The sequence below is a fragment of the Streptomyces sp. KR80 genome (assembly GCF_052245555.1).
Classification (GTDB): Bacteria; Actinomycetota; Actinomycetes; order Streptomycetales; family Streptomycetaceae; genus Streptomyces.
The window spans coordinates 57,118-114,028 of the sequence record NZ_JBQQCD010000005.1 but is presented as its reverse complement, the minus strand read 5'-3'; the positions used below and the strand labels follow the sequence as shown (position 1 = coordinate 114,028).

Sequence of the window (56,911 nt, the reverse complement as noted above, 5' to 3'; positions counted from 1 at the left end):
GAAGGTCGGCGAGCACGCCGACGCTGCGTCCCACCTCGTCGGAGGCCGTGCGCACGTGGTGGTAGCGCTCCTCGTGGTCGGCGTATGTGCCGTGGCTGAGGTTGAGGCGGGCTACGTCCATTCCGGCCGCGACCAGTGCTTTGATCTGGTCGTACGTGTCGGTGGCGGGGCCCAGAGTACAGACGATCTTTGCTCGGCGCATGGTTCGAGCCTATGACCTACCGGCGGGTAGGGATTTGGTTGCACATGACTACTCAACGGCCTTTCCATGAAGGCTCATTGACAAGTGTTGAAAAGTGCATGGGGCCGCTCCGATGAGCGGTTCGGAGCGCCCCCGGGCCAGGCGCATAGCGGATCCTCCGGCAACGCCTGGCGTCCGCGCCTTCACTCAGAGTCGCGGCGGCGACATCGTGAAGCGGGCGTTGACGTGGGCGTAGACGGTCTGGCGCTGCGGCTCGAGGTCCAGCGGCGGTGCCTCGGCGCCCTGCATCGCGGCACGGGTGACCCCCGGCGGCGCCGCCATGGCGACGGGCACGACGCTCTCCGCTCCTTCGTCGGCCAGCTCGACGAGCGCCACGAGCTCCGCGCCGAGCGCCCCCGCGTACTCGCGGGCGCGCTGCACCGCCTCCCGCACCGCCTGTTGCCGCGCGTCGCGGTGAGCGGGCGAATCCGGGCGCAGCGCCCACCACGGTCCGCTGACGCTGGTGAGTTCCAGGTCGGCGAGCCGGGTCACGAGTTCGCCGAGCGCGGTGAAGTCCACGAGTGTCGCGGTCACGTGGACGCGCCCGTGATAGGCCCGGACCCGCTCCCCGCGTCCCTTGTGCGTCAGCTGCGGGGTGATGGCGAATGCGCCGGTCTCCACCTTCTCGACCGCCTCGCCGTAGGACTTGACGAGGTCCAGTACGGCGGTGTTGCGCCGGGTCAGGTCATCGAGCGCGCCGCGCCGGTCGCTGCCGCGGGCGTTGACCGTGATGCCGATCCGGGCGATCTCCGGGTCGACTTCGAGCTGTGCCTCACCGCGGACCGCGACCCGCGGGGTCTCGGGGGTGCCGTACGGGGTGGGCGTGGATGTGGTCGTCATGCGGCCACTCTTGCAGGTCGGCACCGGCCGCTGCTCACACGTGACGGAGTTGCACGGTGGGGACGGGGCCGTCGCCCCGCCGCCGCCGAGTCGTGTCCGCGCCGTCCAGACCGAAGGTGGTGAAGGCGGTGCGGGCGGGCAGCGGGTAGGGCACGTCGCCCGGCTTTCCGGCGGCCGCCAGGGAGTTGAGGATGGTGGCGCTGCGCCAGGCGGCGAGGCCCAGGTCGGGGGCGCCCACGCCGTGGGTGTGCGTCTCCGCGTTCTGTACGTACACCGAGCCCCTGACGGCGCGGTCCATGATCAGCCGGTGGTGCTCGTCGATCCGGGGCCGTTCGGAGGCGTCCCGGCGCAGATACGGGTCCAGCGGCCCGATGAGATGGTCGAGGCGGCGTTCGCGGTAGCCGGTGGCGAGCACCACGCCGTCGGTGGTGATACGGGAGCGGGTGCCCTGCTGCCCATGCTCCAGGTGGAGTTCGACGCGGCTGGTGCCGACCCGTCCGGCCGTGCGCACGGTGACGCCGGGGGTGAGGACGACATCCGGCCAGCCGCCGTGCAGGGTGCGCCGGTAGAGCTCGTCGTGGATGGCGGCGAGCGTGTCGTGGTCGATTCCCTTGTACAGCTGCCACTGCCGGGGCAGGAGCTCATCGCGTACCCGCTCGTGCAGGCCGTGAAAGAAGCGGGTGTAGTCGGGGGTGAACTGCTCCAGGCCCAGTTTGCTGTATTCCATGGGCGCGAAGGCCGGGGTGCGGGCCAGCCAGGTCAGCTGCTCGCGTCCGGCGGGCCGGTCCCGCAGCAGGTCGAGGAAGACCTCGGCGCCCGACTGGCCCGAGCCGATGACGGTGACGTGCTCGGCCCCGACCAGCCGGTCCCGGTGGGCGAGGTAGTCCGAGGAGTGGATGACGGGGACGGCGGGAGCGTCGGCGAGCAGGCGCAGCGGCTCCGGGACGTAGGGGGCCGTGCCCACGCCGAGGACGATGTTGCGGGCGTGGGTACGGCCGAGGGCTTCGGCTTCGCCGTCGGCGTCGACTTGGGTGAAGTCCACTTCGAACAGCTGCCGTTCGGGGTTCCAGCGGACGATGTCGACGTGGTGTCCGAAGTGCAGTCCGGGCAGCTGTTCGCTGACCCAGCGGCAGTAGGCGTCGTACTCGGCGCGTTCGATGTGGAAGCGCTGGGCGAAGTAGAACGGGAACAGCCGGTCGCGGGTGCGCAGGTAGTTGAGGAAGGACCAGGGGCTGGCGGGGTCGACGAGGGTCACCAGGTCGGCGAGGAAGGGGACCTGGATGGTGGTGCCGTCGATGAGCAGCCCGGGGTGCCAGTGGAACGCGGGCCGCTGGTCGTAGAAGGCGGTGGACAGGTCCGGGACGCCGTGGGCGAGGGCGGCGAGGGACAGGTTGAAGGGGCCGATGCCGATGCCCACCAGGTCCAGGGGCTGTTCGGTCGTGGTGGTCATCGGTGGCGGCTTCCTTCCACGATCTTGAGCAAGGCTTCGAGGTCGGGTGGCCGGGTGTGCGGGTTGAGCACGGTGGCCTTGAGCCAGAGCTTGTCGGTGCCGTCGCGATGGTCGGTGGCTCGAGCCCGGCCGAGGACGGCGAGCCCGCCGGCGAGCAGGGTGCGGCGGAGGTCGGCGACCTGCTCGTCGGAGGCGCTGGCGGGGCGGAAGAGGATGGTACTGAGGGTGGGCCGCTCGTAGAGGTCGAAGTCGGGGTGGGCGTCGACGAGATCGGCGAAGCGCTGGGCGGCGGCGCAGGTGTGCTCGATGAGCCCGGCGAAGCCGGTGCGGCCGAGTGCCCGGAGACTGACGGCGATCTTGAGCACGTCGGGGCGGCGGGTGGTACGGAGCGAGCGGCTGAGGAGGTCGGGGATCCCGGCGTCGGTGTCGTCCTGGGGGTTGAGGTAGTCGGCGCGGTGGGCGAGGGGGGCGAGGGCCGCTGTGTCGGGGACGGCCAGGAGGCCCGCGGGGATCGGCTGCCAGCCCAGTTTGTGCAGGTCGAGGGTGACGGAGTCGGCGCGGGTGAGTCCGTCGAGCCGGTTGGCGAGGGTGTGGCTGAACAGCAGGGGTGCGCCGTAGGCGGCGTCGACGTGGAGCCGCACGGTATGGGCGGCGCAGACGTCCGCGAGCTGTGGGAGGGGGTCGATCTCGCCGGTGTCGGTGGTGCCGGCGGTGGCGACGGCGAGCAGCGGACCGCTGAGTCCGCCGAGGGCGGTGTCGAGGGCGGTGGGGCTGAGGACGCCGGCGGGGGTGGGGAGGACGACGGGTTCGGGGAGGCCGAGGAGCCAGGCGGCGCGTCGGACGCTGTGGTGGGCGTTGGCGCCGCAGACGACCTGGAGGGGGCCGGTGTCCCGGTGGATTTCGCGCGCGATCAGCAGGGCGATCTGGTTGGACTCGGTGCCTCCGGTGGTGATGAGCGCATCGGGCGCGTCGCCTTTGGGGTAGACCTCGGTGGCCAGGCCCCGGCAGACCAGGTTTTCGAGGGTGGACGCGGCGGGGGCCTGGTCCCAGGAGTCCATGGAGGGGTTGAGGGCGCTGGCCGCGAGGTCGGCGGCGACGGCGACGGCGAGCGGCGGGCTGTGGAGATGGGCTGCGCAGCGCGGGTCGGCGGGGTCGGCGGCGCCTTCGGTGACGGCTTCCACGAGGGCGCGGAGCGCGGCGTCGGGGCCGATGCCGACTTCGGGGATGAGCGGTTCGGCCGCGGTCTGCATCCGGTGGGCCACTGCCTCGGGGCCGCCGGCCGCGATGGGTCCGCTGCGGGCGGCGGCCCCGGCGGTGAGGGCGTCGAGGACGGTGTCGAGCAGGGGCCGTAGCTGCCGGGGGCCGTCCGCCCCTCCCGCGAGCGGAATGGCAGGGGTGCCGTGGGCGCCGTCGGGCGGCTTGGGCATGGGGATGTCCTTCGGTGGGGTGCGTCGGCCGAGGGGACGTACCGGCAGCGCCGGGGCCCTCCCTGTTAGCTGGGGGAGGGTCCCAGTCTGGGCGTGGCTGCCTTGGTGCGTCCGGAGAGCACAACGATCGGACCCGAAAGTGGTACCGCCACGCGGACGGGCTCCCGCCTCCCTGTGCTCGGCCCGGGCGCGCGGGGCGCCGAGGAAGCGGGGAGGTGGGCGGCGGGGCTCAGCGGGAGTTCACGCCGTCCCGGACGCGCAGGCCGCGGCGCAGATCGTCCAGTTGGTCGGCGAGTCTGCGGCGCAGCGCCGGGATGGGGTCGCTGTCGCGGAGGCACTTCTCCCCCAGGCGCAGGGTCTCGGCCTCTACCGCGTGGGCCGGGAAGGCGTAGCGGGCCAGGACCTCGGCGATGGCCGGGCCGCGGCGGGCGGCGGCGGCCACGGCCGCGGGGTAGTAGCGCGGCACGTAGTCCCGTGTGAGGTCGTGCTGTTCGGGCTGCCAGAAGCCCTCGGCGGTGGCGGTGACGAGGTACGCGGACAGTTCGTCGTGCTCGAACATCGCGGCCCAGGCGGCTTTCTTGGCCCGGGGGTCCGGGAGGGCGGCCCGGCAGCGGGCGGCGCCTTCCTGGCCGGTGGCACTGGGGTCCCGGCTGAGCTCGGCGTCGATGTCGGCCGTGGTCGCGGCGCCGAGGACCGAGAGCCGCTGCAGGGTCCGCCAGCGCAGTTCGGGGTCGAGTTCGGGACCGCCGGGGACCGCGCCGGTGGTGAGCCACTCGTGCAGCGTGTCGGGGTCGAGGGAGCTGTCGATGAAGGTGCGTACGGCGGTGAGCCGCAGGCCCGGCCCGGAGCCGTCCTCGGTGATCCGGAGCAGGTCGCGGCAGGTGGCGCGGAGGGTGGACAGCGCGGCCGGGCGGGTCTCCGCCGGCAGGAAGCAGTCGGTGACATGGGCGGAGGCGAAGGCCAGTACGCCCTGCACGATGGCGTTGTCCGGCTCGTTCGGGAGGTGGGCGCGGGCGGCGTCGAGGTAGGCGGCGGGCGGGAGGTGGCCGTCGCGGACCATGTCGCGAGCGGCGTTCCAGATCACCGCGCGGGTGAGGGGGTCCGGGAGCCGGGAAAGGGAACGGACGACGGTGTTCCAGGAGTTGGGGTCGAGGCGGATCTTGGCGTAGGTGAGGTCGCCGTCGTTGAGCAGGAGCAGGTCGGGGCGGGGTCCGGGGACGATGAGCGGCTGCGGGTCGCCGTCCTGGGGGATGTCGATGTCGAACCGGTCGCGGAGCGCGAGGTCGCCGGACCCGCCGGGGACGTGGACGTACCCGCCGGCGTTGATGCGGTGCGGTCTGCTGCCGGTGTGCTGCACGGCGAGCCGCCATCCGGCGCCGTCCTCCTCCACGTCGGCGGTGAGGGTGTCGACGCCGGTGGTGCGCAGCCACCGTTCGGCCCACGCGTGCACGTCGCGCCCGGAGGCGCGGGCGAGGGAGTCGATGAAGTCGGCGAGGGTGGCGTTGCCGAAGCGGTGCCGGGCGAGGTGGTCGTTGATGCCGGCGAGGAAGTCCGGCTCGCCGAGCCAGGCGACGAGTTGACGGAGTGCGGAGGCGCCTTTGGCGTAGGAGATGCCGTCGAAGTTGAGGAGTGCGGAGGCGGTGTCGGGTACGGCGTCGGGGTCCGGGGCGACGGGGTGGGTGGAGGGGCGCTGGTCCGCGTCGTAGCCCCAGCCCTTGCGGGCGACGGCGAAGCTGGTCCACGTGCCGGTGAAGTCCGTGGCCCCGGTGAGGATCTGGAAGCCCATGTACTCGGCGAAGGACTCGTTCAGCCAGATGTCGTCCCACCACTTCAGGGTGACCAGATCGCCGAACCACATGTGCGCCATCTCGTGCGCGACGACCATGGCGCGGGTCTGCCGCTCGGTGTCGGTGACGGCGGAGCGGTAGACGAACTCGTCGCGGAAGGTGACCAGTCCCGGATTCTCCATGGCGCCGGCGTTGAACTCGGGCACGAACGCCTGGTCGTACGAGTCGAAGGGGTACGGCTCGGCGAACTTCTGGTGGTAGCGGTCGAAGCAGCGCCGGGTGATGTCGAAGAGCTCCTCGGCGTCGGCGTCGAGGTGCGGCGCGAGGGAGCGCCGGCAGTGGAGGCCGACGGGCAGCCCGGCGTGCTCGGTGCGCACGGAGTGCCACGGCCCTGCGGCGACGGCGACGAGGTAGGTGGAGATACGGGGCGTGGGGGCGATCGTCCAGCGTCCCGGCTCCGTCTGCCGGGCGATCCCGTTCCCCAGGACGCTCCAGCCGTCCGGCGCGGTGACGGCGACGTCGAAGGCGGCCTTCAGGTCGGGCTGGTCGAAGGCGGCGAAGACCCGCTGCACGTCGTCGAGGAAGAGCTGGGTGTAGAGGTACGTCTCGCCGTCGGCGGGGTCGGTGAAGCGGTGCATGCCCTCGCCGGTGTGCGAGTAGCGCATGTCCGCTTCTACCCGGAGCTCGTGCGGGCCTGCCACGAGGGCGAGGGGGAGCCGGTTGCCGTCGAGCGCCGCCGGGTCGAGCGCCTGCCCGTCGAGCACGGCCCGGTGCAGGGCCGCGGGCTTCAGCTCAACGAAGGTGTCCGCGGCGTGGCGCGCGGTGAAGCGGATGACAGTGGTGGAGCCGAAGACCTGCTCACCGCGGGTGAGGTCCAGGTCGACGGTGTAGGCGTGGACGTCGAGGAGCTGGGCTCGGGTCTGCGCTTCGTCGCGCGTCAGTGCGGGCATGGGGCCATGCTGCCTGATGCCCTGCGGACTGCGTATGGGATTATTCCGGCCGTACGCGCGGTCTTTCCAAGAAGGCCCAGATGGTGAAGCGCGGGCGGGAGTTGGGCACTTCGGGGGCGTTGGGCGGCGACGGGATGGTTCGCTGGCGGCCGGTCCGCCGTGGACCGGTGGCGTGGCGTGGATCAGCCGGTCACGGCTGCGGGATCCGCCCGGCCCGTTGCCGGCCGTTCCCGGAGTCGGCGGCGATCGTCTCGTGGTGCCGGATCACCTCGGCGATGATGAAGCCCAGGAACTTCTCGGCGAAGGCCGGGTCCAGCTTGGCGTTCTCGGCGAGCTGGCGCAGCCGGACGATCTGCCGGGCCTCGCGGTCCGGGTCCGCCGGGGGCAGATGGTGCTGGGCCTTGAGACGGCCGACCTGCTGGGTGCACTTGAAGCGCTCGGCCAGCATGTGGACGACCGCCGCGTCGATGTTGTCGATGCTGTCGCGCAGCCGCTCCAGCTCGGCCCGGACGGCCTCGTCGGCGATGTCGCCGGTGTTCGCGGACTGGCCAGGCTGGTCGTGCTGGTCGGGCTGGTCACTCATCAAGCGGGCTCCGATGGCGCGGTGGCGGATCACATGCGGCGGACGGCTCACCGTAACAGGGCCCGCACCTCGCGCCGTAGCGTGCACCGCAGGCCAGAGTCGGTACACGGGCCGGGACAGACAGGTCCGGCGCCCGCGCGCGGACGCACGGGCGCCGGATGGAGCTGTCGTCTGCGAACTGTGGTGTACGGGTCAGCCGCCGAGCTGGGCCGCCCCGGCCTCGATGTCCTTCGCGAAGTGGCTCACCTCGGTGTAGACGCCGGGCTTGCCGGGCCGGGCGCAGCCCTCGCCCCAGCTGACTATCCCGACCTGGATCCAGGCGCCCGCGTTGTCCTTGCGGAACATCGGACCGCCGGAGTCACCCTGGCAGGTGTCCACGCCGCCGGTGTCCATCTTGCCGGCGCAGATCTCCTCGGCCGTCACCAGGTCCTTGTACGAGCCGCCGGCGCTCTTGCAGGTGGCGTCGTCGACGAAGGGCACCTCGGCCTTGAGCAGATACCGCTGCTGGTTGCCGCCTTCCCGGTCGGCGCCCCAGCCCGCGACGGTGAAGGTGCCGTTGTCGTAGTCCGTGCTCTTGGCGATCTGCAGGGTCGGGAGGTCGATCGGCTGGGCGAGCTTGATCAGCGCCCAGTCCTTGCCCGTGCCGTTGTAGCCAGGGGCCTGGAGGACCCGGGTGGACTTGACCTTGACGGCGCTCGAGTCCTGGAGGTCCACGACCCCGGCGGTGGCTGTGATGCCGGTGTTCGAGCCCGAGCCCCTCACGCAGTGGGCCGCGGTGAGGACGATGGTCTTGCTGTAGAGAGCGCCGCCGCATCCCATGGACAGGCGCACCATGAAGGGGAACTCGCCCTTGGCGGCGGGCTTGCCGCCCACGACGGGCGGTGCCGCACCGGCGTCGGCGGGCTGTGCCTGGGCCATGTTCGGCTGCAGGCTCACGGCCGCCAGCACGACGGCACCGGCCGCTGCTGCTCTCTTCAGGGTCTTGACGAGGGTGTTCAACGGATGTCCTTTCGTGGGGGGTCTGCACGCCTTGACGAGCGCATGCCAACGAGGAGGACGGAGAAAACCGCCGCAAGGTTGTCTCGAGCCGCGGCGGCGCGTGGAACGTCCGGATCCCGGGGGCATGAGTCCGTAATGGGCGCCTTTGGATTATCCGGATGCGGTCGCGCGCATGACAAGAGTTCCCAACCGGCCAATTCCTGGCCGGTTTTCACGCCGATCCGCCCCGCCGGGCACCTGCTCGGCGTACCAGGGGCCCGCGGCCGCGCCGGCCGCACCCTGCACAGGCTCCCCCAGCTACCGCTGGGTGGTGCCCCCAGGCCCGCGCCCGGCCGGCGCACGACCGTACAGTTGACGCGTGGGAACCGGCAGCGACGTCGTGCACGGCTATCCGCACGTCGAGACCGTGCGGTCGGCCATCACCGCCCTCTACCGGCGGCTGTCGTACGACACCGTGCGCACCTTCTCCACCAGCGTCATCCCCGCCGAGGTGGCCTTCGCCGACAACGACGACCTCTACCTCGGGGTGCAGCGCGTGGCCAGGACAATGGTCCAGCACCTGCGCCTCCCGGACGCCCGCATGATCGTCAGCTTCCGGGACATGCACCACGCCGCGAATGTGGAACTCGCCGCGGGGCCGGAGTACTTCATCGAGCTGAACAGCCGCTTCAAGACCCATCGCCGGGACATCGGAGCCGCGCTCGCCCACGAGGTGACGCATATCTATCTGCACCGCCTCGATCTGTCCCTCGGCGGCACCCGCGACGACGAGATCCTGACCGACACGGTGGCGACGTACCTGGGAGCGGGCTGGCTGCTGCTCGACGCCTACCGCGAGGACTCGGTGTCCTCGCAGAAGCTGGGCTATCTCACCCCGGAGGAGTTCGGGTACGTCCTCGCCAAGCGGGCACTGGTCTTCGGCGAGGAGCCGTCGATCTGGTTCACCAGCCCGCAGGCGTACACCGCGTACACCGCCGGGATGGCGCTCGCCCGCCGCGACGGCCGGCAGCCGCCGCTGACCGCCTCCGGCTGGATGGGCCGCCACCGCTACGCCAAGGACCGGCGTTCGAGCCAGGAGCGGCACGGCACCGGGCCCGCCCCGGCGCCGCCACCCCCGGGGGCCGCCTACGCCTTCGAGGGGACGGGGCCGCTGCGGGTCACCTTCCCGTGTCCGACCTGCCACCAGCGCATCCGTGTGCCCGTGCGGGGACGGGTACGGGCGCGCTGCGGGCTGTGCCGTACGGTTCTGGACTGCGACACCTGAAGGGAGCGCCCGCCGCGATGACCACCTCCCGCGCCGAAGGCCCGGCCGACCCAGCACCGGGCGCCACTGCCCGGCCCCCGACGATCGCCGACGTCGCGCGGGCCGCGGGGGTCTCACGGACGACCGTTTCGCACGCCCTCAACAACCTCGGCAAGGTCGACCCGCGCACCCGAGAGCGGGTGAAGAAGGCCGCCGCCGAGCTGGGCTACCGTCCGAACCTCCGGGCGCAGCGGCTGCGCCGCGGCCAGGCCCGGGCGATCGCGCTCGCCTCCTCCATGCCCTTCGCGGTGGCGGGCGGGCCGTCCCGCCTCGGCTTCTACATGGAGGTCGCGGCCGCCGCGGCGGAACGCGCGCTGGTGCACGACTTCGCGCTCGTGCTCGTCCCGCCGGTGCAGTCCGCGACAGGTCTGAACTCCGTCGACATCGACGGCGCGATCGTCGTCGAGCCCGAGGACGACGACGTGGCGGTGGCACAGCTGCGCGAGCGCGGGCTGCCGTACGTCGCGCTGGGCCGCCAGGTCGCGGCGGAGGCCGACGCCCCGTACGTGGATCTGCGGGCGGGCGCGGTCACCGAGCTGCTGCTGGCCCATCTACGGGCGCAGGGCGCGCGCCGCCCCGCACTCATCACCGGTGCGAGCACCCGCCACTCCTCCGTGGACGCGCGCGCCGCGTACGCACGCGTGGCCGAGGCCGAGGGCTGGCCTCCGGTGTCCGCGACCGCCCCCGAGGCGGGCGGCGAGGAGGCGGGGTACGCGTGCTGTGCCGCGCTGCTGGACGAGCATCCGGAAACCGACGCGGTCTGCGCCATGGTCGACGCCTTCGCGGTGGGCGCGGTCCGCGCGATCAAGGACAGCGGCCGCGGGATCCCGGACGACGTCATGGTCGTCACCCGCTACGACGGGCTGCGCGCCAAGACGTGCGAGCCGCCGCTGACGGCGGTGGACCTGCACCTGGACCGGGCGGCCGCTGACGCGGTCGAACTCTTGCTGGCCCGCCTCCGCGGCGACACCACCCCCACGGTCCTCTCGGCGCCCACGCCGACAGTCGTCCCGCGGGCCTCCTCCCTGCGCACGGGCTGACGCCCCGGTGCGCGCTCAGACGCCCAACATGAGCACGATGCCCGACGCGAGGGCGAAGGTCAGGACCATGACGCGCATGCGGTCCGCGTCGACGCGGTGGTGGACGAGGCGGCTGAGCCAGGCGCCGAACGCCAGGGCGGGCAGGACCAGCAAGGTGGGCCAGAGCTGGTCGGCGTGCCCCCGCCCCGTCCCGAACAGCAGCCCCAGCGACGCCACTTCGCCGACCAGGAAGCACACCGCGACCGTCGAGCGCAGCTCCGCGGGCGGACGGTGCTGGTAGACCAGGGCGAGCGGCGGGCCGCCCACGCCGGTCGCGGTCTCGGTGAGGCCGGTGACCGCCCCGGCGCCCAGATACGCGCCACGCCCAGGGGTGAACGCCGGGGCGGCCAGGCTCGCCATCGCGGCGAGCACGGTCGAGGCACCGACGAGCAGGCCCAACCGGCGCTCCGGGACCGCCCAGAGCAGCACCAGCCCGAGCGGCGTCGCCGCCAGCCGCGCCGCCGTGATCCAGCCCGCGCCGCTCAGGTCGAGGCTGGCCCGCTCGCGCCACGCGACGTACAGATTCAACGGGACCATCGCCGCCAGCAGGAACACGGGCAGTACCCCCGGCGCCAACAGCCCTGCCACCGGCGCCACGATGAGCGCGAAGCCCACCCCGCTCGTGCCCTGGACGAAAGCCGCGACGGCGACGGTGGCGGCGAGGAGAGCCAGTACCTCCGCACTCACCGGGCCGCGCTCCGCGGCGCGGACTGCGCGGCGTCGTTCCGCTCCGCGCGGTGCTGCGACGACGTGAGGTGGACCCGGATGACCGGCGCCCGCAGCACCGTCTCGCGGCCGGCGGCGGCCGCCCGCTCGACCAGCTCGTGGCCGTCCCAGTCGACCGGCCAGCCCTGCCACATGCGCAGCCGCCCGGCGACGAACACCGCGCTGATCTGGTCCCGGTTGGCCAGCCGTACGAGCTCCCACGGCAGGTCCCAGGACGGGCGCAGCTCGGGCACGTTGATGTCGACGAGCAGGAAGTCGGCCGCGGCCCCGACGGCGATCCGCCCGGTCAGCGCCCCGAGACCGACGGCGTCGGCGCCTCCGGCCGTGGCGTGTTCCAGCCACGTCCAGCCCGCGCCGCAGGAGGAGTCGCCACTGCTGAGGCCGTACGCGATGCGCTGGGCGAACTCAGCCGCGTCCACGAGCCGGAAGGCGTCGCCCCGCGTGCCGTCGGTGCCGAGCCCGAAGCGGATGCCCAGTTCGGCCATGGCGGTGGCCGGGGCGACGGCGTTGCCCTTCCAGGCACTCGCGACCGGGTTGTAGCTGACGGCCGCCCCGCTGTCGCGCAGCAGAAGCAGCTCGGCGGGAGTGAGCAGGGTGGCGTGCGCGGCGAGGAGCTGCGGGCCGAGCGCGCCGACGTGGTGCAGATACTCCAGCGGCCGCAGCCCGTGCCGTACGAGGGACCGCTCGACGGCGGCGAGATGTTCGTTGACGTGGATCTGGACGACGGCGTCGGCCTCAGCGGCCAGCCGGGAGACCGTGCGGAGGGTGTTCGCGGAGCCGGCCTCGGGGACCGAGACGGCCAGCGACGGGTGCACCAGGTCCGTACTCTCGTAGCGCGCCAGGTGCTTGTCGGCGGCGGTCAGGATCTCCGCCGGGTCGGCGCCGGGGCTCGCGGCGTCGTTGTCGTTGCAGACGAGCCCGAGGACACAGCGGATTCCGGCGTCGGCGGTCGCCCGGGCGACCGCGTCCACGTCGACGGGTGCTCGGGTCCCGGCGTCGGCGACGGTGGTGAACCCTCCGCGCAGCGCTTCCAGCGCGGCCAACTTCGCGGCCAGATACGCCGATTCCTCGTCGAGCGCTCCCTCCAGCGGCACCCACACCCGGCGGAAGATCTCGGAGGGTTCACCGAAGGCGAGCGCGGAGCCGAAGCTCTGGGTGAGGTGGTGGTGGGTGTCGATGAAACCGGGCATGAGGGCCTGGCCCGGCATGCGCACCGGGGCGAGCCAGGCGTGCTCGCGCTGCAGCCGCGCCGTCGGCCCGACTGCCCGGAACACCCCGCCGTCCACGACAACCGCGTGGTCGTGCACCGGCCCTTCGGGGGCGAGCAGGACGTCCGGTACGAGCAGCAGGGACTCGGCGGACAGGGAGCCGGGGGGCGGCGTGCTCATCGATGGCTTTCTTTCTGTCGGGGCTGTCCGGACCGGAGTCGTACGGGCCGGAGTTGTACGGACCGGAGCCGTTCGGGCCGCAGTCGTACGTGGTGGAAGAGGACGTTGAGAACGCCGGCGGTGAACGCCCCGACCGCGACGCCGTTCTCCAGGAGGATGCGGACGTTCGGCGGGAACCCGCCGTAGACGCCGGGGATGAGGATCGGCAGCAGGCCGAGGGCGATGGCGGTCGCGCAGATGAAGGTGTTGGCGTGGTCGTCGAGACGCGCGCGGCCGAGCATCTGCACGCCCAGCACCGTGATCACCGCGAACACCACCATCGCGGTGCCGCCGACCACCGCCGACGGGATGGCGCTGATGGCCCGCGTGACAGGGGCGACGAAGCCGATGGCGACGAGGACGACCCCGGCCGCGGCCGTGACGAACCGGCTGCGGACTCCGGTGACGCGGACGATGCCGATGTTCTCGCCACTCGTGACCAGCAGCGGAAGGCCGAAGAAGCCGCCGAGGAAGGAGGTGACCGCGTCGCCGCGAATGGTCCCCGGTACCTCCCGCCGTGGGTCGATCTCCTTGCCGACGGCCTCGGCGTTGATCACGGTCTGCCCAGTGGCCTCTGCCATCGAGGCGATGCTGTAGAGCAGCAGTGGCAGCGAGGCGATCAGGCTGAATTGAGGCGTGCCGAACGGCAGCAGCTGCGGCGCGTGCAGCAGCCCGCCCTCGGCGACCAACCCGAAGTCGACGCTGCCGAGCAGGAACGCCAGCACAGTGCCGGCCACGAGCCCGAGCATGACGGCCAGTTGACGCAGCAGGCCGCTGCACAACCGGTAGAAGGCGATGGTGAAGCCGATCGTCGCCAGGCCGAGCGCGAGGTTGGTGGTGTCGCCGAAGCCGGGCGTGCCGGGTCGCCCGGTGACGAGCAGTGCGCCCACCTTCACCAGGTTCACACCGACGATGACGATCATCGTGCCGATGACCAGGGCGGGAAAGTACTTCAGCAGGCGCGAGAAGACCGGCAGCACGACGAAGTAGAAGAGCCCGGTGAGGATCACCGCGCCGGTCGCGGTGCGCACGCCGTGCTGCTCTGCGATCGCCAGGAAGAGCACGATCGGTGCGCCGCCCGGCAGCATGACGAACGGCAGCCGGGCCCCGATGCGCCAAGGTCCCAACGACTGGATCAGCGATCCGAGACCGGAGAGGACGAACGCGGCCGAGAGCAGGTCGACGGTCAGCTCGGCGGACAGTCCGAGCGTGGCGCTCACCAGGAAGACGCTGGAAATCGGCGTCGCGGCCATCACGAGGACGTGCTGGATGCCGAAGAGCAGCACCTTGGAGAGCGGGCGGCGTTCGTCGACGGGGTGGGTCGGTGTGCTGGTGGTGCAGGGTGCCGAGGGTGTTGCCATGTACGAGCTCCGTTCGGCTCGGTCCGGCGGATGCAGGGGCCAAATCGATTTGGCCAAATCGATTTGGCGCCCAGTATGGAGAGCGCCGGCGGGGAGCGTCAATGCCTCCGGCAGGACTCGGCCCCGGGCTCGGACCGGGCTCGCGCAGCACCGCGGGGCCGACCCCGGGACCGCACCTCGAGTCGCATTCTGCTTCCGCCCCGAGTCGCATCCTGGGCCCGGGCGGCGCAACCTGGATATCAGGTTGGAGGTCTTTCGATGAGCACGCTCGAAGAGCAGATCGACATCGACGTACCGGCGAAGGTGGCCTGGGACTGCCTCCACCGCGTGGAGGACTACCCGCACTTCGTAGGAGGGGTCCGCAAGGCCCGCACGGCCGGCGCACACCAGGCTCACTTCGACATCGACGCCGGTGACCGGGTTTATGAGCTTGACGCCGAGATACTCGACCGGGGCCAGGGGCGGCTGATGATGTGGCGGACCACGTCGGGAGCCCATCTTGCGGGCACCTTCTCCGTCCTGCCGCTCGACCCCGAGCACACCCGAGTCCAGGTGCGAGTGGAGTACGACCCGGACACGGTCAAGGAGGAATTCGGCGGCCCGAAGGGATTCGCGCAGGCGAGCGCGATCGAACGGCTTGTCCGCGACGACTTGCGGCAGTTCAAGGACCTGGCGGAGCGGAAGCAAGACGAAGGAAAGGACCGGCCATGGCCACGACAGAAAACCTGAGGGCCCGCGACGTCATGCACGAGGGCACCCAGTGCGTCGGAGAGAACGAGACCCTGCTGGATGCCGCGCGCATGATGCGTGACCTCGACGTCGGCTGCGTCCCGATCTGCGGCACGGACAACCGGCTCAAGGGCATGATCACCGACCGCGACATCGTGATCGGCTGTTGCGCGGAGGACCGGAACCCGCGGGAGGTGAAGGCCTCCGAATTCTCCGGTGTGCTGCACTGGATCGACGCCGACGCCCCCATCACCGAGGTCCTGGATCTGATGGAGACCCATCAGATCAAGCGCGTCCCGGTGATCGACGTACGCAACAGCCACCGGCTGATCGGCATGATCAGCGAGCAGAACCTCGCAAGGAACATCAGCGACGCGCAGCTTGCGGAGTTCGTCGAGCGCGTCTACGCCTGACGGCCCGGCACTGCCGGGACGGTCTCGGCATCACCGGGACCAGCGCCGGGGGCCGTGCTCCCCGGCGCCGCCGGCACAATCCACGGCCGCAGCGCGCGCCACCCGACGCGGAACAGGCCGCGGCGCCTGCCTCCGGTGCGGTCGGGGTGAGACAGGCGCCGCGGTTCCCGTCCGTACGCCGTTGTACGGAACAGCTGAGGCGGCCGGGCGGATCCGGCGCTCAGACCGTCAAGGCACGGTCCGTCGGCCGGATCGGGGCCGGCAGGGAGCTGGCCCCGGTGAGGTACCGGTCGACACCACGCGCCGCGGAGCGGCCCTCGGCGATCGCCCAGACGATCAGCGACTGGCCGCGGCCCGCGTCACCGGCGACGTAGACGCCGGGCACATTGGTCGCGAAGTCGGCGTCGCGCGCGATGTTGCCGCGGGCGTCCAGCTCCAGGCCGAACTGCTGGACCAGGCCGTTCTCCTGGTCGGTGCCGGTGAAGCCCATGGCCAGCGTGACCAGTTGGGCCGGGATCTTCCGCTCGGTGCCCGGCTTCTGCTCGAGCTTTCCGTCCTTGAACTCGACCTCGATCAGGTGCAGGAACTGCACGTTCCCGTCCTCATCACCCTCGAAGTGAGTGGTGGAGACGGAGTACACGCGCTCGCCGCCCTCCTCGTGCGCCGAGGTGACCTTGTAGAGCATCGGGAACGTCGGCCACGGCTGGGTGGCGTTCCGGTCCTCGCCCGGCTTGGGCATGATCTCCAGCTGGGTCACGGAGGCCGCGCCCTGCCGGTGGGCCGTACCGACGCAGTCCGCGCCGGTGTCGCCGCCGCCGATGACGACGACGTGCTTGCCCTCGGCGGTGATCGGCGGCGCGACGTAGTCGCCCTCCTGGACCTTGTTGGCGAGCGGCAGGTACTCCATCGCCTGGTGGATGCCGTTCAGCTCGCGCCCCGGCACCGGCAGGTCGCGCGGCATCGTGGCGCCGGCCGCGATGACGACCGCGTCATAGCGCTTGCGCAGCTTCGCCGCGTCGACGTCCCGGCCGATCTCCACACCCGTACGGAACTTGGTGCCCTCCGCGCGCATCTGCTCGATACGGCGGTTGATGTGGCGCTTCTCCATCTTGAACTCGGGGATGCCGTAGCGCAGCAGGCCGCCGATCCGGTCGGCGCGCTCGTAGACGGCGACCGTGTGACCCGCCCGGGTGAGCTGCTGGGCGGCCGCGAGGCCCGCGGGGCCTGAGCCGATGACGGCGACGGTCTTCCCCGACAGCCGCTCCGGCGGCTGCGGCGTGACATCGCCGTTGTCCCATGCCTTGTCGATGATGGTGACCTCGACGTTCTTGATGGTCACCGCGGGCTGGTTGATGCCCAGCACACAGGCCGACTCGCAGGGAGCCGGGCACAGCCGCCCGGTGAACTCCGGGAAGTTGTTGGTGGCGTGCAGCCGCTCGCTCGCCCCGGCCCAGTCCTCGCGGTAGGCGTAGTCGTTCCACTCGGGGATGAGGTTTCCCAGCGGACAGCCGTTGTGGCAGAACGGGATACCGCAGTCCATGCACCGGCCGGCCTGCTTGCTGATGATCGGCAGCAGCGAGCCGGGGACGTAGACCTCGTTCCAGTCCTTGACGCGCTCACCGACGGGGCGGGGCTGGGCGACCTCGCGCCCGGTGGTCAGGAAGCCCTTGGGGTCAGCCACGGGTCGCCGCCTCCATCATCTTCTCGTGGGTCTCGGACTCGGAGAGTCCGGCTCGCTCGGCGGCGTCCTTGGCGGCGAGCACTGCTTTGTACGTGGGCGGCGTGACCTTGCTGAAGCGGGTCACCGCCGCGTCCCAGTCGGCGAGGAGCTTCTCGGCGACGGTGGAGCCGGTCTCCTCGTGGTGGCGGCGCACGACGTCGTGCAGCCACCGCCGGTCGTCGGCGTCCAGCGGTCCGACGGCCGGCACCAGGTCCTTGTTCACACTTCCGGGGTCGAGGTCGACGACATACGCGAAGCCGCCCGACATGCCCGCCGCGAAGTTGCGGCCGGTGGCACCGAGGACGACCGCGTTGCCACCGGTCATGTACTCGCAGCCGTGGTCGCCCACGCCCTCGGACACCACCGTCGCGCCGGAGTTGCGCACGCAGAAGCGCTCGCCGACCCGCCCGCGGAGGAAGATCTCGCCGCCGGTCGCGCCGTACGCGATGGTGTTGCCCGCGATGGTCGAGTACTCGGCCAGGTGGTCGGCGCCGCGGTCCGGGCGGACCACGAGACGGCCGCCGGACAGGCCCTTGCCGACGTAGTCGTTGGCGTCGCCCTCCAGTCGGAGGGTGATGCCGCGTGGCACGAACGCGCCGAACGACTGGCCCGCGGAGCCGGTGAAGGTGATGTCGATGGTGTCGTCGGGCAGGCCGGCACCACCGAACTTCTTCGTCACCTCGTGGCCCAGCATGGTGCCGACCGTGCGGTTGATGTTGCGGATGGAAACCTGGGCGCGCACCGGCTGCGCCGCCTCGGCGGTGTCCGCGGTCAGGGCGTCGGCGGCGAGCTTGATCAGCTCGTTGTCCAGCGCCTTCTCCAGGCTGTGGTCCTGTTCGACGAGCCGGTGGCGGACGGCCCCGTCCGGCAGCTCCGGCACGTGCAGCAGCGGTTCCAGGTCCAGGCCCTGGGCCTTCCAGTGGCTCACGGCGCGCTGGGTGTCGAGGAGTTCGGCGTGGCCGACGGCCTCCTCGAGCGTCCGGAAGCCCAGCTCGGCCAGCAGCTCGCGGACCTCCTCGGCGATGAACTCGAAGTAGTTCACGACGAATTCGGCCTTGCCGCTGAAGCGCTCGCGCAGCACCGGGTTCTGGGTGGCGATGCCGACCGGGCAGGTGTCCAGGTGGCAGACGCGCATCATGATGCAGCCCGACACCACCAGCGGAGCGGTGGCGAAGCCGAACTCCTCGGCGCCGAGCAGCGCGGCGATGACCACGTCACGGCCGGTCTTCAGCTGACCGTCGGTCTGCACGACGATACGGTCGCGCAGGCCGTTGAGCAGCAGCGTCTGCTGGGTCTCGGCGAGGCCGAGCTCCCAGGGGCCGCCCGCGTGCTTGAGCGAGGTGAGCGGCGAGGCGCCCGTACCGCCGTCGTGACCCGAGATCAGCACGACGTCCGCGTGGGCCTTGGACACCCCGGCCGCGACCGTGCCGACGCCGACCTCCGAGACCAGCTTGACGTGAATGCGGGCCTGCGGGTTGGCGTTCTTCAGGTCGTGGATCAGCTGGGCCAGATCCTCGATGGAGTAGATGTCGTGGTGCGGCGGCGGGGAGATCAGCCCCACGCCCGGCGTGGAGTGCCGGGTCTTGGCCACCCACGGGTACACCTTGTGGCCCGGCAGCTGGCCGCCCTCGCCGGGCTTCGCGCCCTGCGCCATCTTGATCTGGATGTCGTCGGCGTTGACCAGGTACTCGCTGGTCACCCCGAAGCGCCCGGAGGCGACCTGCTTGATCGAGGAGCGCCGCGCCGGGTCGTACAGGCGCTCCGGGTCCTCGCCGCCCTCACCGGTGTTGGACTTGGCGCCCAGCTGGTTCATGGCGATGGCGAGGGTCTCGTGCGCCTCCTTGGAGATGGAGCCGTACGACATGGCGCCGGTGGAGAAGCGCTTGACGATCTCGCTGACCGGCTCGACCTCGTCGAGCGGGACCGGCTCGCGGTCGCTCTTGAGCTGGAACAGACCGCGCAGTGTCATCAGCCGCTCGGACTGCTCGTCGACGCGCTGCGTGTACTGCTTGAAGATGTCGTAGCGGCGGGCGCGCGTGGAGTGCTGCAGCCGGAAGACCGTCTCCGGGTCGAACAGGTGCGGCTCGCCCTCGCGACGCCACTGGTACTCGCCGCCGATCTCCAGGGCACGGTGGGCCGGGGCGATGCCCGAGGCGGGGTACGCCTTGGCGTGCCGCTCGGCGACCTCTTTGGCGATGACCTCCAGGCCCGCGCCGCCGATCTTGGTGGCGGTGCCGTGGAAGTAGCTGCCGACGAACTCCTCGTCGAGACCCACCGCCTCGAAGACCTGCGCACCGCGGTAGGAGGCGACCGTGGAGATGCCCATCTTGGACATCACCTTCAGCACGCCCTTGCCCAGCGCCTTGATGAGGTTCTTGATGGCGGCCTCGGCCTCGATGCCGGGCAGGAAGGTACCCGCGCGGACCAGGTCCTCGACCGACTCCATGGCGAGGTACGGGTTGACGGCCGCGGCTCCGTAGCCGATGAGCAGCGCGACGTGGTGCACCTCGCGGACGTCACCGGCCTCGACGAGCAGGCCCACCTGGGTGCGCTGCTTGGTCCGGATGAGGTGGTGGTGAACCGCGGAGGTGAGCAGCAGCGACGGGATCGGCGCGTGCTCGGCGTCCGAGTGCCGGTCGGAGAGCACGATCAGCCGCGCGCCGTCGGCGATCGCGGAGTCGGCCTCGGCACAGATCTCGGCGATCCGGGCGGCCAGCGCGTCGCCGCCGCCGTGCACCCGGTAGAGGCCGGAGAGGGTGGCGGCCTTGAAGCCGGGCAGATCGCCGTCGGCGTTGATGTGGATGAGCTTGGCCAGCTCGTCGTTGTCGATCACCGGGAACGGCAGGGTGACGCTGCGGCAGGACGCGGCGTTCGGGTCCAGCAGGTTGCCCTGCGGGCCGAGCGTGGAGATCAGCGAGGTGACCAGCTCCTCGCGGATGGCGTCCAGCGGCGGGTTGGTGACCTGCGCGAACAGCTGGGTGAAGTAGTCGAAGAGCAGCCGGGGGCGCTCGGACAGCGCGGCGATCGGCGAGTCCGTACCCATCGAACCGATCGGCTCGACACCGGTCTTGGCCATCGGCGCGAGAATGACGCGCAGCTCCTCCTCGGTGTAGCCGAAGGTCTGCTGGCGGCGGGTGACCGAGGCGTGGGTGTGCACGATGTGCTCGCGCTCGGGCAGGTCCTCGAGCTCGATGATCCCGGCCTCGAGCCACTCCTGGTACGGGTGCTCCGCGGCAAGCTGCGCCTTGATCTCGTCGTCCTCGATGATGCGGTGCTCGGCGGTGTCGACGAGGAACATCCGGCCCGGCTGCAGCCGGCCCTTGCGCACGACCTTCGACGGGTCGATGTCGAGCACGCCGACCTCCGACGACAGCACCACAAGCCCGTCGTCGGTGACCCAGTAGCGGCCGGGGCGCAGACCGTTCCGGTCGAGGACGGCGCCGACCTGGGTGCCGTCGGTGAAGGTGACGCAGGCGGGGCCGTCCCAGGGCTCCATCATCGTCGAGTGGTACTGGTAGAAGGCGCGGCGGGCCGGGTCCATGGAGGTGTGGTTCTCCCACGCCTCGGGGACCATCATCAGCACCGCGTGCGGCAGGGAGCGGCCACCGAGGTGGAGCAGCTCCAGGACCTCGTCGAAGGACGCGGAGTCGGAGGCGCCGGGCGTACAGACCGGGAAGGTCCGTCCGAGGTCGTCGCCGCCGAAGTGTCCGCTCGCCAGCTGCGACTCGCGGGCGCGCATCCAGTTGCGGTTGCCCTGGACAGTGTTGATCTCGCCGTTGTGCGCGACGAAGCGGTACGGGTGGGCCAGCGGCCAGCTCGGGAAGGTGTTCGTCGAGAAGCGCGAGTGGACCAGCGCGATGGCGGTGGCGAACCGCCGGTCGGACAGGTCCGGAAAGAACGGCTCCAGCTGCCCGGTGGTGAGCATGCCCTTGTAGACGATGGTCCGCGCGGACAGCGACGGGAAGTAGACCCCGGCCTCGTGCTCGGCGCGCTTGCGCAGCACGAAGGCCTTGCGGTCGAGGGCGATGCCGCGGCTCTCGCGGTCGGTGACGAAGAGCTGGCGGAAGGCGGGCATGGTGGCCCGGGCTCCGTTGCCCAGCAGCTCAGGGGCGACCGGGACGTCACGCCAGCCGATGACCGTCAGGCCTTCCTCGGCGGCGATGGTCTCGATGCGGGCGGCCGCGGCCGCGCTTTCGCGGTCGTCCGCGGGCAGAAAGGCGATGCCGACGGCGTACGAACCGGCCTCGGGGAGAGCGAAGTCGACAGTCTCGCGCAGGAACGCGTCCGGGATCTGCAGCAGGATGCCCGCGCCGTCGCCGGAGTCCGGCTCGGAGCCAGTGGCCCCACGGTGCTCGAGGTTCCGCAGCACGGTGAGAGCCTGCTCCACGAGCTCGTGGCCGGCCTCGCCAGTGAGGGTGGCCACGAAGCCGACGCCACAGGCGTCGTGCTCGTTGCGCGGGTCGTACATTCCCTGCGGCGCGGGGCGCCCGTCCATGGGCGACCAGGCGGCGGTGCCGGTCGCGGAATGTTCGGACAGCTGGCGCGGCCTACGCATCGGCTCTCCCGTCGTCGTCGTGGCAGTGTCAGTGCCGAGGGACGACGTTGGCCCTCTGCGCATAAATTTTCGTGCAGGTTACATGATGGTCCGCTTCCCGCGAAGCGGATATCCCGGTCCAGCATGCGGACACCGCCGGTGCGATGAACTGGCGGTGAACTGGGCGAATACGGATGGATCGACATCCGCGGCCCCGAAGCGCAGCAGGCGACATTGCGTGCAGCGCCTCCGGCTCATGCCCACTGGTAAAGGAGCTGAAACCGACGGGAAATGTTTGCGGTGCGCTAGCCGACGGCAGTGCCGAACAACGCACCCAGCCCGAACGTGACCGCGGCGGCCGCCCCGCCCAGTATCAGCTGCCGGAGCCCGCTGTACCACCATGTGCGGGCCGTGACACTGGCCACGGCCGCGCCGCAGCTGAACAGGCCGAGCAGGGCGAGCAGCACGGCGGGCCACAACGCGGTGGCACCGAGCAGATACGGAAGCACCGGCAGCAGGGCACCCAGTGCGAAGGACCCGAAGGACGAGACGGCGGCCACGGCAGGCGACGGCAGGTCCGAGGGGTCGATCCCGAGCTCCTCCCTGGCATGGATCTCCAGCGCCTGCTCGGGATCCCTGGACAGCTGCTCGGCGACCTGGCGGGCCAGGCTCGGCTCGACACCTCGCGACTCGTACAGCGCCGCGAGCTCCCGCTGCTCGTCCTTGGGGTGACGGCGCAACTCCCGCCGCTCCACCTCCAGCTCGGCGAGGACGAGCTCGCGCTGGGAGGCCACGGAGGTGTACTCACCGGCGGCCATCGAGAACGCCCCGGCTGCGAGGCCCGCGAGCCCCGTGATGACGATGGTCTGGGGCGACACGGCGCCGCCCGCGACACCGGTGATCAGGGCGAGGTTGGACACCAGCCCGTCCATGGCTCCGAAGACGGCGGGGCGGAGCCAGCCGCCGCTGACGTCGCGGTGGGTGTGATTGTCCCGATGGGCCTCGTGCAGCGCGGCGCCGGTGTCGATGACGGACATGTGTCTCGGATGCTCCCTTCCCCGGGGGGACGGGCTGGTCACCGCTCCCCCACGAGTCGAAGCTACGCACGATTCGTGGTGCTCCGCCAGCAAGGAAGGCCGAACTTACCGCTCTGACCAGGGGTTTCGCCCAACCGCTCGCCACGCGGGCCGCTGCCGCGGTGGGGAACCGCAGGCAGCCCCCTCCTCGAAGCGGCGGGCCGAGAGGGGCGTTCCCATGGGGCGTGGTGGACGGCAGTCGGCCGCCGGTCCGGGTGGTGGATCGGCGGCCGTGGTGGGGGAACGGCGGGTCAGGGCTTCTTCGAGGCGCCGGCCTCGGCGTCGTTCTCCTCCGGCGCGGCATCGGCGTCGGCGGCCTGCTCGGCTTCGGACGCGGTGGCTTCCCCGCCGTCTGGGGTGGGGGCGTCGGCGTCCGGCTCGTCGTCGGCGTCGGCCGCCGCGCGGGCCTTCTCCGCGGCCGGTTCGACCACGGTCTCGCGGCCGGGTCGGCGCTTCGCCGAGATGATCAGGTACGTGACGGCGGCCAGGAAGACGACCACCGAGGTCCAGACATTCAGCCGGATCCCCAGGATGTGGTGGGCCTCGTCGATCCTCATGTATTCGATCCAGCCGCGCCCGACCGTGTAGGCGGCCACGTACAGGGCGAACACGCGTCCGTGCCCCAGCTTGAAGCGGCGGTCCGCCCAGATGACCAGCAGCGCCACGCCGATGCACCACAGCGACTCGTACAGGAAGGTCGGGTGGTAGGTGCCCCCGACCCTCCCGATGGTCGGGTCGGCGTCGATCTTGAGCGCCCACGGCAGATCGGTCGGGCGGCCGTACAGCTCCTGGTTGAACCAGTTGCCCCAGCGTCCGATGGCCTGGGCGAAGGCGATGCCGGGCGCGACCGCGTCCGCGTAGGCCGGCAGTGGGATGCCCCGCCGGCGGCAGCCGATCCAGGCGCCGACCGCACCGAGGGCGATGGCACCCCAGATGCCGAGCCCGCCTTCCCAGATCTTGAACGCGTCGACCCAGTTGCCGCCCTTGCCGAAGTACGGTTCGTACGTCGTGATCACGTGGTACAGGCGACCACCGACCAGGCCGAACGGCACCGCCCACACGGCGATGTCGGCGACGGTCCCGGCCAGACCGCCCCGGGCGACCCATCGTCGCCCACCGAGCCAGACGGCGATGAAGACGCCGATGATGATGCAGAACGCGTAGCCGCGCAGCGGGACCGGTCCGAGATGGATCACGCCGGTCGACGGGCTGGGAATGTATGCGAGGTCCATGGCAGGTACGAACCTACCGTGCGTCCGTCCGAGTGTCCCGCCCATGCCAGGTCTCAGTTACCCAACGGCCGCCCCACCACGCCGACTACGCACCATCGGTGCACCCCCGGACACACAGGGTGACCGCGGGGCGTCAGGACGTCTTGACCTCCTCGTTGCCGCCGTCCTTCTTGAGGCCCTTCGCCGCGTTCTTCGCAGCGGACTCGACCAGCCCCTTGAGCTTCTGCGGTGTCAGCGGTTCCTGCTGATTGCCGAAGATGTCCTTGCCGTTGAGGAGGATGGTCGGGGTGGCCCCGTGCCCGGAGGCGGTGAAGGCACTGTGGACCTTCCGCACCCAGCCGTCGTGGCTGCCCTCGTTCACACACCGCTCGAAGGAACCGGTGGCCAGTCCGGGGACCTTGCCCGCCAGCTCGAGCAGATAGTTCTTGTTCGCGAAGGCGTCGTTCGCCTCCTGCGGCTGATTCTGGTAGAGGACGTCGTGGTAGGCCTGGAACTTCCCGGCGTCCTGCGCGCACGCCGCCGCGTTGGCCGCGTTGAGCGAACCCCTGCCGCCCAGATTGCCGTCGATGAGCGTGACCACGTAGTACTGCGTCCGCAGCTGTCCCTTGTCCTGCAGCTCGTGGATGGTGTCCCGGAAGCCGTTCTCGAACTGGGCGCACGCCGGGCAGCGGAAGTCCTCGTAGACGGTGAGAGTGGACGGCGCGCCAGGCTTCCCCACCGGGATGGCGAGACTGTCCTCACCGTTCGCCCCGGTCGGCGCGACCACCGGCCCTTCGGCGTCGTCACCGCCGGTCTGGGACACCACGACTCCGATCGCCGCGGCGATGCCCAGCACGGCGATGACCGAGGCTCCGACGATCAGCCCCCGCTTGCGCCTCTCGCGGATCTTCTGCCGCTCGCGCTCTTCCTGCAGCCGCTCGCGGGCGCTGCGCTTGCCCTCACTGTTCTTCTCGTTCACGCCCTGAAGAAACGAACCGGGGAGGCACCAGCGCGCCTCCCCGGTCCCAGATCCACCCTTACGGGCGATGTCAGGCCCGTCGCCGGACACCTTCCGCCAGCTCGCCCGCGAGCGTACGGACCCCGGCCAACCCCGTCTCCAAGTCCGGCGCATCCAGCAGCCGCTTCACAAAGGCCGAGCCCACGATCACCCCGTCGGCGAACCCGGCCACCTCGGCCGCCTGCTCGGCGTTGGACACGCCCAGTCCGACGCACACCGGCAGGCCGGTGGTCGCCCGGGTCCGCCGCACCAGGTCCTGGGCCTGCTCGCCCACCGACTCCCGGGTGCCCGTCACGCCCATCAGCGACGCCGCGTACACGAAGCCGGTGCCTGCTGCCGTGATCTTGGCCAGTCGCTCGTCACGGCTGCTGGGCGCGACGACGAAGGCCGTCGCCAGGCCGTGCTGCTCCGCGGCCTTGCGCCACACCTCGGACTCCTCGACCGGGAGGTCCGGCAGGATGCAGCCCGCTCCCCCGGCCGCGGCCAGCTCGGCCGCGAAGCGCTCGACGCCGTACCGGTCGATCGGGTTCCAGTACGTCATGACGAGCACCGGCTTCCCGGTCGCCGCGTGGGCCTCGCGGACCGTGCGCATCACGTCCGCGATCTTCACGCCGCCGCGCAGCGCGATGTCGTCGGCGGTCTGGATGACCGGCCCGTCGAGCACCGGGTCGCTGTGCGGCAGCCCGACCTCGACGACGTCGGCGCCGCCGTCGAACGCCGCCTTGACCGCCTCGATGCCGCCGTCGACGGTCGGGAATCCGGCCGGGAGGTAGGCGATGAGGGCAGACCTTCCCTCCGCCTTGGCGGCCGCGAGGGTGTCGCTCAACAGCTGCACGTTCCCGCTCACTTCGCGTCCCCCCTGATCTCGGCGATCCCGCCGTTCTCGTCGGCTTCGACCGCCGCGTCCGGGTCGTACAGCCCGAAGTAGCGGGCGGCGGTGTCCATGTCCTTGTCGCCCCGCCCGGAGAGATTGACCAGCACCAGCCCGTCCGGCCCCAGCTCCCTGCCCAGATCGAGCGCCCCGGCGAGCGCGTGCGCGCTCTCGATCGCCGGGATGATGCCCTCGGTCTGCGACATCAGTCGCAACGCCTGCATCGCCTCGTCGTCGGTGATCGGCCGGTACTCGGCGCGGCCGACGTCCTTCAGGTACGAGTGCTCGGGGCCGATGCCCGGGTAGTCCAGGCCCGCCGAGATCGAGTACGGCTCGGTGATCTGCCCCTCCTCGTCCTGGAGGACGTACGACCGCGAGCCGTGCAGAATCCCCGGCTCTCCGACGCTCAGCGTCGCCGCGTGCTCGCCGGACTCGACGCCGTGGCCCGCGGCCTCCAGACCGACGAGGCGGACCCCCTCGTCCGGGATGAACGCATGGAACAGCCCGATCGCATTGGACCCGCCCCCCACGCAGGCGGCGACGGCGTCCGGCAGTCGCCCGGCCCGCTCCAGGATCTGCCGCCGCGCCTCGACGCCGATCACCCGGTGGAAGTCCCGGACCATGGCCGGGAACGGGTGCGGGCCCGCGACCGTCCCGAACAGATAGTGCGTCCGGTCGACGTTCGCGACCCAGTCGCGGAACGCCTCGTTGATCGCGTCCTTCAGGGTCCGGCTGCCGGATTTCACCGCCACGACCTCGGCGCCCAGCATCCGCATCCGGGCGACGTTGAGCGCCTGCCGCTCCGTGTCGACCTCGCCCATGTAGACCACGCACTCGAGACCGAACAGCGCACACGCCGTCGCCGTCGCGACGCCGTGCTGCCCGGCGCCGGTCTCGGCGATGACCCGGGTCTTGCCCATCCGCTTGGTGAGCAGCGCCTGGCCGAGCACGTTGTTGATCTTGTGTGACCCGGTGTGGTTGAGATCCTCCCGCTTGAGGAAGATCCGTGCGCCGCCCGCGTGTTCGGCGAACCGCGGCACCTCGGTGAGCGCACTCGGGCGCCCTGTGTAGTTGACGAGCAGGTCGTCCAGCTCGGCGGCGAAGGCAGGATCGGCCTTCGCCTTCTCGTACTCGGCAGCGACCTCGTCCACCGCGGCGACGAGCGCCTCGGGGATGAACTTGCCGCCGAACGCGCCGAAGTAGCCCTGCGCGCTCGGGATCCGACCCTCCGGGTCGGGGATGAAGAAGTCAGAGGACATCCGACGTACTCCTCGAAGGGGCTCGTGCCCCAAAAGTCTCGATATGTGAACACGGTACGTGTCGACTGCGGCCCCCCTGCCGCCCCGCGGCAGGCCCGGTCCAACCCCGGGCGCCTGCCGGACCACCGACCCATGCGGGCCAGAACCGACCAACCAACAGGCCGATCACTGGGGACCACCGGGCCATCCGACCACCGGCGGGAGGGGACGGGGCCGGAGGGACAGGGGTTCCGGCCCCGCCCCAGGCAGTCCCCCGCGGGCCCAGCCGGACGGCTAAAACGGCTAAAGCGCAGCCGCCAGGCGCCATCGCATCCCGTTGACCTGTCCCGGCTCGCAGCCGATCACATACCGCACCCTGCGTCCCCGGACGCGCCGCGCAGGCGCCCGGCAGCCACGCGGCCTGCAGCCGCGCGCCAGCCGGGCGTACGCACGCATCGGACTCACTCCCGCCCGTGCCGCAGCGCCGGGTGCGCACCCGCGGCGACCAGATCGGCGACCGCGGCCTTCGGATCGCGCCCCGTGACGAGCGACTCGCCCACCAGCACCGCGTCCGCACCTTGGTTGGCGTACGCGATCAGATCGTGTGGGCCGCGAATGCCGGACTCGGCGACCTTGACGATGTGCGAGGGGATCTCCGGCGCGATGCGCTCGAACGTTCCGCGGTCCACCTCGAGCGTCTTCAGATTGCGCGCGTTGACGCCGATCACCCGCGCCCCCGCGTCCACCGCGCGCTCGATCTCCTCCTCGTCGTGCACCTCGACGAGCGGGGTGAGCCCGATCGACTCGGCCCGCTCGACCAGCGACACCAGGGCGTCCTGATCGAGGGCGGCGACGATCAGCAAGGCGAGGTCGGCGCCGTATGCCCGGGCCTCCCACAGCTGGTAGGAGGTGACGATGAAGTCCTTGCGCAGTACGGGGATGTCGACTGTGGCCCGTACGGCTTCGAGGTCGGCCAGCGAGCCGCCGAACCTCCGCTGCTCGGTCAGGACGCTGATCACGGCCGCGCCGCCCGCCTCGTAGTCGGATGCGAGCCCGGCCGGGTCGGCGATCGCGGCGAGCGCGCCCTTCGACGGGCTGGAGCGCTTGACCTCGCAGATCACCTTGACGCTGTCGCCGCGCAGTGCGGCGACGCCGTCCTTGGCCTGGGGCGCCTTCGCGGCCCGCTCCTTGAGCTCGTCGAGGCTGACGCGCGCCTGCCGCTCGGCGAGGTCGGCGCGGACTCCGTCGATGATCTCATCGAGCACACTCACGCGAGCGGCCCCCTTCTGGGTGTTCGGAGCATTCGGTCGACGCCCGGCGGACGCTGCCCCACCGGGCACTTCTTGAGGCACTGCGATGGTATCCGGCCGCGGGCGAAGGACCCGCATCCGGTGCCCCGCACTCCTCCTACCTGGATGTTTACCGCTGTCATGGTGCGAGCCCGGCCCCGAGTGGCGCATTGCGGACGGCGGTGAAGAGGAGGGCGAGGGCGACGAGGACGGCCCATACGTGAGCGGGCCGGACCGGGGGGCGCAGCCGCGGCTTCGGAGGGCGGCCGCCGACGGCTCGTACCAGCCAGAGCGCCCAGACGGCGGCCAGGACGAGGAAGCCGGCCACCGCGAGCGCGTTGGCGCCGATCGCGGTGGCGAGATCCCCGTGGGCGAGGGCGTGCGCGCTCCGGAGGCCACCGCAGCCTGGGCAGTACAGGCCGGTGTAGTGCAGGACGGGGCAGACGGGGTAGTGGCCGGGCTCGTTCGGGTCCACGGCCCCGATGTAGCCGAAGGCGGCGACGGCTCCGGCGAGCGTCGCGAGCGGGGCCGCCGCGTCGGCGGCCCGGCCGGCCCACGGCCTCCGCCGCACGGTTTCGTCGGTCACACCGCCGAGTCTCCTCGCGGGTGCACGACGGCGCAGCTCAGGACGCAGCCCGTACGACCGTACGGCCGTACGGGCCCGGCGCGGACCAGCGCGGACCGGCGCGGACCAGCGCAAGGGCCGACTCGGCGATGCCCCGGTGCCGGCCGATGACCGCCGGCCCTCTATCAGCCCTGGGTCTGGGGCTCGGCCTGGGACCGGCTGCCGGACTTGGGCTGCCGGCCCAGTCCCGCGGCGCGCATCGCCAGGCCGACGACTCCGCCGAGTGCGGCGACGACGAGGCCGGCCACGAAGCCGATGGGCTCGGCCATCACCGTGAAGGCACCGGAGATGCAGAAGCCGATGAAGGTGATGGTGACGCCGGTCCAGGCGGCCGGCGTGTGTCCGTGGCTGCTACCCGCCATGAGTACTCCTCGTTGCTCTGTGGCTTCCCCCGGACTCCGTGTCCGGGTGGGGCGCCCCCGCCCGGACACGGAGTCCGGGAGAGAAGCCTGGGGAGGATCCCCAAGGTCGGGGCGCGGTGATCGCTCAGGGGTCATTGTCCCCGACGCGGGCGACCGCCGTGATCGGGGGTCGGGACGGAGTGCGCGGCGCCGGGCGGTGCCGCGGCTCAGGCCTCCCGAGTGGGGTCCTCGCCACGGTCCAGGGCCTTCCAGATCTCCTCGGGCCGGTCGAGGTCGGGTGCCGCCGATGCCTGGGCCTGTGTGGCGCGGTTACGGACCGGCTTGGCCCGGCCATCGCGCTCGTAGCGGCCGGACATGGCCGGCCAGTGAGGGCCGAAGCGCAGGGCGAGCAGCCCGGCGATCAGGAGCAGTGCGCCGCCGGCAGCTGAGATCCAGGGCCAGACGGTGTGGGTGATCTGCTCGACGCCGGCAGCGGCCAGACCGGTCGCCTTGGCCGCCTCGGCCTCGAGGGCGCCGGTGTCGGACGCCGCGAGGAAGGACGTGAGCACGGCAGCCGCGCCGCTCAGCGCGAGCAGCGCGGCGACGACGACTCGCCCGACCCGCCGTACGGCGAACACCGCGACCAGCGCGGCCAGGCCGACGACGGCGAGCGCGGCGGGCAAGCCGGTGACATCCCGCCCGTCGGCCGTCAGGGGCACGGCCCCCTGTGCGGCCGTCGAGGTGCCGTGGCTCCAGGTCTGTCCACCGGCGACCAGTGCGAGTGCGGCGCCGACCGCGCCGAGCAGCAGGGCGACGGCGAGACTGCGCTGCGCGCTGCGCGCGGGTTGGGCGGTGGCGGACGCGTCGGGTGTCTGGGGTGCGGCACTCACCCCACCACTATCGCCTGCCGCGCGTGTGAGCATCACACCAGGGCCGGTTTGGGGGCATTCGTTCCGTGGGCGGAACGAATGCCCGCAACGCGGGCGGCTAGCGCGTAGCGAGACCGCTGGCCATGGCGATCGCGCGGAGCACTGCGGCCGCCTTGTTGCGGCACTCCGTGTCCTCCGCCGCCGGATCGGAGTCGGCGACGATGCCCGCGCCCGCCTGGACGTACGCCGTGCCGCCGCGCAGCAGGGCGGTGCGGATGGCGATGGCGGTGTCGGAGTCACCGGCGAAGTCGAGGTATCCGACGCAGCCCCCGTACAGTCCACGGCGGCTCGGCTCGAGCTCCTCGATGATCTGCATCGCCCGCGGCTTGGGTGCGCCGGACAGCGTGCCGGCCGGGAAGCAGGCGGTGAGCGCGTCGAAGGCCGTGCGACCCGCGGCGAGGCGCCCGGTGACCGTGGACACGATGTGCATGACGTGGCTGTAGCGCTCGATCGACATGAAGTCGACGACTTCGACGCTGCCGGGCTCGCAGACCCGCCCGAGGTCGTTGCGCCCGAGGTCCACAAGCATCAAGTGCTCGGCGCGTTCCTTCGCATCCGCCAGCAGCTCCTCCGCGAGGGCCGCGTCCTCCTGCGGGGTCGCGCCGCGCGGGCGGGTGCCCGCGATGGGATGCACCATCGCGCGCCCGTCCTCGACCTTGACCAGCGCCTCGGGGCTCGAGCCGACGACATCGAAGCCCTCTTCCCCGTCCACGCCCGGGAACCGGAAGAGGTACATGTACGGGCTCGGGTTCGTGGCCCGCAGCACGCGGTAGACGTCGAGGGCCGAGGCGTCGCAGGGCGTTTCGAACCGCTGAGACGGCACCACCTGGAAGGCCTCCCCCGCGCGGATCCGCTCCTTGATGTCCTCGACCGCGTCCCGGAAGGCGGGCCCGCCCCACTGCGCGCTGTACTCGGGCAGCTGCGAGGGCGGGAGAACGGCGGCGGCGCCCGTCGGAGCGGGCCGGGACAGGTCGGCCGTCATCGCGTCGAGGCGGGCCACCGCGTCCGCGTAGGCCTCGTCGACACCCGTTTCGAGGTCGTTGTGGTTGATCGCATTAGCGATCAGCAGCACCGTGCCGTCCCAGTGGTCGAGTACGGCGAGGTCCGAGGTGAGCAGCATGGTCAGCTCGGGCAGCCGCAGATCGTCCCGGGTGCTGTCGCCGATCCGCTCCAGCCGGCGCACGATGTCGTAGCCGAGGTAACCGACCATGCCGCCCGTGAAGGGCGGGAGGTGAACGAGTCCTCCGAGGTCACGGGGGGTGTGCAGCACCTCGACCGCCACGCGTAGGGCTTCCAGCGGGTCGCCGTCGGCGGGCACGCCGACGGGCGCGGTGCCGAGCCAGTGGGCGCCCCCGTCGCGGACGGTGAGGGTGGCCGCGCTGCGCACGCCGATGAACGAGTAGCGGGACCAGGAGCGCCCGTTCTCCGCCGATTCGAGGAGGAACGTACCGGGCCGCTCCGCGGCCAGCTTGCGGTAGAGGCCGATCGGAGTGTCACCGTCCACAAGCAGCCGGCGGCTGACGGGGATGACGCGGCGGTCGGCCGCCAGCTTGCGGAAGGTCTCGAGGTCCATCGTGGCAGCACCCGTGGTCATGGGGCTGGATCCTAATCGTCCAGGCCCCGCCCCGGGCTACGCGGAGGAGTCCTGCAGCAGCTCGCCTGCGTCGAAGCAGGTCCGGTCCCCGGTGTGGCAGGCCGCACCGACCTGGTCGACCTTGACGAGGACGGTGTCGGCGTCGCAGTCGAGGGCCACGGACTTCACATGCTGGACGTGTCCCGAGGTGTCGCCCTTGACCCAGTACTCCTGGCGGCTGCGGCTCCAGTAGGTGCAGCGGCCGGTGGTGAGGGTGCGGTGCAGCGCCTCGTCGTCCATCCAGCCGACCATCAGGACCTCGCCGGTGTCGTACTGCTGGGCGACGGCCGGGAAGAGGCCCTCGTCGTTCCGCTTGAGGCGGGCGGCGATGGCCGGGTCGAGGCCGGACGGGCGCGTGCTGCTGGACATGGGCTCCATTGTGCCGCGCCGACCCGCCCGACGGCGCGAGGGTATGCGCGAGGAACTCCCCCAGCTACCTTCCCCTGGGGGTACCACCCGGGGGGAGAGGCCCAGGGGGACTATCGCTGGGGGTGCTCCCAAACGAATCCGGCAAAGCCGCCCCCATGCTCCCAACTGGCCCCGGCCCACGGGCCGATGAGCCGAATGTCGCAGCGATGGGGCATGCTTCCCCCATGACCTTTCCTCCCCCAGCGGACGCTGGGCGGTACCCCCATGCCCCGAGCGACCCCGCACAGCCCGCCGCCGGGGGCGGATTCGGCCCGCCCCAGGGATACGGCGCAATGCAGGGTCACGGTCAGCCCCAGGGATTCGGCCAGCCCGAGGGATACGGGCAGCCCCAGGGATACGGGTCCGCGCAACAGGCGGGTTATGGCGCGTATCCACCGCCTCCTCCGGCCGGCAACGGGCCGAGCGGCCCGAAGATCGCCGCGATCTTCATCGCGGGTGTGCTGGCCGCGGGGCTCACCGTCGGCGGCCTCCTGCTGATCGGGAGCTCGGACGACGGCGACGCCTCCGCCGATGCCAAGCCGCGGGCCACCCCGAGCGGGCAGTCGGACGACCGCCGCCCGGACGGGTCCGGCGGCGCGACGCGCGACGCGTCGCCGTCGGCTCCCTCGTCCCCTACGGTCTCCCCGAGCGCCTCGGCTTCCCCTGGAGACCTGGTGCCCTTCGCCGCCCTGCGCCCGGGAGAGTGCTTCGATCACCCCGCGCTCGACCCGTCGGTCACCCGGGTGGAACCCCGCCCGTGCCGGTCGGCGCACGACGGCGAGGTGGTGGCGACCAAGACGCTGACCGGGTCCATCTCCTCCGAGCAGCGGCTCCAGGACACGGCGCTGGAGCTGTGCGAGACGGCGGTGACCGAGCGGATGAAGTCGATTCCCGAGGACGGCCGTCAATACTTCAACTACGCGCTCTACCCGTCCATGGACACCTACCGCACGCGCAACGAGCGGCGGATCTCCTGCGCCCTCACGTTGAGCGACCGGCCGGGTGGGAAGAAGCTGACCGAACCGCTGCCGGGCGACTGAGGCCACGAACCGGGCGCACGTCAGTCGCGGCGAGCGCAGCCGGGCGACCGCGCACCGCCCACTGGCGCGGCGTCGTGGCACGGCACCGGCACCCGCCGTACGCTGGCCGTATGTCGACCCATGCAAAGCGTGAACGCCTGCTCCTCGCCGATCTGTTGGAGTCCGCCGGTCCCGCCGCGCCCACGCTCTGCGAGGGCTGGACCACCCGTGATCTCGCCGCGCACATGGTGGTGCGCGAGCGCCGCGCCGACGCGGCCGCGGGCATCGTGTTCAAGCCGCTCGCGACCCGTACGGAGCGGGTGCAGGCCGAGTTCGCGGCGAAGCCGTACGAGGAGCTGATCCAGCTCATCCGCACCGGTCCGCCACGGATGTCGCCCTACGCCCTGAAGCCGGTCGACGAGGCGGCGAACACGGTGGAGTTCTTCGTCCACGCCGAGGACGTCCGGCGCGCCCAGGCCGACTGGTCTCCGCGCGAGCTCGACCCGGTGTTCGCCGACGCCCTGTGGTCCCGCCTGGAGAAGGCCGCGCGGCTGCTCGGCCGCAAATCCCCGGTCGGCCTGGTGCTGCGCCGACCGGACGGCCGTACGGCGGTCGCCCGCGGCGGCACGCCGGTGGTGACGGTCACCGGCGAGCCGGGCGAGCTGACGCTGTTCCTCTTCGGTCGGCAGAGCGTGGCCCGGGTCGAGCTGGACGGCGACAAGGAGGCCATCGCCCAGGCGCAAGGGGCTCCGCTGGGAATCTCGATGTAGCCGCGGCGGCTGATCCGGGCTGGTCCACAAGCCGCGCGCTAGCGGACGGGGTGGCCCGCCTCTCGCAAGGTGGTCTTGACCTCCGCGATGCGCAGGTCGCCGAAGTGGAAGACGGAGGCGGCCAGCACCGCGTCGGCGCCGGCGGCGACAGCCGGCGGGAAGTCGGCGAGCTGGCCCGCGCCGCCCGACGCGATCACCGGAATCGTGACGTGCTTGCGCACCGCCTCGATCATGGCCGTGTCGTATCCGTCCTTCGTGCCGTCGGCGTCCATCGAGTTGAGCAGGATCTCGCCCGCGCCCAGCTCCGCCGCCCGGTGAGCCCACTCCACGGCGTCGATGCCCGTGCCGCGGCGACCGCCGTGCGTGGTGACCTCGAAGCCGGAGGGCGTGACCGGTCCCCCGGCGGGATCAGCAGTGCAGCGGCGGGCATCCACGGACAGCACCAGCACCTGGCTGCCGAAGCGCTCGCTGATCTCCCGGATCAGCTCGGGCCGGGCGATCGCCGCGGTGTTGATGCCGACCTTGTCCGCCCCCGCACGCAGCAGCTTGTCGACGTCCTCGGGCGTACGGACCCCACCGCCCACGGTCAGCGGGATGAAGACCTGCTCGGCGGTGCGCCGCACCACGTCGTACGTCGTCTCGCGGTCTGCGGACGAGGCCGTGATGTCGAGGAAGGTCAACTCGTCGGCGCCCTCGGCGTCGTAGAGCTTGGCCATCTCGACCGGGTCGCCCGCGTCGCGCAGGTTCTGGAAGTGGACGCCCTTGACGACCCGGCCGCCGTCCACGTCCAGGCAGGGAATGACTCGGACCGCCAGGGTCATGGTCCCTCGGCTCCTTCATGTGCCGCGGAATGACCGCGGAATGCTTCGACTTCCACCTCCACCAGCACGCGTGAGTCCACGAAGCCGGACACCACGACCAGCGTCGCGACCGGGCGTACGGCGTCGAAGAGCTCCTTGTGGGCGCGGCTGACCGCGTCCACATCGCGCGCATGGGTCAGGTACATCCGGGTGCGGATGACGGACTCGGCGCCGAGGCCGAACTCCTTCAGCGCGTGGAGAGCGTTACGGAAGGCCATCAGCGCCTGTTCGTACGGGTCGCCCTCGCCGTGCAGCACCCTGCCGGTGAACGGCATGGTGCCGGCCACGATGACCCGGTCCCCGGCCGCGACGGCACGGGCGAATCCGATCGACTCTTCCCAGGGGCTGTCGGACTGCACGCGCTGCACGGACTCAGGTGAGGTCATACGGACACAGCCTCCAACGCCTCTTCCAAGGTGAACGCCTTGGCGTAGAGGGCCTTGCCCACGATGGCACCTTCGACACCCTCCGGTACCAGCCTCGCAATGGCCCGCAGATCGTCAAGGGAGGAGACACCGCCGGAGGCGACGACGGGCTTGTCGGTCGCGGCGCAGACGTTCTTCAGCAGCTCCAGGTTGGGGCCCTGGAGGGTGCCGTCCTTGGCGATGTCGGTGACCACGTACCGCGCACAGCCCTCGGAGTCGAGGCGGGCCAGCGTCTCGTACAGATCGCCGCCGTCGCGGGTCCAGCCGCGGCCGCGGAGCGTGGTGCCCCGCACGTCCAGGCCGACGGCGATGCGGTCCCCGTGCTCGGCGATGACCTTGGCCACCCACTCGGGGGCCTCCAGGGCAGCGGTGCCGAGGTTGACGCGGGTGCAGCCGGTGGCGAGGGCCGCGGCGAGCGTCTCGTCGTCGCGGATGCCGCCGGACAGCTCGACCTTGATGTCCATCGAGCGGGCGACCTGGGCGATCTGCTCGCGGTTGTCGCCGGTTCCGAAGGCGGCGTCGAGGTCCACCAGGTGCAGCCACTCGGCGCCCGCCCGCTGCCAGGTGAGGGCGGCCTGCAGCGGGTCCCCGTAGGACGTTTCGGAGCCGGACTCGCCGTGGACCAGGCGGACGGCCTGGCCGTCACGGACGTCGACGGCGGGGAGGAGTTCGAGGCTGTGCGTCGTCATGGGATGCGGGGCCTTCAGTCCTAGTCCTAGAGGGTGTCGAGCCAGTTGGTCAGCAGCTGGGCGCCGGCGTCGCCGGACTTCTCGGGGTGGAACTGGGTCGCCCACAGCGGGCCGTTCTCCACGGCCGCGACGAAGGGCTCGCCGTGGGTGGCCCAGCTGACCTTGGGGGGCTGGATGCCGGGGTTGGCGGCCTCGAAGTCCCAGCTGCGGACGGCGTAGGAGTGCACGAAGTAGTAGCGGGCGTCGTCGTCAAGACCCGCGAAGAGGTACGAGCCGTGGGCGGCCTTGACCGTGTTCCAGCCCATGTGTGGGACGACGGGCGCGCGCAGCGGCTCCACCGTGCCGGGCCACTCGTCCAGACCGTCGGTCTCCACCCCGTGCTCGATGCCCCGGGCGAAGAGGATCTGCATGCCCACGCAGATGCCCATGACGGGGCGGCCGCCGGACAGCCGGCGCTCGACGACCCAGTGGCCGCGGGCCTGAGTGAGCCCCTTCATGCAGGCGGCGAAGGCGCCCACCCCGGGCACCAGCAGGCCGTCGGCGTTCATGGCCAGGTCGTAGTCGCGGGTGATCTCGACGTCCGCGCCGACCCGGGCGAGGGCGCGCTCGGCCGAGCGGACGTTGCCGAAGCCGTAGTCGAAGACCACGACGCGCTTGGCGGGGACGGTCATCCGAACACCCCCTCGAGCCGCAGGATGCCGGCCAGCAGGCACAGCGCGGAGCCGATGCCAAGCAGCACGATCACGCCCTTCGGCATCTTCTGCTTGGCGAAGGAGATGACACCGCCGAGCAGGAACAGACCGACGATGATCAGCAGCGTCGACAGTGTGTTCACAGCGCGCCCTTGGTGGAGGGCAGAATTCCGGCAGCCCTCGGGTCGCGCTCGGAGGCGTACCGCAGCGCGCGGGCGAGGGCCTTGAACTGGCACTCGACGATGTGGTGGGCATTGCGCCCGTACGGCACGTGGACGTGCAGCGCGATCTGCGCCTGGGCGACGAAGGACTCCAGAATGTGCCGGGTCATCGTCGTGTCGTACGTGCCGATCATCGGCGCCATGTTCTCGGGCTCGGTGTGCACCAGGTACGGACGGCCGGAGAGGTCCACGGTCACCTGGGCGAGGGACTCGTCCAGCGGGACCGTGCAGTTGCCGAAGCGGTAGATGCCGACCTTGTCACCGAGCGCCTTCTTGAAGGCGGCGCCGAGCGCGAGGGCCGTGTCCTCGATGGTGTGGTGGCTGTCGATGTGGAGGTCACCGTCGGTCTTGACGGTGAGGTCGAAAAGGCCGTGGCGGCCAAGCTGGTCGAGCATGTGGTCGTAGAAGCCGACCCCGGTCGACACATCGACCTTTCCACTGCCGTCCAGATCGATCTCGACGACGACGGCGGTCTCCTTAGTGGTGCGCTCCACGCGGCCCACACGACTCATGCGCATGCCTCGCTTCCCTCGGCCCGGTCTTCGCCTGCGGCACACCTTTCCATGGCTCGCCGGCTGCGCTCGCTCACGCGCTCTTCTCCTTCATCAGATCGCGAACCGCGTCAAGGAACGCGTCGTTCTCGGCGGGTGTGCCGGCGGTGACCCGCAGCCACCCCGGTACGTTGTTGTCCCTGACCAGGACGCCCCGCTCCAGCAGGGCCCGCCACGCCGCCTGGGCGTCGCCGAAACGACCGAACTGCACGAAGTTCGCATCCGACTCGGTGACCTCGCAGCCGATCGCCCGCAGCTCGGTGACCAGCCGGTCGCGCTCGGCCTTGAGCTGCTCGACGTACCCCAGCAGCGTATCGGTGTGCTCCAGCGCCGCGAGGGCGGTGGCCTGGGTGACGGCGGACAGGTGGTAGGGCAGGCGGACCAGCTGTACGGCGTCCACCACCGCCGGGTGGGCGGCGAGGTAGCCGAGGCGGAGCCCCGCCGCGCCGAACGCCTTGGACATGGTCCTGGAGACGACCAGGTTCGGGCGGCCCTCGATCAGCGGCAGCAGAGAGGGGTGATGACTGAATTCGCTGTAGGCCTCGTCCACCACGACCATCGCCCCGGCAGCCGCGGCCTGCGCCGTCTTCGCGGCCTGCGCGGCCTCGTACAGCGCCAGCACGACCTCCGCCTCGACCGCTGTGCCCGTCGGGTTGTTGGGCGAGCAGATGAAGACGACATCCGGCCGGTGTTCGGCGATCGCGGCCCTGGCCGCCGCTACGTCGATGGTGAAGTCGTGATGGCGCGGACCCGAGAGCCAGCCGGTGCCGGTGCCCCGGCTGATCAGCGCGTGCATCGAGTACGAGGGCTCGAAGCCGAGGGCCGTGCGGCTCGGTCCGCCGAAGGTCTGGAGCAGCTGCTGGATGATCTCGTTCGAGCCGTTGGCCGCCCAGACATTGGCCATGCCGACCTCGTGGCCACTGGTGCGGCTGAGGTACTTGGCCAGTTCGGTGCGCAGCTCGACCGCGTCCCGGTCCGGGTACCGGTTGAGGTGGCGGGCCGCCTCGCTGACCCGCTCGGCGATCCGCCGCACCAGAGGCTCGGGCAGCGGGTACGGGTTCTCATTGGTGTTCAGGCGTACGGGCACGTCGAGCTGCGGGGCTCCGTACGGGGACATGCCGCGCAACTCGTCCCGGATGGGGAGGTCGTCCCAGTTGGGCACAGAGGAGTTCCCGGTCACTTGGCTCGCGGCACCTTCCCCTCGGCTCCAGCCTTCGGTTCGGCTCCGGCAACCCCAGCCCTTGGTTCGCCGGCAAAACGTGCCTTCAGGGCCTCTCCGTGCGCGGGCAGGTCCTCGGCCTCGGCGAGCGTCACCACCAGACGGGTGATCTCGGCGAGGGCGTCGCGGGTGTAGTCCACGACGTGGATGCCGCGCAGGAAGGACTGAACGGACAGACCGGAGGAGTGGCAGGCACAGCCGCCGGTCGGCAGCACGTGGTTGGAGCCGGCGCAGTAGTCGCCGAGCGAGACCGGCGCGTACGGGCCGACGAAGATCGCCCCCGCGTTCCGGACCCGGGCGGCGACCGCGGCGGCGTCCGCGGTCTGGATCTCCAGGTGCTCGGCGGCGTAGGCGTCAACCACCCGCAGGCCCTCGTCCACGCCGTCGACCAGCACGATGGCGGACTGGCGGCCGGCCAGCGCCTCGGTGATCCGCTCGCGGTGCCGGGCGACGGCGACCTGGCTCTTCAGCTCGGCCTCGACCGCCTCGGCCAGCTCGACCGAGTCGGTGACGAGGACGGCGGCGGCCAGCGTGTCGTGCTCGGCCTGGCTGATCAGGTCCGCGGCGACGTGCACCGGGTCGGCGGTCGCATCCGCAAGGACCGCGATCTCCGTCGGGCCGGCCTCGGCGTCGATCCCGATCCGGCCCTTGAGAAGGCGCTTCGCTGCGGCGACGTAGATGTTGCCGGGACCCGTGACCAGGTTGACCGGACGGCACTCCTCGGTGCCGTAGGCGAACATGGCGATGGCCTGGGCGCCGCCCGCCGCGTACACCTCGTCGACCCCCAGCAGCGCGCAGGCGGCCAGGATGGTCGGGTGCGGCAGACCGCCGAATTCCCGCTGCGGCGGGGAGGTGACGGCGACGGCGTCGACACCCGCCTCCTGGGCCGGAACCACATTCATCACCACGGAGGACGGATAGACGGCGAGTCCGCCCGGCACGTACAGGCCGACCCGCTCGACCGGCACCCAGCGCTCGGTGACCGTGCCGCCGGGCACGACCTTCGTGGTGTGGTCGGTACGGCGCTGGTCGCGGTGGACCAGTCGGGCGCGGCGGATCGACTCCTCGAGGGCCTCCCGCACCTGCGGGTCCAGCTCCTCCAGCGCACGGCTCAGGGCCTCGACGGGCACCCGGACCTGTTCGATGCGCACCCCGTCGAAGGTCTCCGCGTACTCGATCAGCGCCGCTGAGCCTCGATGGCGTACGTCGTCACAGATCGGCCGCACCTTCTCCAGGGCGGCCTCGACGTCGAACTCGGCACGGGGCAGCAGGTCACGCAGCGCAGCACCCGCAGGGAGGGCACCGCCGCGCAGGTCGATTCGGGAGATCACGGAGTCAATTGTCTCAGACCTGGTCCGCCCTCCGGTCACTCGTATCAGTGGCTGATACATGCCCCTCCTCGGCGCCGCCGTTATACGTGACCGCTAGCGTTCAGGCCGTTACGGAATGGGAATAGGGAGCTTGTACGAGCCGGATCGGCCAGCGCGGCGCGGGAAGGGGGTGCAGGGGTGTCCGAAGCAGGTGGCGGCGAGCCGCCGGAGGGGCTCGAGCTCACACCGGCGGAGTGGGGCATGTGGCAGGCCTTCCGGAACGGCAGCACACACGATCTTCGCACCCGCAATCCCGTCCACGACGATCCGAACAGCCAGTACCACTGGGGACAGGACCGCAGCGTGCGGGCCCGTGTCGTCGCGCTGTTGCTGCTCGACGGGCCGACGGCCCAGCCAGGCCGGGTCTCGGCGCTCAAGCTGAAGGGCGCGCACATCACCGGCACCCTCGATCTGTCCGGCGGCACGGTCAAGCCATACGTGGAGCTGCACGGCTGCCGTTTCCAGCACGAGGTCCTGCTGCCCGAGTGCAGCTTCACGACGCTGCGCATGATCGGCTGCGCCATCCCCCGTCTTGAGGCGGCCCGGTTGACCACCGAAGGCGATCTGCATCTGCCGCGCTGCTCCGTACGGGCCGGGATACGCCTGACCGATGCGCACATCGGCACCGATCTGCTGCTCAACCAGATCACCGTGCATCAGGACCGCAAGGGCCGGGCGATCGCCGGCGACGGGATGACGGTCGCGCAGGACCTGCAGGCCGAGATGATGGAGTCGCACGGCGAGATCAGCCTGCGCGGTGCCCAGGTCGGGGTATCGCTGAGTCTGCGCGGCAGCCGGCTGAGCAATCCGTACGGGCGCCGCGCGCTCAACGCGCCGCAGCTGACGGTCGAGCGAACGCTCTACATGACGGCCGCCGGGCTCTACCACTCGCCACTCGCCGCGGGCAGCACGCCACCGTACGGGGTCACGAGCACGCCGACACGGGGAACCCGGGTGCAGCGCTTCGAGTGCGAGGGCGGCATACGGCTGGACGACGGGCGATTCGGGGACGCGGTCGACTTCTCCCAGGCCCGGTTCGTGATGGACGGGGACCAGGAGCTGTCGCTGCGCCGCATACAGACGCCCGAGCTGCGGTTCCTCGGCGAGCGGCCGCAGCACGGGCGGGTCGTGCTGTCGGGGGCGAAGGTCATCAACCTTGTCGACAAGTCGGCGAGTTGGCCCGAGGCCGGCGGTCTGACGATGGCCGGATTCTCGTACGAGACGCTGATCCCGCGCGGGCCGTTCCCGCTCTCGCGGCGACTGGACTGGGTGGCGGCGGCCACACCGGAGTACGCGCCCGAGCCGTACGAGCAACTGGCGGCGGCGCTGCGGGCCAGCGGAGAGGACGCCGACGCGCGGGCGGTGCTGCTGGCCAAGCAGCGCCGGCGCCGGGAGACCCTGCCGCTGGCCGGAAAGCTGTGGGGCTATCTGCAGGACTGGACGGTGGCCTACGGCTACAAGCCGGGGCGGGCGGCCCTGTGGATGGTGGTCCTGTGGGCACTGGGAGCGGTGCTCTTCTCGCGGAACCCGCCGGCGGAGTTGAAGGCCGGCGAGTCGCCGCACTGGAATCCCGCGCTGTATGCGTTGGACCTCCTGCTGCCGGTCATCGATCTGGGGCAGGACACGCACTGGAGGCCCGAGGGACGCTTCCAGTGGGCCGCGGCGGTGATGATCATCCTGGGATGGATCCTGGCCACGACGGTGGCGGCGGGCGCATCCCGCCTACTGCGCCGCAGCTGACGCTGCGGGCTTGCACCCCGCCCCTGCGAATTCCGCAGCAGCTCCCGTGCCGATTCGCCTTACGGCCCGCGTGGGCCGGGTGCGCCTCCAGTGCCGGGAGGAGCGGCGGCCGCGCGGAGCGGTCGTGTGCGAGGAGTGGGCCGATCGCGCGGTCCACGAAGGCCGCGAGATCGGGGTGCTCCCGAAGGCGCCACAGCAGGAGGTCGATGCCCAGCCCCCGCGCGTCGTGCCACGGCCGCGGTTGCAGCGAACACCATCCACGACGACGGGGTCGCGGGCCCGTTCCCTCCGCGCCGGGCGGGCTTCCGCCCCGTGCCGAGGCTGCGGGCCACGGCGTGGCGAGAACCGTGCAGCGCCATCGGCGCTCTTTACTCGATTTTGGCCATTCCGCAGGCAACCAATCCGCCGATATCGAAGCGTCATCGAATACTGGCGCCAACGCTCTCACCTGCGCTTTCCCATGGTGCAGCATGGTGGAGCGCGGGCATGCGCCACGCACGGTGCCGTTCGCCGTACGCTCGGCCCAGCACGCCGTAGCCGCCGCAACCCGCAGCCGCACCCCCGCACCGCTACCACCGGAGGCACGATGATCTTCCTCCGGGCCCTGATCAGTACCGCGCGCATGATCCGCCATACATCGGGGCTCGCCGACGGCCTGTCGCCCGACGAGGACGTGTTCCTCGACGCCCCCGACAACCGCCTGGCCCCCGCCCTCGCGGCCGCCGGTCGCGGCGACCACCGGCCGGCCGCCGCACTGCTTGCCGCGACCCGGGAAGCCGCCGAGTGGGAGTCGCGCGACCGCTACGTCATGCGGCTCGCCGGCTTCGCCCGGTCTCGCCCCGGCTGGTTCGCGGACTGGCTCTCCACCTCGCCTCGCGACCCGGACGCGGTGCTTCTCCAGGCGGAGCTGGCGGTCCGCACGGCCTGGGAGCGACCGGGCCGCGAAGTGGGAGTCCCCCCGCCGAAGACAGGGGGCCCGCTGCGGGAGACCGCGCCGCTCATCGCAGCCGCGGCCGAGGCCGCACCCCGCGACCCCGTGCCGTGGCGCATCGCGCTCGACCACGCGCGTGGCACCCACGCGCCGCGCTCCGACTTCGACACGCTGTGGGCGGAGGCCGTACGCCGCTCCCCGCACCACTACGGCTGCCATGTCGCGGCGCTCCGTTGGCTCGGCCATCTCAGCAGCCCTCTCAGTGCCGATGGCTGTCCGGTCGCCGCCGACGATCCCCTGGACCGCCCGCGGCCCGCGGCGGCCGGTGCCGCGAGCCCGGGGGCGATCCGGGACCCGTACGGCGAGTGCTTCGACTTCGCCGAGCGGGCAGCGGGACAGGCACTGCCCGGGTCGCTGCTCCAAGCGCTGCCGGTCCGCGCCGCGTTGGCCGTCCTGGGCGGCGACAGCGTCGGCGATCCAGCCGCTGGGCTGTCCGAGATGCCGCGACGGGTATCCGGCGCACCCCGACGGGTGTCCCACGCGCTCGCGACCGGCCCCCACGACGACCGCATCCACGCGGCAGCGGACCTCGCCGTCTCCCTCTCCGCCCGCTACGAGCCCGGCGACCCCTGGCCCGCCGAGATCCGCAACCTGCTCGCGTATGTCCTGATCGTCCTCGGACGGTGGTCGGAGGCGCTCGAGCAGTTCCGGCTGATCGGCCCGCACGCCACCGCATTCCCGTGGACCCTGCTCTCCGACGATCCGCTCGGCCAGTTCCTCGAGCTGCGCGACGGAGTCCGCATTCAGCTCGCCTCCACGATGCCGCTGTGGCAGCGGTCCGGCAGGGCTCCGGCCGGCGGCCATTAGGCTTGAGCGTTGTGACCGTCGCACGCCTTCCGCTCTTCCCGCTCAACTCGGTGCTGTTCCCGGGCCTCGTCCTGCCCCTGAACATCTTCGAGCAGCGGTATCGCGCCATGATGAGCGACCTGTTGAAGGTCGGCGACGACGAGCCGCGGCGCTTCGCCGTCGTCGCCATCCGGGACGGCCACGAAGTCGCGCCGAGCGCCCCCGGGATGCCCGATGCCACCGCGGTGCAGCGGCGAGGCGCGGCGGCGGGGTTCGGGGAGAACCCGATCAAGGCCTTCCACCCGGTGGGCTGCATCGCGGACGCGGCCACCATCAGGGAGAAGGACGACGGCGGTTTCGACGTGCTGGCCACCGGCACCACGCGCCTCCGGCTGCTGTCGGTCGACGCCTCAGGGCCGTACCTGATGGGCGAGATCGAGGAGATCCCGGAGGAGCAGGGCGAGGGGGCGGGCGTACTCGCGTCCGGCGTCGTCCGCGCCTTCCGTACGTACCAGAAGCGACTGGCCGGGGCGAATGAGCGCTCGCTGGTCGCCGAACAGGACCTGCCGGGCGAGCCGACCGTGCTGTCCTATCTGGTGGCGGCGGCGGCCGTGCTCGACACCGCGGCCAAGCAGCGGCTGCTGGAGGCCCCGCACACGGCCGCCCGGCTGCGGCAGGAGTTGATGATCCTGCGCGCGGAGAGCGCGGTAATCCGTAGCATCCCTTCGCTGCCCGCGGTGGATCTGACCCGGCAGCCCACCAGCCCCAACTGAGCAGAGGCGCTTCTCCCTTGGCCAAGGAACAGAAGCAGGCCGGTGGCGGCGGCACGCCGGCGACGGTTGCGCTGACCGCGACCGGCCGCGGACTTCACGCTGCACGCCTACGAGCACGACCCGGCCGCCCCCTCGTACGGTGAAGAGGCGGCTCGGGCGCTCGGGGTCGAGTCCGGGCGCCGTGGTTCAGCCTCCCCGCGCCAGGCAGGCCCCACCCAGGCCCGGGCCTCGCCCTGTTCGGGCGGGCGCGCAAGGGGCAGAACGGTGGAAGCCAGCCGGAGGCGAAGGCGGCTAGAAGCCTGCCGGAGGCGGGGGCAAAGGGTCGCGAGGGCCGAAGAGGCCCGTGAGGCCGAGGTGGACCGCCGATGCCGCGATCGGCCAGACCAACAGCGCCCCCTTCGCGCGCAGCTGCAACGGCGCGTCGAAGACCGTTCCCTTCCCCACCGCCCGAGCATGGGCCGCCACGTCCTGCGGCGGGCCGAGCCAGACGCCCAACCGCCACGCCACCAGTGACCCGAGCAGCCCGCCCACCACGGTGCCCACCACCAGTCCGATGCCGCCGCGCCGCCAGACGCAGAAGACCACCGCCGCCGTCAGGGCTCCGAATCCCAGCGCGAGCAGCACGAACGTACCGTCCGCGCCGATCGCCTCCTCGCCCTCGGAGTTCTTGAAGTACACGGCTTTGCCGTCGGAGACCAGTGGCACCCGCGGGGCCAGCCAGAGCCACAGCAGCCCCAGCAGCACCCCGGAAACCGTCATCGTCACCGTCACCAGGGCGGCCCGTCGCACCTCCGTGCGCAGACCTGGGCCGTCGTCGCCGACCGCCCGCACCGGACCGTCGGAGTGCGTCCGGTAGCGGGCATCCCCACCCACGGGGTCGTGCGGAGGTTCGTAGTGCGGTGTCATGGATGCGGTCACACCGTCATCGTGCCAGGTCGAGTGCGTGCTGCCGGGGGCAGGACGCCAGTCCGGGCGCGTCATCGCACCGCCGCCCGCCGGTAGGCCCGCGTGGCGATGGCCAGCGACACCACGCCCACCGCCGCGCAGACCGCCAGGTCCCCGCCGATCGCGGCCCAGTCGGGCCGCGCGTCGAAGGCGCGGGCCAGGGCTTCCACCCCGTACGTGGACGGGAGCAGATCGCGGGTCCAGGCCACCGGACCTGGCAGGTGCCCGGCGGGCAGCACGCCCAGCAGGAGCGCGGCGGACATGCCCAACTGGCCGAGCAGCGTGGCGAGTTCCTGGCGGGGGGCGAGCAGACCCAGGGCGGCGCCGAGTCCCGCCAGGGCGGCGCCTGCGAGCGGGATCACGGCGGCAAGTACCCACAGGTTCGCCGTCGGCAGCTGGAAGAGCGCGCTGCCGACGACGGCGGTGACGACCGTACCCGGTGCCGTGAAGGACGCGTACGCCCCGGCCGCGCCGAGCACCACCGCGGCGGGCGGCACCGGCAGGGTGGCGTAGTGGTCGAGCCCGCCGCTGGCCCGCAGTTGTCCGAAGTACTGGGCGAGGAGGTTGAGCGCCACGAAGGCGACCACGAGCACGCTCGACCCGGCGACCACGGCCCGCGCTTCGTCGCCGCTGTCGACCACGCCTCGCATCAGCACCATGATCCCGACCGACTGGAAGGTCGCCACGAACAGCAGGGGGATACGTGCCACCCGGGCCCGGGACAGCTGCGCCCGGTAGACGGCGGCCATGGCGGGCAACAGCCGGGCGGACGGCGCGAGCGGGGCGACCGCCGCGTGGCCGGACCGCAGGCCGGTTCTGTCGCCGGATTCCGTCCGGAGCCTCCCGGACACCGCCTCCGCGGGCACGACACTCACGTTGCGCTGCTCCTGTCCGGGCGGTGTGCAGGGGTGTTCAGGCGGGATGAGGGGGGCAGGCTGCCCTTCCACGTACGTTCCATCGCCCTGGTACGTTCAGTCACCCTTCACCAAGCCTTCCATGCGGCCGCCGAGCGCGAGGTAGACATCTTCCAGGCTCGGGGTGGTGAGCGTGAAATCATCGAGCGCCGCGAAGGCGGACCCGCCGGTCACGGCGGCGACCGCGGCCCGGGCCTCGTCCGCGGCGAGCCGCAGCACCCAGCGGCGGCCGGACTCCCGAGCGGACGGGCGCAGGGCGGCGACCTCGGGCACCTCCAGCGGGGCGCGGTCGCGCCAGACGAGCTCCAGCCGGACCTCGCCGGCCACCAGGGCCTTCAGTCCGCTCGGGGTGTCGCAGGCGATGACCCGGCCGTGCTCCAGGACGGCGACCCGGTCGAGGACGGCCTCGGCCTCGATCACGTTGTGGGTGACGAGGAGGACGGTCGTGCCGCGCTCCGCCCGGCGGCGGTCGACCGCGGCCCAGACGGCACGGCGGGCGACCGGGTCCATGCCGGCCGTCGGCTCGTCGAGGACGAGCAGAGGACGGTCGCCGACCAGCGTCGCGGCGAAGCACGCGAGCCGCCGCTGGCCGCCGGAGAGCTTCTTCAGGGACCGCCCCGCGAGCTGTGCGAGCCCGAGCTCGCCGAGGACGGCATCGCGCTCGGCCCTGGCCGTAGCGGCGTCCAGGCCCCGCAGCCGCCCGGTGGTCTCCGCGGCGAGCGCCACGGTGAGTTCGTCGAGCGCCGTCGACTCCTGGCCGAGATAGGCCACCAGCCGTGCCGCCCGTTCCGGGTGCCGCACGAGGTCGTGGCCGAGCACCTCGACGGTGCCCGCATCGGGCCGCATGAGCCCGGTGAGCTGGCGGACGAGGGTCGACTTGCCTGCGCCGTTGGGGCCGAGCAGGCCGAAGATCTCACCGTGGCGGATGTCGAGACAGATGCCGTCGCTGGCCCGGACGGCGGGCGCAGCGGGCGTACGGCGGCGGGCGCGGGTCGCGGGATAGATCTTGACCAGGTCGCGCACCGCACACGCGACCGCGGCTTCGATGCCGTGTCCTGCCCGTGCTGTGCCCGTCCTCACGAGCAACGAGGGTACGCGTCCGCACCCGCGCCTCCGGCCTCGGGGCCGTTTCGTCCGTGTTCCGAACTCTTGCCCGTCCCGTCAGTCGCCCGCGGTGGGGAGGCCGCCCACGACCGTACGGGCTTCGACCTCGCGCCAGAATCCGGCGCGGATCGCGTACCGGTCGTGCTCGTCGATCTGGTCGTCCTTGTGCGCCAGCAGCCCGAAGCGGGCCGCATAGCGCAGCAACTCCCCGTCGATGCGGTGCGGGATCCGGGGGTACTGCGCCGACAGCTGCTCGAGGTGGGATGTGGAGGAGAGACGCTCGGTCCAGCGGCGGGCGAAGACCTGGCCCACCTCGTAGGGGTCCCCGCTCACCGCCGTGATGTCCTCCTCGCGGTCCGCCCAGCGCTGCTCGGCGCTGGTGAGCAGGGCGAGGGTAGGCAGGCTCGCGGTCTCCGGGGGCTCCACCGCGCCGCGCTCCACCCAGCCCTTGTCGGAGGACCAGCGGAGCGTGGCAGAGGTCGCCGGCTGCCCGCTCGGGGTCTGCGCCGGGTGGGCACCCGGGCCGCCGTGGACGCGGCCGAGGTCGGCGAGGTCTTTGGGGGTCGGCACCCCCTTCGCACCGGTGCCCTCGGGCGTGGCGGTCCCGGTTCCGGGCGCCATGGGGGTCTGGGGGGCGGCGGAGCCGTTGGGGGACGGTGCGCCCGTGGTGGCGCTCCGGCCGCCGTCGGCGGTGGCCGTCTCGGGCAGCGGGGCCGCGAGAATGGCCGCGATCTCCGGTCTCGGGGCAGGCGGCGGGGCGCAGGCGCCGACGAGGTCCTTGGCCCGTACGGCGCGGGTGATCCAGCTGCGGTCCAGCACCCGTCGCTCGTCGGCTTCGGCGACCAGATCCTCGGACTGGTTGTAGTCGCCGTCGGCGGCCTGGACGGCCCACAGGTGGACGGCCACACCGTGCTCCTTCGCGTCCATCAGCCCAGGCAGCAGATCGCCGTCACCGGTGACCAGGACGATGTCGGAACAGGCGCGGTTGCGGGCCAGTTCGGTGAGTTCGGCATGCATCGCCGCGTCCACGCCCTTCTGCGCCCAGCGCCCGTCGCTGCGGGTCAGCGCGCCCAGCCGGACGGTCACGCGGGGCATGACCCGCAGCCGCCGGTGTTCCGGCTGCGGTACCCGGTCGGGTGCGCCGTCGAACCAGTAGATGCGCAGCAGGGGCTGTTCGGTGTCGGCCTCGGCACGTTCCCGCAGGCCGTGGATGAGTGCCGCGTGATCGACGGTGATGCAGGACCTGGCGGGTTCTCCGGCGAGCAGGCTGGCCGCGGCGCCCAGCAGGTAGCCGGCGTCCACCAGGACGACGCAGCGGTCCACGTTGCACCTCTTTCCGTCGTCCCCCGGAACGGCTCTTGCATCGGCTTCCTTCGAGTCTGCCCGACCGTACGAGGGTTATCAGTCGGAACTCGATCTTCGGCGTGGCGTTTGCGGCTCTGACGCCCTCATACCCGTTCTCACTCAGGGTAATTGCCCGACATGCGGAGAGTGTCCGGTCGTGCGAGCGTGGTCTCTCACAGCACGGTGTCCGGTCGGGCAGGGCAGCACCGGGTTCCGGACACCTCATAGGAGGCACGACGATCATGGCCAAGAACAAGAACCGGGATCGCAGTCAGCGGAAGGCCCGCAACGCGGCCGAGCGCGGCCGGCCGGCCCAGAGCTCGCCGTCCGAGGAGCGGAGCCAGCAGCCGTCGCCGTCACCCGTAGCCGAGCCGGGATCGCGCAGCAAGCGCATGAACTTCGGTCACAACTGACCGCCACCACTGGGCAGAAGGGGCGCACACCGGGGATTCCCCGGGGTGTGCCCCTCTTGTACGAATCGGCTGGTACGGAGCAGCGTCAGCCGGCCAGACAGGACGGCCCCAGCAGGACCTTGAGATCGCCGAAGAGCGCCGGGTCGGCGGTGACCCGGTGCCGGTCGAGCCGCAGTACGGTCGTCTTGCGTGCCCCCTGGAGCTTGATCCGCACCTCGGTGGTGCCCTTGTGGTGGGTGAGCACCTCACCCAGCTTCTCCACCAGCGGCGGAGTGACCTTCACCGTCGGAATCGTGATCGTCACGGGTGCGGTGGCGGATGCCTCCGACAGGTCGGGGACCATCAGCTCCATCGCGACGAGCCGAGGCACGTCCTCGCGCTTGTCGAGCCGGCCCTTGACGAAGACGACCGTGTCCTCGACGAGTTGGGTGGACACCAGCTGGTAGGTGGCGGGGAAGAACATGCAGTCGATGGAGCCCGCCAGGTCCTCGACGGTGGCGATGGCCCAGGCGTTGCCCTGTTTGGTCATCTTCCGCTGCAGTCCCGAGATGATGCCGCCGATGGTGACGATCGCCCCGTCGGCGTGCTCGCCGCCGGTCAGCTGGGAGATCGCCGCATCGGCCTTGTCATTGAGGACATGCTCGATCCCGAACAGCGGGTGGTCGGAGACGTAGAGGCCGAGCATCTCCCGCTCCTGCGCGAGCAGATAGGCCTTGTCCCACTCGATGTCGGAGATCTCCACATCGAGCCCGAAGCCGGGGGTGTCGTCACCCGAGTCCTCGCCCATGCCGCCGAAGAGGTCGAACTGCCCCTCGGCCTCTTTGCGCTTGACCTGGACCACGTTGTCGATCATCGGCTCGTAGTGCGCCATGAGCCCCTTGCGGGTGTGGCCCATCTCATCGAACGCGCCCGCTTTGATGAGCGATTCGACGGTCCGCTTGTTGCAGACGACCGCCTCGACCTTGTCGAGGAAGTCGGGGAAGGAGGTGTACTTGCCCTTCGACTTGCGACTCCGGATGATCGAGTCCACCACGTTCTGACCCACGTTCCGGACCGCGGTGAGGCCGAAGAGGATCACATCGTCGCCCTGGGCGGTGAAGTTGGCCTCGGACTCGTTGACGTTCGGCGTCAGCACCCTGATGCCCATGCGGCGGCACTCGTTGAGGTAGATCGCCGACTTGTCCTTGTCGTCCCGCACCGAGGTGAGCAGCGCGGACATGTACTCGGCGGGGTAGTTGGCCTTGAGGTAGGCGGTCCAGTAAGTGACCAGACCGTACGCGGAGGAGTGCGCCTTGTTGAAGGCGTAGCCGGCGAACGGGACCAGCACGTCCCACACCGCCTGGATCGCCGCGTCGGAGAAGCCCTTGTCGCGGGCGCCCTTCTGGAAGTTCACGAACTCCGCGTCGAGGACTTCCTTCTTCTTCTTGCCCATCGCGCGGCGCAGCAGGTCTGCCTGCCCCAGTGAGTAGCCCGCGAGCACCTGAGCGGCCTTCTGCACCTGCTCCTGGTACACGATCAGGCCATGGGTGATGTCGAGGACCTCCTTCAAAGGCTCCTCGAGCTCCGGGTGGATCGGGGTGATCTCCTGTTGCCCGTTCTTCCGCAGCGCGTAGTTGATGTGCGAGTTCATGCCCATCGGGCCCGGCCGGTAGAGGGCCGAGACCGCGGAGATGTCCTCGAAGTTGTCCGGCTTCATCATGCGCAGCAGCGAGCGCATGGGGCCGCCGTCGAACTGGAAGACGCCCAGGGTGTCACCGCGGCACAGCAGTTCGTAGGTCTTGGGGTCGTCCAGCGGAAGGTCGAGCAGCTTCAGGTCGACGCCCTTGTTGGCCTTCACCATCTTGACGGCGTCGTCCATGATCGTGAGATTGCGCAGGCCCAGGAAGTCCATCTTGAGCAGGCCGAGCGACTCACAGGTGGGGTAGTCCCACTGCGTGATGGTGACGCCGTCGGTGTGCCTGACCCAGACCGGGATGTGGTCGGTCAGCGTCTCGCTGGACATGATCACGCCTGCGGCGTGCACGCCCATCTGCCGGACCAGGCCCTCGACGCCCCGCGCGGTGTCGATGACCTTCTTCACGTCCGGCTCGTTCTCGTACATCCCCCGGACCTCGCCCGCCTCGCTGTAGCGCGGGTGGGAGGAGTCGGTGATACCGGAGAGCGGGATGCCCTTGCCGAGGACGTCGGCGGGCATGGCCTTGGTGATCCGGTCGCCCATCGCGTACGGGTAGCCCAGCACGCGCGCGGAGTCCTTGATCGCGTTCTTGGCCTTGATGGTGCCGTAGGTGCCGATCATGCAGACCTTGTCGGCCCCGTATTTCTCGGTCACATACCTGATCACCTCGGCGCGCCTGCGCTCGTCGAAGTCGATGTCGACATCGGGCATGGAGACGCGCTCGGGATTGAGGAACCGCTCGAAGATCAGACCGTGCTCGATCGGGTCGAGGTCGGTGATGCCCATGGCGTACGAGACGATCGAGCCCGCCGCGGAGCCTCGGCCCGGGCCGACCGCGATGCCGTTGTTCTTCGCCCACATGATGAAGTCGGCGACGACCAGGAAGTACCCCGGGAACCCCATCTGGATGATGATGTCCATCTCGTACTCGGCCTGCCGCTGCCGGTCCTCGGGCACTCCGCCCGGGTAGCGGCGGGCCATGCCGCGCCGGACCTCTTCCTGGAACCAGGTGACTTCGGTGTAGCCCTCGGGCACGTCGAAGCGGGGCATCAGATCGCGCTTGTCGAACCAGCCGGTGGTGTCGACCAGCTCGGCGACCTTGAGGGTGTTGGCGCACCCCTGCTGCCAGGCGTCGGAGGAGTCGATGGCGTACATCTCCTCCGTGGACTTCAGGTAGTAGCCGGTGCCGTCGAACTTGAAGCGGTCCGGGTCGGAGAGGTTCTTGCCGGTCTGGATGCACAGCAGCGCGTCGTGGGCGCTCGCCTCGTGGGCGTAGGTGTAGTGCGAGTCGTTGGTGACCAGCGGCGGGATGCCGAGCTTCCGGCCAACCTCCAGCAGGCCGTCGCGGACCCGGCGCTCGATCTCGATGCCGTGGTCCATCAGCTCCAGGAAGTACCGCTCCTTGCCGAAGATCTCCTGATATTCGGCCGCGGCCTTCAGCGCCTCGTCGAACTGGCCGAGCCTCAGCCGGGTCTGCACCTCGCCGGAGGGGCAGCCGGTGGACGCGATCAGGCCCTCCGCGTGCTCGGCGATGACCTCCTTGTCCATCCGGGGCCACTTGGTCAGCCAGCCCTCCTTGTAGGCGTCCGAGGACAGCCGGAAGAGGTTGTGCAGCCCCGTCTTGTTGCCCGCCCAGATCGTCTTGTGGGTGTAACCGCCCGAACCCGAGACGTCGTCGCGCTTCTGGTGCGGCTGGCCCCACTGGATGCGCCGCTTGTTCCGGCGCGACTCGGGCGCGACGTACGCCTCGATCCCGATGATCGGCGTGATGCCGGCGCCCGTCGCCTGCTGGAAGAAGTCGTACGCGCCGTGCAGGTTGCCGTGGTCCGTCATCGCGATGTGCGTCATGCCCATCTCCTGACAGGCGTTGAACATGTCCTTCAGCCGCGCCGCACCGTCCAGCAGTGAGTACTGGGTGTGCACGTGCAGGTGCGTGAAGGGCGGCTTGGTCACGGCGGAAGACCTCCAGCAAACGGTGGATGTCGGGTCGGGGCGTCGAGGTCGAAGTCTATGCCTCGGGACTGACAGCGACCGGGCACTCGCCGGTAGCCTCGCGCGTTGGTAGACCCGGACCACCGGTCCACTCTGCAGCCACCCGCCCCCTGGGGGTACCTCCCGGGCCGCTAGGCCCAGGGGGACTACCGCTGGGGGTGCCCCCGACACCAGGAGGCGCTCCGCGATGTCGTCCCAGCAGGTCCTGTCCCCCCAGGCCGAGCAGCGCGGCGAGCAGATTCTCGCCGTCTTCGACACCGCCTTCGGCCAGCTGCTGGCCGCCGATCCGGCCGCTTTCCGGGTCAAGTTCCGGAAGATGGCCGCCTCGGCGTTCGCCTTCTACCGGGGCACGGCGTGCCTGTTCTATGGCGACCTGGAGGAGCGGGACAGCGGGCCGTATCTGGACGACCGTACGTCCCGGGTGTGGATCCACGGCGACCTGCACGCCGAGAACTTCGGCACGTACATGGACTCCAACGGCCGGCTGATCTTCAACGTCAACGATTTCGACGAGGCGTACGTGGGCCCGTTCACCTGGGACCTGAAGCGCTTCGCCGCCTCCGTCGCCCTGATCGGCTACACCAAGGCGCTCAGCGACGAGAAGATAACCGAGCTGGTCCGCACCTACGCCGCCGCCTACCGCGAGCGCATCCACGCGCTGGCCGCGGGCGCCAAGGACGACGAGGTGCCTCCCTTCACGCTCGACACCGCCGAGGGGCCGCTGCTGGAGGCGCTGCGCGACGCCCGCTCCCTCACCCGCTTCGGGCTGCTCGACTCGATGACCGAGATCCGCGACTTCGAGCGCCGCTTCGCGCCCGGCGGCGGGGCGATCGAGCTGGACGCCGCGACCCGCTACAAGGTCCTCGCGGCCTTCGACGGCTATCTGGAGACGCTGCCCGAGGCGAGCCTCGCCCGCCCCGACTCCTACCGCGTCAAGGACGTGGTCGGCCGGCGCGGCATCGGGATCGGCAGCGCAGGCCTGCCCTCGTACAACATCCTGCTCGAGGGCAACAGCGATGCCCTGGAGAACGACGTCGTGATCTACATGAAGCAGGCGCAGACCCCGGCCGTCTCCCGGCACATCACCGACGAACAGGTCCGCTCCTACTTCCAGCACGAGGGGCACCGCACGGTCATCTCGCAGCGGGCGCTCCAGGACCATGCCGACCCGTGGCTGGGCTGGACCGAGCTGGACGGCTCCGGCCAGCTGGTCGCGGAGGTGTCGCCGTACGCCGTGGACCTCGACTGGTTGGACCTCGACGACCCGGCCGAGATCGCGGCCGTCGTCGCCGACCTGGGGCGAGCCACGGCGACCATGCACGCTGCGGCCGACGACGAGAGCGGTCACTCGCTCGTCCCCTACTCCACCGAGCGGGCCATCGACGCGGCCATCGCAGCCGACGAGGGCGGCTTCGCGGACCTCCTGGTGGACTTCGCGCACTCCTATGGGGCCCGGGCGAGGGCCGACCACCAGATATTCGTCGATCTCTTCCGCAACGGGCGGATCCCCGGGCTTCAGGGACCGGATGTGACCTTTTAGGCGCCTCTTACCTGCGGTCATGGCACACTTTCCGGCGATGGACATATCCGGGGCACCTCTGCGGACGCTGCGCGCGGCGCTGTTCACGGCGCTGTGCGTGACGCTGTCCGCTGCCGCGCATGTCCTGCTGTCGGGCGCCCCGTTGCCGGCCACCACCGTCGCAGGCCTGACCGCCGGCGTCTTTGTGATCGCCTACACCCTCGCGGGCCGGGAGCGCGGATACGGGGCCATCGCGGCTCTCCTCGTACCGCTGGAGCTGGCCGCGGACACGGTCTTCACCACCGGCCAGCACGCCTGCTACGGCCAGGCGGGCGGCCCGGTGACAGGTCCCCTCCGCTCGGTCGGCGTGGACCTGCTCTGCCGCGGCGGCGATCTCGGCACCCCGCTCGCCCGTATGGCGAGCCGGGACACCGTCGCGCCCCTCCCGGAGGTCGCGTCCGACCCGGCCACCCCGTGGCTGCTGCTGGCCGCCCATGTGGCGGTCGGCCTCGCCGCCGCAGTCTGGCTCCGGCGCGGCGAGGCGGCGCTCGCCCGGCTACTGCGCTCGGTCGCCGGCTTCGCCTTCCGGCCCCTGCTGATCGCAGTGGCCGCGGTCACGGCGGCGGCGCGCCCGCCGCACCGTGCACCCCGCCCGGCCGGCCGGCCCCGCGCGGACCGCCCCTGCCCGAAGCTCGCTCACTCCGTCGGTCGGCGTGGACCGCCGTGCCCGGTGGCTCTCTGAAGCCCTCCCGGCACAGCAGTCCCCCTTTCATCGACCTCAACGACTTACGGAGCAGGAACACACCATGAGCAAGCGCAACAGCCAGGCCAACAAGGCAGCCGCCCGGGAGCGCCTCCGTGCGGAGCGGGAGCGCCAGGCCAAGCGGGACAAGATCCGCCGCCAACTGCTCGTCGGCGGCTCGATCGTCGCCGTTCTGGCGATAGCCGGAGGCATCGGCGTGGCCATCGCCAACATGGGCGGCAACGCCAGCGACGACTGGAAGGAAGCCGCCAAGGAGAAGAAGTACGCGGCTCCCGCGAACACCACCGGTCCCAAGGGGACCACGGTCGTCATCGGCGACCAGAAGTCCAAGAACACCCTCGAGATCTTCGAGGACATGCGCTGCCCGGTCTGCGCCATGTTCGAGCAGGCCACCGGCGAGATCGTCCTCAAGGACATGAGAGACGCCAAGTACAAGCTGAAGTTCACCATGGGTGCCTTCCTGGACGACTCCCTGCAGGAGAAGGGCGCCGGTTCCAAGAACGCGCTGAGCGCGCTGGGCGCGGCCCTGAACGTCAGCCCCGAGGCGTTCCTCGAGTACAAGAAGACCCTCTACTCCAAGAAGAACCACCCGGAAGAGACCACGGATGGCTTCGCCGACGACGCGAAGCTCATCGAGATCGCCCAGCAGGTCAAGGACCTCAAGGGCAACAAGTCCTTCGAGGAGGCCGTGAAGAGCGGCACGTACGACCGATGGGCGCTCCAGATGGCGGCCGCCTTCCAGAAGGTCAAGGACGTCTCCGGGACCCCCACGCTCAAGCTGAACGGCGTGAAGCTGGAGGTCGACAGCCCGCAGGGGGGCAAGGTGGCCGCGATGCTTCCCGACCAGTTCCAGCCCGCGGTGGAGCAGGTGCTCTCCCAGCAGAAGCAGTAACCGCTACCCAACGGGCGGGCGAACATTACGGGTTCGCCCGCCCGTTGCCCTTACCTGACAGTAATCTGATCGGCCGTGACCGATCTCCTGCCGAACAACCCAACACGCCGCAAGGTCGTCAAGGCCGCAGCCGCCTCCGCAGCCCTCCTCCCGATCGCCGCCGCGCCCAGCATCGTGGCGGCTGCCGAGTCGGAGCAGCCCGCGTTCCTGCACGGTGTCGCCTCCGGCGATCCGCTGCCCGACGGCGTGCTCCTGTGGACCCGGGTGACGCCCACCCCGGATGCGGTACCCGGCTCGGGCAAGGGCCCCGATGTCACCGTCGGTTGGCAGATGTCCGAGGACAAGTCCTTCGGGACGGTCGTCGCGCGCGGCACCACCACCGCCCGCGCCTCCTCCGACCACACCGTGAAGGTCGATGTCCGCGGCCTGCGCCCGGCGACCGACTACTTCTTCCGCTTCACCGTCGACGGCGTGACATCGGCCGTGGGGCATACCCGCACCACCCGGGCGCACGACGCCACCGGGCACGCCGTGCGATTCGGTGTGGTGTCCTGCGCCAACTGGGAGTCCGGCTGGTTCTCCGCGTACCGCCACCTCGCCGCGCGCACCGACCTCGACGCGGTGCTCCACCTCGGCGACTACATCTACGAGTACGCCTCCGGCGACTTCCCGGAGCCGAAGTACGTCGTGCGCCCGCACACGCCGAAGCACGAGATCACCACACTGGCCGACTACCGGGCCCGGCACGGCAACTACAAGACCGACGCCGACCTCCAGGCGCTGCACGCCGCGCACCCGGTCGTCGCGATCTGGGACGACCACGAGTTCGCCAATGACGCCTGGTCGGGCGGAGCGGAGAACCACACCCCAGGTGCCGAGGGTGCGTGGGCCGAGCGCGTGGCGGCGGCCAAGCAGGCGTACTTCGAGTGGATGCCGGTCCGCACCTCGACCGCCGGCACCACGTACCGCCGGCTGCGCTTCGGCAAGCTCGCCGATCTGCACCTGCTCGATCTGCGCTCCTTCCGCTCACAGCAGT

Annotated in this window: 51 protein-coding genes and 2 pseudogenes (2 of these 53 running past the window's edge); 15 read left to right on the top strand and 38 right to left on the bottom strand. The window is 71.2% G+C overall.

The annotated features are described in order from the left end of the window. The 7 genes from pyk to ACTWQI_RS10090 form a co-directional block, all read right to left on the bottom strand. On the bottom strand, positions 1–202 hold the beginning of the coding sequence (gene pyk / locus ACTWQI_RS10120) for a pyruvate kinase (protein ID WP_443269445.1). Its footprint begins 1,232 nt before the window's first position; the window shows 202 of its 1,434 coding nt (coding positions 1–202); it begins with the start codon at positions 200–202; its stop codon lies off the left edge, out of view. 186 nt (positions 203–388) lie between these two features. Further along, positions 389–1,081: an SIMPL domain-containing protein gene (locus ACTWQI_RS10115; protein WP_443269444.1), complete on the bottom strand. Its 693-nt coding sequence runs from the start codon at positions 1,079–1,081 to the stop codon at positions 389–391. 34 nt (positions 1,082–1,115) lie between these two features. Next, a complete protein-coding gene (locus ACTWQI_RS10110; protein WP_443269443.1) occupies positions 1,116–2,531 on the bottom strand; it encodes a lysine N(6)-hydroxylase/L-ornithine N(5)-oxygenase family protein in 1,416 nt (471 codons plus the stop codon). Continuing rightward, on the bottom strand, positions 2,528–3,958 hold the full coding sequence (locus tag ACTWQI_RS10105) for a pyridoxal phosphate-dependent decarboxylase family protein (protein WP_443269442.1): 1,431 nt from the start codon (positions 3,956–3,958) through the stop codon (positions 2,528–2,530). The genes ACTWQI_RS10110 and ACTWQI_RS10105 overlap by 4 nt, the downstream gene beginning before the upstream one ends. A gap of 229 nt (positions 3,959–4,187) precedes the next feature. Continuing rightward, the gene (gene pepN, locus ACTWQI_RS10100) at positions 4,188–6,695 is read right to left on the bottom strand and encodes an aminopeptidase N (RefSeq protein ID WP_443269441.1); all 2,508 of its coding nucleotides are present in this window, start codon (positions 6,693–6,695) and stop codon (positions 4,188–4,190) included. Between the two features lie 190 nt (positions 6,696–6,885). Further along, the gene (locus tag ACTWQI_RS10095; RefSeq protein WP_443269440.1) at positions 6,886–7,278 is read right to left on the bottom strand and encodes a chorismate mutase; all 393 of its coding nucleotides are present in this window, start codon (positions 7,276–7,278) and stop codon (positions 6,886–6,888) included. 192 nt (positions 7,279–7,470) lie between these two features. Beyond that, a complete protein-coding gene (locus ACTWQI_RS10090; protein ID WP_443269439.1) occupies positions 7,471–8,277 on the bottom strand; it encodes a S1 family peptidase in 807 nt (268 codons plus the stop codon). 358 nt (positions 8,278–8,635) lie between these two features. Between ACTWQI_RS10090 and ACTWQI_RS10085 the strand changes: the two genes are divergently transcribed. Together ACTWQI_RS10085 and ACTWQI_RS10080 are read left to right on the top strand one after the other, a co-directional pair. Continuing rightward, positions 8,636–9,541, top strand: coding sequence for a hypothetical protein (locus ACTWQI_RS10085; protein WP_443269438.1), 906 nt, complete (start codon positions 8,636–8,638; stop codon positions 9,539–9,541). A gap of 17 nt (positions 9,542–9,558) precedes the next feature. Then, positions 9,559–10,620 (top strand): LacI family DNA-binding transcriptional regulator, encoded by a 1,062-nt coding sequence (locus ACTWQI_RS10080; RefSeq protein WP_443269437.1) that lies wholly within the window; start codon positions 9,559–9,561, stop codon positions 10,618–10,620. 15 nt (positions 10,621–10,635) lie between these two features. Here ACTWQI_RS10080 and ACTWQI_RS10075 read toward each other — a convergent pair whose 3' ends face one another. Genes ACTWQI_RS10075 through ACTWQI_RS10065 form a run of 3 tightly spaced genes read right to left on the bottom strand, consistent with a single transcriptional unit; the run spans position 10,636 to position 14,173 of the window. After that, a complete protein-coding gene (locus ACTWQI_RS10075) occupies positions 10,636–11,346 on the bottom strand; it encodes a sulfite exporter TauE/SafE family protein (RefSeq protein ID WP_443269436.1) in 711 nt (236 codons plus the stop codon). Further along, on the bottom strand, positions 11,343–12,773 hold the full coding sequence (locus ACTWQI_RS10070) for an amidohydrolase family protein (RefSeq protein ID WP_443269435.1): 1,431 nt from the start codon (positions 12,771–12,773) through the stop codon (positions 11,343–11,345). The genes ACTWQI_RS10075 and ACTWQI_RS10070 overlap by 4 nt, the downstream gene beginning before the upstream one ends. Continuing rightward, positions 12,770–14,173 (bottom strand): uracil-xanthine permease family protein, encoded by a 1,404-nt coding sequence (locus ACTWQI_RS10065; RefSeq protein WP_443269434.1) that lies wholly within the window; start codon positions 14,171–14,173, stop codon positions 12,770–12,772. The genes ACTWQI_RS10070 and ACTWQI_RS10065 overlap by 4 nt, the downstream gene beginning before the upstream one ends. Before the next feature lie 258 nt (positions 14,174–14,431). Between ACTWQI_RS10065 and ACTWQI_RS10060 the strand changes: the two genes are divergently transcribed. Next, positions 14,432–14,902: an SRPBCC family protein gene (locus ACTWQI_RS10060; RefSeq protein WP_443269433.1), complete on the top strand. Its 471-nt coding sequence runs from the start codon at positions 14,432–14,434 to the stop codon at positions 14,900–14,902. Continuing rightward, on the top strand, positions 14,881–15,315 hold the full coding sequence (locus ACTWQI_RS10055; protein ID WP_443269432.1) for a CBS domain-containing protein: 435 nt from the start codon (positions 14,881–14,883) through the stop codon (positions 15,313–15,315). The genes ACTWQI_RS10060 and ACTWQI_RS10055 overlap by 22 nt, the downstream gene beginning before the upstream one ends. A gap of 220 nt (positions 15,316–15,535) precedes the next feature. On the opposite strand, the gene ACTWQI_RS10050 is transcribed toward ACTWQI_RS10055, so the two are convergent. From ACTWQI_RS10050 to hisI, 14 genes are all read right to left on the bottom strand, one after another. Further along, positions 15,536–16,996: a glutamate synthase subunit beta gene (locus tag ACTWQI_RS10050; protein ID WP_443269431.1), complete on the bottom strand. Its 1,461-nt coding sequence runs from the start codon at positions 16,994–16,996 to the stop codon at positions 15,536–15,538. Continuing rightward, positions 16,989–21,590 carry a glutamate synthase large subunit gene (gltB, locus tag ACTWQI_RS10045; RefSeq protein ID WP_443269430.1) on the bottom strand — a complete coding sequence of 1,534 codons (4,602 nt, stop codon included), beginning with the start codon at positions 21,588–21,590 and terminating at the stop codon, positions 16,989–16,991. Before gltB ends, ACTWQI_RS10050 begins: the two co-directional genes overlap by 8 nt. A 284-nt stretch (positions 21,591–21,874) precedes the next feature. Beyond that, positions 21,875–22,606: a VIT1/CCC1 transporter family protein gene (locus ACTWQI_RS10040; RefSeq protein WP_443269429.1), complete on the bottom strand. Its 732-nt coding sequence runs from the start codon at positions 22,604–22,606 to the stop codon at positions 21,875–21,877. Positions 22,607–22,896: 290 nt separating this feature from the next. Beyond that, on the bottom strand, positions 22,897–23,877 hold the full coding sequence (gene lgt / locus ACTWQI_RS10035) for a prolipoprotein diacylglyceryl transferase (RefSeq protein WP_443269428.1): 981 nt from the start codon (positions 23,875–23,877) through the stop codon (positions 22,897–22,899). Between the two features lie 133 nt (positions 23,878–24,010). Then, the gene (locus ACTWQI_RS10030; RefSeq protein ID WP_443269427.1) at positions 24,011–24,835 is read right to left on the bottom strand and encodes a DsbA family protein; all 825 of its coding nucleotides are present in this window, start codon (positions 24,833–24,835) and stop codon (positions 24,011–24,013) included. 70 nt (positions 24,836–24,905) lie between these two features. Next, a complete protein-coding gene (gene trpA / locus ACTWQI_RS10025; RefSeq protein WP_443269426.1) occupies positions 24,906–25,721 on the bottom strand; it encodes a tryptophan synthase subunit alpha in 816 nt (271 codons plus the stop codon). Continuing rightward, positions 25,718–27,004 (bottom strand): tryptophan synthase subunit beta, encoded by a 1,287-nt coding sequence (gene trpB / locus ACTWQI_RS10020; RefSeq protein WP_443269425.1) that lies wholly within the window; start codon positions 27,002–27,004, stop codon positions 25,718–25,720. Before trpB ends, trpA begins: the two co-directional genes overlap by 4 nt. Before the next feature lie 282 nt (positions 27,005–27,286). Next, positions 27,287–27,439, bottom strand: a complete 153-nt coding sequence (gene trpM / locus ACTWQI_RS10015) for a tryptophan biosynthesis modulator TrpM (RefSeq protein WP_443269424.1) — start codon at positions 27,437–27,439, stop codon at positions 27,287–27,289. Positions 27,440–27,444: 5 nt separating this feature from the next. After that, positions 27,445–28,254, bottom strand: coding sequence for an indole-3-glycerol phosphate synthase TrpC (gene trpC, locus ACTWQI_RS10010; protein WP_443269423.1), 810 nt, complete (start codon positions 28,252–28,254; stop codon positions 27,445–27,447). A gap of 157 nt (positions 28,255–28,411) precedes the next feature. Beyond that, entirely contained in the window at positions 28,412–28,858 is a 447-nt protein-coding gene (locus tag ACTWQI_RS10005) for a DUF2752 domain-containing protein (RefSeq protein ID WP_443269422.1), read from the bottom strand. Positions 28,859–29,022: 164 nt separating this feature from the next. Continuing rightward, positions 29,023–29,259, bottom strand: a complete 237-nt coding sequence (locus ACTWQI_RS10000; protein ID WP_443269421.1) for an HGxxPAAW family protein — start codon at positions 29,257–29,259, stop codon at positions 29,023–29,025. 206 nt (positions 29,260–29,465) lie between these two features. Next, positions 29,466–30,128: a TIGR02234 family membrane protein gene (locus ACTWQI_RS09995; RefSeq protein WP_443269420.1), complete on the bottom strand. Its 663-nt coding sequence runs from the start codon at positions 30,126–30,128 to the stop codon at positions 29,466–29,468. Between the two features lie 97 nt (positions 30,129–30,225). Then, positions 30,226–31,740, bottom strand: a complete 1,515-nt coding sequence (locus ACTWQI_RS09990; protein ID WP_443269634.1) for an anthranilate synthase component I — start codon at positions 31,738–31,740, stop codon at positions 30,226–30,228. A gap of 57 nt (positions 31,741–31,797) precedes the next feature. After that, positions 31,798–32,169 (bottom strand): phosphoribosyl-AMP cyclohydrolase, encoded by a 372-nt coding sequence (gene hisI, locus ACTWQI_RS09985; protein WP_443269419.1) that lies wholly within the window; start codon positions 32,167–32,169, stop codon positions 31,798–31,800. Positions 32,170–32,501: 332 nt separating this feature from the next. Between hisI and ACTWQI_RS09980 the strand changes: the two genes are divergently transcribed. Then, positions 32,502–33,248 (top strand): hypothetical protein, encoded by a 747-nt coding sequence (locus ACTWQI_RS09980; protein WP_443269418.1) that lies wholly within the window; start codon positions 32,502–32,504, stop codon positions 33,246–33,248. 110 nt (positions 33,249–33,358) lie between these two features. Next, the gene (locus ACTWQI_RS09975) at positions 33,359–33,997 is read left to right on the top strand and encodes a TIGR03085 family metal-binding protein (RefSeq protein ID WP_443269417.1); all 639 of its coding nucleotides are present in this window, start codon (positions 33,359–33,361) and stop codon (positions 33,995–33,997) included. A gap of 38 nt (positions 33,998–34,035) precedes the next feature. On the opposite strand, the gene hisF is transcribed toward ACTWQI_RS09975, so the two are convergent. The 8 genes from hisF to hisD form a co-directional block, all read right to left on the bottom strand. Further along, on the bottom strand, positions 34,036–34,818 hold the full coding sequence (gene hisF, locus ACTWQI_RS09970) for an imidazole glycerol phosphate synthase subunit HisF (protein WP_443269416.1): 783 nt from the start codon (positions 34,816–34,818) through the stop codon (positions 34,036–34,038). Beyond that, positions 34,815–35,243, bottom strand: a complete 429-nt coding sequence (locus ACTWQI_RS09965) for a RidA family protein (protein ID WP_443269415.1) — start codon at positions 35,241–35,243, stop codon at positions 34,815–34,817. Before ACTWQI_RS09965 ends, hisF begins: the two co-directional genes overlap by 4 nt. Further along, positions 35,240–35,971, bottom strand: a complete 732-nt coding sequence (gene priA / locus ACTWQI_RS09960; protein WP_443269414.1) for a bifunctional 1-(5-phosphoribosyl)-5-((5-phosphoribosylamino)methylideneamino)imidazole-4-carboxamide isomerase/phosphoribosylanthranilate isomerase PriA — start codon at positions 35,969–35,971, stop codon at positions 35,240–35,242. Before priA ends, ACTWQI_RS09965 begins: the two co-directional genes overlap by 4 nt. A 26-nt stretch (positions 35,972–35,997) precedes the next feature. Further along, on the bottom strand, positions 35,998–36,642 hold the full coding sequence (hisH, locus tag ACTWQI_RS09955; protein ID WP_443269413.1) for an imidazole glycerol phosphate synthase subunit HisH: 645 nt from the start codon (positions 36,640–36,642) through the stop codon (positions 35,998–36,000). Further along, positions 36,639–36,806: a hypothetical protein gene (locus ACTWQI_RS09950; RefSeq protein WP_443269412.1), complete on the bottom strand. Its 168-nt coding sequence runs from the start codon at positions 36,804–36,806 to the stop codon at positions 36,639–36,641. The genes hisH and ACTWQI_RS09950 overlap by 4 nt, the downstream gene beginning before the upstream one ends. Further along, a complete protein-coding gene (hisB, locus tag ACTWQI_RS09945; RefSeq protein WP_443269633.1) occupies positions 36,803–37,396 on the bottom strand; it encodes an imidazoleglycerol-phosphate dehydratase HisB in 594 nt (197 codons plus the stop codon). The genes ACTWQI_RS09950 and hisB overlap by 4 nt, the downstream gene beginning before the upstream one ends. 73 nt (positions 37,397–37,469) lie before the next feature. Next, on the bottom strand, positions 37,470–38,597 hold the full coding sequence (locus tag ACTWQI_RS09940) for a histidinol-phosphate transaminase (protein ID WP_443269632.1): 1,128 nt from the start codon (positions 38,595–38,597) through the stop codon (positions 37,470–37,472). A gap of 14 nt (positions 38,598–38,611) precedes the next feature. Further along, positions 38,612–39,985 carry a histidinol dehydrogenase gene (hisD, locus tag ACTWQI_RS09935; RefSeq protein ID WP_443269411.1) on the bottom strand — a complete coding sequence of 458 codons (1,374 nt, stop codon included), beginning with the start codon at positions 39,983–39,985 and terminating at the stop codon, positions 38,612–38,614. A gap of 177 nt (positions 39,986–40,162) precedes the next feature. On the opposite strand from hisD, the gene ACTWQI_RS09930 reads away from it, so the two are divergent. Further along, complete coding sequence (locus tag ACTWQI_RS09930; RefSeq protein ID WP_443269410.1) at positions 40,163–41,764, top strand: oxidoreductase; 1,602 nt, start codon at positions 40,163–40,165, stop codon at positions 41,762–41,764. A gap of 23 nt (positions 41,765–41,787) precedes the next feature. On the opposite strand, the pseudogene ACTWQI_RS09925 reads toward ACTWQI_RS09930, so the two are convergent. Next, positions 41,788–42,011, bottom strand: a pseudogene (locus ACTWQI_RS09925) (PucR family transcriptional regulator); the annotation flags it as partial. 339 nt (positions 42,012–42,350) lie between these two features. Here ACTWQI_RS09925 and ACTWQI_RS09920 point away from each other — a divergent pair. From ACTWQI_RS09920 to ACTWQI_RS09910, 3 genes and pseudogenes are all read left to right on the top strand, one after another. Beyond that, on the top strand, positions 42,351–43,562 hold the full coding sequence (locus ACTWQI_RS09920) for a hypothetical protein (protein WP_443269409.1): 1,212 nt from the start codon (positions 42,351–42,353) through the stop codon (positions 43,560–43,562). A gap of 11 nt (positions 43,563–43,573) precedes the next feature. Further along, the gene (locus tag ACTWQI_RS09915) at positions 43,574–44,314 is read left to right on the top strand and encodes an LON peptidase substrate-binding domain-containing protein (protein WP_443269408.1); all 741 of its coding nucleotides are present in this window, start codon (positions 43,574–43,576) and stop codon (positions 44,312–44,314) included. A 17-nt stretch (positions 44,315–44,331) separates the two neighbouring features. Further along, a pseudogene (locus ACTWQI_RS09910) lies at positions 44,332–44,494 on the top strand (Cys-tRNA(Pro) deacylase); the annotation flags it as partial. Between the two features lie 111 nt (positions 44,495–44,605). Here the strand turns inward: ACTWQI_RS09910 and ACTWQI_RS09905 are convergent. From ACTWQI_RS09905 to ACTWQI_RS09890, 4 genes are all read right to left on the bottom strand, one after another. Continuing rightward, positions 44,606–45,232, bottom strand: a complete 627-nt coding sequence (locus ACTWQI_RS09905; protein WP_443269407.1) for a DUF2567 domain-containing protein — start codon at positions 45,230–45,232, stop codon at positions 44,606–44,608. 59 nt (positions 45,233–45,291) lie between these two features. Further along, entirely contained in the window at positions 45,292–46,134 is an 843-nt protein-coding gene (locus tag ACTWQI_RS09900) for an ABC transporter permease (protein ID WP_443269406.1), read from the bottom strand. A 96-nt stretch (positions 46,135–46,230) separates the two neighbouring features. Then, positions 46,231–47,253 (bottom strand): ABC transporter ATP-binding protein, encoded by a 1,023-nt coding sequence (locus ACTWQI_RS09895; RefSeq protein ID WP_443269405.1) that lies wholly within the window; start codon positions 47,251–47,253, stop codon positions 46,231–46,233. Positions 47,254–47,334: 81 nt separating this feature from the next. Next, a complete protein-coding gene (locus ACTWQI_RS09890) occupies positions 47,335–48,600 on the bottom strand; it encodes an NYN domain-containing protein (protein WP_443269404.1) in 1,266 nt (421 codons plus the stop codon). Positions 48,601–48,863: 263 nt separating this feature from the next. Between ACTWQI_RS09890 and ACTWQI_RS09885 the strand changes: the two genes are divergently transcribed. Next, positions 48,864–49,034, top strand: coding sequence for a hypothetical protein (locus tag ACTWQI_RS09885; protein ID WP_443269403.1), 171 nt, complete (start codon positions 48,864–48,866; stop codon positions 49,032–49,034). Between the two features lie 85 nt (positions 49,035–49,119). On the opposite strand, the gene dnaE is transcribed toward ACTWQI_RS09885, so the two are convergent. Then, positions 49,120–52,662, bottom strand: coding sequence for a DNA polymerase III subunit alpha (gene dnaE, locus ACTWQI_RS09880; RefSeq protein ID WP_443269402.1), 3,543 nt, complete (start codon positions 52,660–52,662; stop codon positions 49,120–49,122). 226 nt (positions 52,663–52,888) lie between these two features. On the opposite strand from dnaE, the gene ACTWQI_RS09875 reads away from it, so the two are divergent. The 4 genes from ACTWQI_RS09875 to ACTWQI_RS09860 all read left to right on the top strand — a co-directional run. Then, the gene (locus tag ACTWQI_RS09875; RefSeq protein WP_443269401.1) at positions 52,889–54,241 is read left to right on the top strand and encodes a DUF2252 domain-containing protein; all 1,353 of its coding nucleotides are present in this window, start codon (positions 52,889–52,891) and stop codon (positions 54,239–54,241) included. Between the two features lie 37 nt (positions 54,242–54,278). Beyond that, positions 54,279–54,962 carry a hypothetical protein gene (locus tag ACTWQI_RS09870; RefSeq protein WP_443269631.1) on the top strand — a complete coding sequence of 228 codons (684 nt, stop codon included), beginning with the start codon at positions 54,279–54,281 and terminating at the stop codon, positions 54,960–54,962. Positions 54,963–55,026: 64 nt separating this feature from the next. Beyond that, a complete protein-coding gene (locus ACTWQI_RS09865) occupies positions 55,027–55,875 on the top strand; it encodes a thioredoxin domain-containing protein (RefSeq protein WP_443269400.1) in 849 nt (282 codons plus the stop codon). 75 nt (positions 55,876–55,950) lie between these two features. Beyond that, on the top strand, positions 55,951–56,911 hold the 5' portion of the coding sequence (locus ACTWQI_RS09860; protein WP_443269399.1) for an alkaline phosphatase D family protein. 686 nt of this gene lie beyond the right edge of the window; 961 of the gene's 1,647 nt are visible here — the first part of the coding sequence; its start codon is at positions 55,951–55,953; its stop codon lies off the right edge, out of view.

Coding starts and splice junctions, on each gene's coding strand:
- ACTWQI_RS10115 (WP_443269444.1), bottom strand. CDS start 1,081: ATGACGACCACATCCACGCCCACCCCGTACGGCACCCCCGAGACCCCG.
- ACTWQI_RS10110 (WP_443269443.1), bottom strand. CDS start 2,531: ATGACCACCACGACCGAACAGCCCCTGGACCTGGTGGGCATCGGCATC.
- ACTWQI_RS10105 (WP_443269442.1), bottom strand. CDS start 3,958: ATGCCCAAGCCGCCCGACGGCGCCCACGGCACCCCTGCCATTCCGCTC.
- pepN (WP_443269441.1), bottom strand. CDS start 6,695: ATGCCCGCACTGACGCGCGACGAAGCGCAGACCCGAGCCCAGCTCCTC.
- ACTWQI_RS10095 (WP_443269440.1), bottom strand. CDS start 7,278: ATGAGTGACCAGCCCGACCAGCACGACCAGCCTGGCCAGTCCGCGAAC.
- ACTWQI_RS10080 (WP_443269437.1), top strand. CDS start 9,559: ATGACCACCTCCCGCGCCGAAGGCCCGGCCGACCCAGCACCGGGCGCC.
- ACTWQI_RS10070 (WP_443269435.1), bottom strand. CDS start 12,773: ATGAGCACGCCGCCCCCCGGCTCCCTGTCCGCCGAGTCCCTGCTGCTC.
- ACTWQI_RS10065 (WP_443269434.1), bottom strand. CDS start 14,173: ATGGCAACACCCTCGGCACCCTGCACCACCAGCACACCGACCCACCCC.
- ACTWQI_RS10060 (WP_443269433.1), top strand. CDS start 14,432: ATGAGCACGCTCGAAGAGCAGATCGACATCGACGTACCGGCGAAGGTG.
- ACTWQI_RS10055 (WP_443269432.1), top strand. CDS start 14,881: ATGGCCACGACAGAAAACCTGAGGGCCCGCGACGTCATGCACGAGGGC.
- gltB (WP_443269430.1), bottom strand. CDS start 21,590: ATGCGTAGGCCGCGCCAGCTGTCCGAACATTCCGCGACCGGCACCGCC.
- ACTWQI_RS10040 (WP_443269429.1), bottom strand. CDS start 22,606: ATGTCCGTCATCGACACCGGCGCCGCGCTGCACGAGGCCCATCGGGAC.
- lgt (WP_443269428.1), bottom strand. CDS start 23,877: ATGGACCTCGCATACATTCCCAGCCCGTCGACCGGCGTGATCCATCTC.
- trpB (WP_443269425.1), bottom strand. CDS start 27,004: ATGTCCTCTGACTTCTTCATCCCCGACCCGGAGGGTCGGATCCCGAGC.
- trpM (WP_443269424.1), bottom strand. CDS start 27,439: ATGCGTGCGTACGCCCGGCTGGCGCGCGGCTGCAGGCCGCGTGGCTGC.
- ACTWQI_RS10000 (WP_443269421.1), bottom strand. CDS start 29,259: ATGGCGGGTAGCAGCCACGGACACACGCCGGCCGCCTGGACCGGCGTC.
- ACTWQI_RS09990 (WP_443269634.1), bottom strand. CDS start 31,740: ATGGACCTCGAGACCTTCCGCAAGCTGGCGGCCGACCGCCGCGTCATC.
- hisI (WP_443269419.1), bottom strand. CDS start 32,169: ATGTCCAGCAGCACGCGCCCGTCCGGCCTCGACCCGGCCATCGCCGCC.
- ACTWQI_RS09980 (WP_443269418.1), top strand. CDS start 32,502: ATGCAGGGTCACGGTCAGCCCCAGGGATTCGGCCAGCCCGAGGGATAC.
- ACTWQI_RS09975 (WP_443269417.1), top strand. CDS start 33,359: ATGTCGACCCATGCAAAGCGTGAACGCCTGCTCCTCGCCGATCTGTTG.
- hisF (WP_443269416.1), bottom strand. CDS start 34,818: ATGACCCTGGCGGTCCGAGTCATTCCCTGCCTGGACGTGGACGGCGGC.
- ACTWQI_RS09965 (WP_443269415.1), bottom strand. CDS start 35,243: ATGACCTCACCTGAGTCCGTGCAGCGCGTGCAGTCCGACAGCCCCTGG.
- priA (WP_443269414.1), bottom strand. CDS start 35,971: ATGACGACGCACAGCCTCGAACTCCTCCCCGCCGTCGACGTCCGTGAC.
- hisH (WP_443269413.1), bottom strand. CDS start 36,642: ATGACCGTCCCCGCCAAGCGCGTCGTGGTCTTCGACTACGGCTTCGGC.
- hisB (WP_443269633.1), bottom strand. CDS start 37,396: ATGAGTCGTGTGGGCCGCGTGGAGCGCACCACTAAGGAGACCGCCGTC.
- ACTWQI_RS09920 (WP_443269409.1), top strand. CDS start 42,351: ATGATCTTCCTCCGGGCCCTGATCAGTACCGCGCGCATGATCCGCCAT.
- ACTWQI_RS09885 (WP_443269403.1), top strand. CDS start 48,864: ATGGCCAAGAACAAGAACCGGGATCGCAGTCAGCGGAAGGCCCGCAAC.
- ACTWQI_RS09875 (WP_443269401.1), top strand. CDS start 52,889: ATGTCGTCCCAGCAGGTCCTGTCCCCCCAGGCCGAGCAGCGCGGCGAG.
- ACTWQI_RS09870 (WP_443269631.1), top strand. CDS start 54,279: ATGGACATATCCGGGGCACCTCTGCGGACGCTGCGCGCGGCGCTGTTC.
- ACTWQI_RS09865 (WP_443269400.1), top strand. CDS start 55,027: ATGAGCAAGCGCAACAGCCAGGCCAACAAGGCAGCCGCCCGGGAGCGC.